Origin of the sequence: Sphingomonas sp. S2M10, assembly GCF_012650175.1 — a bacterium.
Taxonomy (GTDB): Bacteria; Pseudomonadota; Alphaproteobacteria; order Sphingomonadales; family Sphingomonadaceae; genus Sphingomonas.
This window is the reverse complement of sequence record NZ_JAAILI010000048.1, coordinates 1-57,671: the sequence shown is the minus strand read 5'-3', so window position 1 is coordinate 57,671 and position 57,671 is coordinate 1. Positions and strand designations below refer to the sequence as shown.

43 protein-coding genes and 1 pseudogene are annotated in these 57,671 nt (G+C 68.0%); 26 read left to right on the top strand and 18 right to left on the bottom strand.

Annotation, left to right across the window (positions count from 1 at the left end; genetic code table 11):
- Positions 1-64: 64 nt before the first annotated feature.
- From S2M10_RS11455 to S2M10_RS11445, 3 genes are all read right to left on the bottom strand, one after another.
- Positions 65-1,840 (bottom strand): IlvD/Edd family dehydratase, encoded by a 1,776-nt coding sequence (locus tag S2M10_RS11455; protein ID WP_168846179.1) that lies wholly within the window; start codon positions 1,838-1,840, stop codon positions 65-67.
- Positions 1,841-2,026: 186 nt separating this feature from the next.
- Positions 2,027-3,433: a sugar porter family MFS transporter gene (locus S2M10_RS11450; protein ID WP_168846178.1), complete on the bottom strand. Its 1,407-nt coding sequence runs from the start codon at positions 3,431-3,433 to the stop codon at positions 2,027-2,029.
- A gap of 130 nt (positions 3,434-3,563) precedes the next feature.
- Positions 3,564-4,610: a LacI family DNA-binding transcriptional regulator gene (locus S2M10_RS11445; protein WP_168846177.1), complete on the bottom strand. Its 1,047-nt coding sequence runs from the start codon at positions 4,608-4,610 to the stop codon at positions 3,564-3,566.
- A gap of 168 nt (positions 4,611-4,778) precedes the next feature.
- On the opposite strand from S2M10_RS11445, the gene S2M10_RS11440 reads away from it, so the two are divergent.
- Positions 4,779-7,178, top strand: a complete 2,400-nt coding sequence (locus S2M10_RS11440; RefSeq protein ID WP_168846176.1) for a glycoside hydrolase family 3 N-terminal domain-containing protein — start codon at positions 4,779-4,781, stop codon at positions 7,176-7,178.
- Positions 7,179-7,284: 106 nt separating this feature from the next.
- Here the strand turns inward: S2M10_RS11440 and S2M10_RS11435 are convergent, their stop codons facing one another.
- Complete coding sequence (locus S2M10_RS11435) at positions 7,285-9,108, bottom strand: glycoside hydrolase family 9 protein (RefSeq protein WP_247650757.1); 1,824 nt, start codon at positions 9,106-9,108, stop codon at positions 7,285-7,287.
- Between the two features lie 10 nt (positions 9,109-9,118).
- Positions 9,119-11,275: an alpha-glucuronidase family glycosyl hydrolase gene (locus S2M10_RS11430; protein ID WP_168846175.1), complete on the bottom strand. Its 2,157-nt coding sequence runs from the start codon at positions 11,273-11,275 to the stop codon at positions 9,119-9,121.
- Positions 11,276-11,392: 117 nt separating this feature from the next.
- Here S2M10_RS11430 and S2M10_RS11425 point away from each other — a divergent pair, with 117 nt between their 5' ends.
- Both S2M10_RS11425 and S2M10_RS11420 read left to right on the top strand, forming a co-directional pair.
- On the top strand, positions 11,393-12,550 hold the full coding sequence (locus tag S2M10_RS11425; RefSeq protein WP_168846174.1) for an endo-1,4-beta-xylanase: 1,158 nt from the start codon (positions 11,393-11,395) through the stop codon (positions 12,548-12,550).
- A gap of 85 nt (positions 12,551-12,635) precedes the next feature.
- On the top strand, positions 12,636-13,643 hold the full coding sequence (locus S2M10_RS11420; RefSeq protein ID WP_168846173.1) for an AAA family ATPase: 1,008 nt from the start codon (positions 12,636-12,638) through the stop codon (positions 13,641-13,643).
- A gap of 35 nt (positions 13,644-13,678) precedes the next feature.
- On the opposite strand, the gene S2M10_RS11415 is transcribed toward S2M10_RS11420, so the two are convergent.
- Positions 13,679-14,029: a helix-turn-helix domain-containing protein gene (locus tag S2M10_RS11415; protein ID WP_168846172.1), complete on the bottom strand. Its 351-nt coding sequence runs from the start codon at positions 14,027-14,029 to the stop codon at positions 13,679-13,681.
- Positions 14,030-14,218: 189 nt separating this feature from the next.
- On the opposite strand from S2M10_RS11415, the gene S2M10_RS11410 reads away from it, so the two are divergent.
- A complete protein-coding gene (locus tag S2M10_RS11410) occupies positions 14,219-14,827 on the top strand; it encodes an alpha-ketoglutarate-dependent dioxygenase AlkB (protein ID WP_247650756.1) in 609 nt (202 codons plus the stop codon).
- Positions 14,828-14,860: 33 nt separating this feature from the next.
- On the opposite strand, the gene S2M10_RS11405 is transcribed toward S2M10_RS11410, so the two are convergent.
- From S2M10_RS11405 to hemN, 3 genes are all read right to left on the bottom strand, one after another.
- The gene (locus S2M10_RS11405) at positions 14,861-17,470 is read right to left on the bottom strand and encodes a TonB-dependent receptor (protein ID WP_168846170.1); all 2,610 of its coding nucleotides are present in this window, start codon (positions 17,468-17,470) and stop codon (positions 14,861-14,863) included.
- A 350-nt stretch (positions 17,471-17,820) separates the two neighbouring features.
- A complete protein-coding gene (locus S2M10_RS11400; RefSeq protein ID WP_168846169.1) occupies positions 17,821-21,135 on the bottom strand; it encodes a glycosyltransferase in 3,315 nt (1,104 codons plus the stop codon).
- 122 nt (positions 21,136-21,257) lie between these two features.
- Positions 21,258-22,580: an oxygen-independent coproporphyrinogen III oxidase gene (gene hemN / locus S2M10_RS11395; protein WP_168846168.1), complete on the bottom strand. Its 1,323-nt coding sequence runs from the start codon at positions 22,578-22,580 to the stop codon at positions 21,258-21,260.
- A gap of 93 nt (positions 22,581-22,673) precedes the next feature.
- Here hemN and S2M10_RS11390 point away from each other — a divergent pair, with 93 nt between their 5' ends.
- Entirely contained in the window at positions 22,674-22,928 is a 255-nt protein-coding gene (locus S2M10_RS11390; RefSeq protein ID WP_168846167.1) for a hypothetical protein, read from the top strand.
- A gap of 70 nt (positions 22,929-22,998) precedes the next feature.
- On the opposite strand, the gene S2M10_RS11385 is transcribed toward S2M10_RS11390, so the two are convergent.
- Positions 22,999-25,968, bottom strand: coding sequence for a TonB-dependent receptor (locus S2M10_RS11385; protein ID WP_168846166.1), 2,970 nt, complete (start codon positions 25,966-25,968; stop codon positions 22,999-23,001).
- 305 nt (positions 25,969-26,273) lie between these two features.
- Here S2M10_RS11385 and paoA point away from each other — a divergent pair, with 305 nt between their 5' ends.
- The 7 genes from paoA to S2M10_RS11350 all read left to right on the top strand — a co-directional run bounded on the left by paoA (position 26,274) and on the right by S2M10_RS11350 (position 35,643).
- Positions 26,274-26,918 carry an aldehyde dehydrogenase iron-sulfur subunit PaoA gene (gene paoA, locus S2M10_RS11380; RefSeq protein ID WP_168846165.1) on the top strand — a complete coding sequence of 215 codons (645 nt, stop codon included), beginning with the start codon at positions 26,274-26,276 and terminating at the stop codon, positions 26,916-26,918.
- Complete coding sequence (locus S2M10_RS11375; RefSeq protein WP_168846164.1) at positions 26,915-27,865, top strand: xanthine dehydrogenase family protein subunit M; 951 nt, start codon at positions 26,915-26,917, stop codon at positions 27,863-27,865. Before paoA ends, S2M10_RS11375 begins: the two co-directional genes overlap by 4 nt.
- Positions 27,866-27,868: 3 nt before the next feature.
- The gene (gene paoC, locus S2M10_RS11370) at positions 27,869-30,088 is read left to right on the top strand and encodes an aldehyde oxidoreductase molybdenum-binding subunit PaoC (RefSeq protein ID WP_168846163.1); all 2,220 of its coding nucleotides are present in this window, start codon (positions 27,869-27,871) and stop codon (positions 30,086-30,088) included.
- A 212-nt stretch (positions 30,089-30,300) separates the two neighbouring features.
- Entirely contained in the window at positions 30,301-31,641 is a 1,341-nt protein-coding gene (locus S2M10_RS11365; protein ID WP_168846162.1) for a chloride channel protein, read from the top strand.
- A gap of 47 nt (positions 31,642-31,688) precedes the next feature.
- Positions 31,689-32,447 carry a trehalose-phosphatase gene (otsB, locus tag S2M10_RS11360; protein WP_168846161.1) on the top strand — a complete coding sequence of 253 codons (759 nt, stop codon included), beginning with the start codon at positions 31,689-31,691 and terminating at the stop codon, positions 32,445-32,447.
- On the top strand, positions 32,444-34,237 hold the full coding sequence (locus S2M10_RS11355) for a glycoside hydrolase family 15 protein (protein ID WP_168846160.1): 1,794 nt from the start codon (positions 32,444-32,446) through the stop codon (positions 34,235-34,237). The genes otsB and S2M10_RS11355 overlap by 4 nt, the downstream gene beginning before the upstream one ends.
- Positions 34,234-35,643 (top strand): trehalose-6-phosphate synthase, encoded by a 1,410-nt coding sequence (locus S2M10_RS11350; protein ID WP_168846159.1) that lies wholly within the window; start codon positions 34,234-34,236, stop codon positions 35,641-35,643. Before S2M10_RS11355 ends, S2M10_RS11350 begins: the two co-directional genes overlap by 4 nt.
- Here the strand turns inward: S2M10_RS11350 and S2M10_RS11345 are convergent.
- On the bottom strand, positions 35,594-36,688 hold the full coding sequence (locus tag S2M10_RS11345) for a mechanosensitive ion channel domain-containing protein (RefSeq protein WP_247650755.1): 1,095 nt from the start codon (positions 36,686-36,688) through the stop codon (positions 35,594-35,596). The genes S2M10_RS11350 and S2M10_RS11345 overlap by 50 nt on opposite strands.
- Positions 36,689-36,810: 122 nt before the next feature.
- On the opposite strand from S2M10_RS11345, the gene S2M10_RS11340 reads away from it, so the two are divergent.
- Complete coding sequence (locus tag S2M10_RS11340; protein ID WP_168846158.1) at positions 36,811-38,367, top strand: DUF389 domain-containing protein; 1,557 nt, start codon at positions 36,811-36,813, stop codon at positions 38,365-38,367.
- 122 nt (positions 38,368-38,489) lie between these two features.
- Positions 38,490-38,648 carry a hypothetical protein gene (locus S2M10_RS11335; RefSeq protein WP_168846157.1) on the top strand — a complete coding sequence of 53 codons (159 nt, stop codon included), beginning with the start codon at positions 38,490-38,492 and terminating at the stop codon, positions 38,646-38,648.
- A gap of 87 nt (positions 38,649-38,735) precedes the next feature.
- On the opposite strand, the gene cydX is transcribed toward S2M10_RS11335, so the two are convergent.
- From cydX to S2M10_RS11320, 3 genes are read right to left on the bottom strand one after another with little or no spacing between them, the layout of a single operon-like run.
- Entirely contained in the window at positions 38,736-38,852 is a 117-nt protein-coding gene (gene cydX / locus S2M10_RS11330) for a cytochrome bd-I oxidase subunit CydX (RefSeq protein WP_168846156.1), read from the bottom strand.
- 12 nt (positions 38,853-38,864) lie between these two features.
- Positions 38,865-40,010 carry a cytochrome d ubiquinol oxidase subunit II gene (cydB, locus tag S2M10_RS11325; protein ID WP_168846155.1) on the bottom strand — a complete coding sequence of 382 codons (1,146 nt, stop codon included), beginning with the start codon at positions 40,008-40,010 and terminating at the stop codon, positions 38,865-38,867.
- 21 nt (positions 40,011-40,031) lie between these two features.
- Complete coding sequence (locus tag S2M10_RS11320; RefSeq protein ID WP_168846154.1) at positions 40,032-41,621, bottom strand: cytochrome ubiquinol oxidase subunit I; 1,590 nt, start codon at positions 41,619-41,621, stop codon at positions 40,032-40,034.
- A gap of 119 nt (positions 41,622-41,740) precedes the next feature.
- Here S2M10_RS11320 and S2M10_RS11315 point away from each other — a divergent pair, with 119 nt between their 5' ends.
- From S2M10_RS11315 to S2M10_RS11300, 4 genes are read left to right on the top strand one after another with little or no spacing between them, the layout of a single operon-like run.
- On the top strand, positions 41,741-43,330 hold the full coding sequence (locus tag S2M10_RS11315) for an ATP-binding cassette domain-containing protein (RefSeq protein ID WP_168846153.1): 1,590 nt from the start codon (positions 41,741-41,743) through the stop codon (positions 43,328-43,330).
- Positions 43,327-44,904, top strand: coding sequence for an ATP-binding cassette domain-containing protein (locus S2M10_RS11310; protein ID WP_168846152.1), 1,578 nt, complete (start codon positions 43,327-43,329; stop codon positions 44,902-44,904). Before S2M10_RS11315 ends, S2M10_RS11310 begins: the two co-directional genes overlap by 4 nt.
- A gap of 40 nt (positions 44,905-44,944) precedes the next feature.
- Positions 44,945-45,295: a hypothetical protein gene (locus S2M10_RS11305; protein ID WP_168846151.1), complete on the top strand. Its 351-nt coding sequence runs from the start codon at positions 44,945-44,947 to the stop codon at positions 45,293-45,295.
- A 53-nt stretch (positions 45,296-45,348) separates the two neighbouring features.
- On the top strand, positions 45,349-47,343 hold the full coding sequence (locus tag S2M10_RS11300) for a TonB-dependent receptor (protein ID WP_168846150.1): 1,995 nt from the start codon (positions 45,349-45,351) through the stop codon (positions 47,341-47,343).
- 22 nt (positions 47,344-47,365) lie between these two features.
- On the opposite strand, the gene S2M10_RS11295 is transcribed toward S2M10_RS11300, so the two are convergent.
- The 4 genes from S2M10_RS11295 to S2M10_RS11280 are packed head-to-tail and all read right to left on the bottom strand — an operon-like array spanning position 47,366 to position 49,886.
- The gene (locus tag S2M10_RS11295) at positions 47,366-48,373 is read right to left on the bottom strand and encodes a nucleotidyltransferase family protein (protein WP_168846149.1); all 1,008 of its coding nucleotides are present in this window, start codon (positions 48,371-48,373) and stop codon (positions 47,366-47,368) included.
- Positions 48,370-49,221 carry an HprK-related kinase A gene (locus S2M10_RS11290; protein ID WP_168846148.1) on the bottom strand — a complete coding sequence of 284 codons (852 nt, stop codon included), beginning with the start codon at positions 49,219-49,221 and terminating at the stop codon, positions 48,370-48,372. The genes S2M10_RS11295 and S2M10_RS11290 overlap by 4 nt, the downstream gene beginning before the upstream one ends.
- Positions 49,209-49,484, bottom strand: coding sequence for an HPr-rel-A system PqqD family peptide chaperone (locus tag S2M10_RS11285; RefSeq protein WP_168846147.1), 276 nt, complete (start codon positions 49,482-49,484; stop codon positions 49,209-49,211). Before S2M10_RS11285 ends, S2M10_RS11290 begins: the two co-directional genes overlap by 13 nt.
- Positions 49,485-49,496: 12 nt before the next feature.
- A complete protein-coding gene (locus tag S2M10_RS11280; protein ID WP_168846146.1) occupies positions 49,497-49,886 on the bottom strand; it encodes a hypothetical protein in 390 nt (129 codons plus the stop codon).
- Between the two features lie 83 nt (positions 49,887-49,969).
- On the opposite strand from S2M10_RS11280, the gene S2M10_RS11275 reads away from it, so the two are divergent.
- From S2M10_RS11275 to S2M10_RS22415, 8 genes and pseudogenes are all read left to right on the top strand, one after another.
- Complete coding sequence (locus S2M10_RS11275; RefSeq protein WP_168846145.1) at positions 49,970-51,178, top strand: ATP-binding protein; 1,209 nt, start codon at positions 49,970-49,972, stop codon at positions 51,176-51,178.
- Positions 51,179-51,260: 82 nt separating this feature from the next.
- Positions 51,261-52,292, top strand: coding sequence for a substrate-binding domain-containing protein (locus tag S2M10_RS11270; protein ID WP_168846144.1), 1,032 nt, complete (start codon positions 51,261-51,263; stop codon positions 52,290-52,292).
- A 60-nt stretch (positions 52,293-52,352) separates the two neighbouring features.
- A complete protein-coding gene (gene pstC, locus S2M10_RS11265; RefSeq protein ID WP_168846143.1) occupies positions 52,353-53,729 on the top strand; it encodes a phosphate ABC transporter permease subunit PstC in 1,377 nt (458 codons plus the stop codon).
- Complete coding sequence (gene pstA, locus S2M10_RS11260) at positions 53,722-55,023, top strand: phosphate ABC transporter permease PstA (protein WP_168846142.1); 1,302 nt, start codon at positions 53,722-53,724, stop codon at positions 55,021-55,023. Before pstC ends, pstA begins: the two co-directional genes overlap by 8 nt.
- Positions 55,023-55,799 (top strand): phosphate ABC transporter ATP-binding protein PstB, encoded by a 777-nt coding sequence (pstB, locus tag S2M10_RS11255; protein ID WP_168846141.1) that lies wholly within the window; start codon positions 55,023-55,025, stop codon positions 55,797-55,799. The genes pstA and pstB overlap by 1 nt, the downstream gene beginning before the upstream one ends.
- On the top strand, positions 55,799-56,500 hold the full coding sequence (phoU, locus tag S2M10_RS11250) for a phosphate signaling complex protein PhoU (RefSeq protein WP_168846140.1): 702 nt from the start codon (positions 55,799-55,801) through the stop codon (positions 56,498-56,500). The genes pstB and phoU overlap by 1 nt, the downstream gene beginning before the upstream one ends.
- A gap of 9 nt (positions 56,501-56,509) precedes the next feature.
- Complete coding sequence (phoB, locus tag S2M10_RS11245; RefSeq protein WP_168846139.1) at positions 56,510-57,202, top strand: phosphate regulon transcriptional regulator PhoB; 693 nt, start codon at positions 56,510-56,512, stop codon at positions 57,200-57,202.
- Positions 57,203-57,309: 107 nt separating this feature from the next.
- Positions 57,310-57,671, top strand: a pseudogene (locus tag S2M10_RS22415) (hypothetical protein); the annotation flags it as partial.

Here is a 57,671-nt window from a genome sequence, read left to right as displayed (position 1 = left end):
TGGATTCCCGCCTTCGCGGGAATGACGAAACATGGATGGGGGGCGCAAAGCACCCCCCACCCCATCAATGATTGTGCCGCGGCACCTTCAGCCCGGTGCCGCGATATTTGGTCGCGAACTCCAGCACGCCGCCTTCGTGCAGCTGGCCCGATTTCTCGCGGTACAGCTCTTCCCACGGCGTGTTGCTCGGCGGGATCGGCGGCGCGGGCTCGCCCTTGCGGCGGGCGATCTCGTCGGCCTCGACCAGCGCGTCGACGCGGCCCTGGTTGAGGTCGATGCGGATCACGTCGCCGGTGCGCAGCCAGGATAGCCCCCCGCCCGCGGCGCTTTCCGGCGAGGCGTTGAGGATCGACGGGCTGTCCGACGTGCCCGACTGGCGGCCGTCGCCCAGCGTCGGCAGGCTCTGGATGCCCTTCTGCAGGATCGCGTCGGGCGGCTGCATGTTGACGACTTCGGCCGAGCCGGGCCAGCCCAGCACGCCCGCGCCGCGGATCACCAGGATGCAATTGTCGTCGATGGCGAGCGCCGGATCGTTGATCCGGTGGTGATAATCGTCCGACCCGTCGAACACCACCGCGCGGACCTCGAACACGCCCTCCTGCCCCGGGGTGGAGAGGTAGCGCGCGCGGAACTGGTCGGAGATCACGCTGGTCTTCATGATCGCCATGTCGAACAGATTGCCGGTGAGCACCAGGAACCCGGCTTTCTCCATCAGCGGCTTGTCGATGGGGAAGATCACGTCGGCATCGAGTACGCGTGCGTCCGCCACATTCTCCGCCATGGTCTTGCCGGTGCAGGTCGCGACGCTGCCGTCGAGGATCCCGGCATCGACCAGCAGCTTGAGCACCGCGGGGATACCGCCGGCGCGGTGGAAGCGCTCGGAGAGATATTGCCCTGCCGGCTGCATGTTGACGATCAGCGGCAGGTCATAGCCGGTCTGCCAGTCCTCCGGCGTGATGGTGATGCCGGCATGCGCGGCCATCGCGTTGAGGTGCGGCTGCGCGTTGGTCGAGCCGCCGATCGCGGTGAGCAGCTTGATCGCGTTGAGGAAGCTCTGCTTGGTCAGGATCTTCGACGGGCGAAGGTCCTCATAGGCCATCTCGACGATGCGTTTGCCGGTCTCGTAGGCGATCTGCCCGCGCTCGCGATAGGGCGCCGGGATCATCGCGCAGCCGGGCAGGCTCATGCCCAGCCCCTCGGCCATGCTGTTCATCGTGGAGGCGGTGCCCATGGTGTTGCAATGGCCCGAGGACGGCGCGCTTTCCATCGCGCGGCGGAGGAACTCGGCCTCGTCGATCTCGCCCGCCGCCATCTTGCGGCGCGAGCGCCAGATCACCGTGCCCGAGCCGACCAGCTCGCCTTCGTGCCAGCCGTCGAGCATCGGCCCGCCCGACAGGACGATCGCGGGCATGTCGACGGTGGAGGCGGCCATCAGCGACGAGGGCGTGGTCTTGTCGCAGCCGGTCGTCAGGATCACCGCGTCGATCGGATAGCCGTTGAGGATCTCGACCAGGCCGAGATAGGCGAGGTTGCGATCGAGCGCCGCGGTCGGGCGGCGGCAATTCTCGAAGATCGGGTGGAGCGGGAATTCCATCGGGATGCCGCCGGCCGCCAGGATGCCTTCGCGGGCGCGCTTCACCGTCTCCAGATGGATGCGGTTGCACGGCGCGATGTCGCTGCCCGACTGGGCGATGCCGATGATCGGCTTGCCCGAGGTCAGCTCCGCTGGCGTGATGCCGTAGTTCATGAAGCGCTCGAGATAGAGCGCGGCCATGTCGGCGCGGCCGGGGGCGGCGAACCATTCGCGCGATCGGAACGGACGGACGGGCGTGCGGGTCACGTGTGTCTCCACATACAAAATCTAAGCCCCTCCCTTTCAAGGGAGGGGTTGGGGGTGGGTCTCGGCGGATGGGGCTCGATGCCCCAGCCGGCGACTTCCCCCTCCGGGTGCAGGAGCGCGGCTAAGTCGCCGCGCACCCACCCCAACCCCTCCCTTGAAAGGGAGGGGCTAAGAAGAAGAAGGGTTTTACCCCTCCATCGCCTCGAGTTCCTTGCCCTTGGTTTCCTTGATGAACTTCAGGACGAGGAAGAAGCTGACCGCCGCGCAGACGGCGTAGAAGGTGTAGCTGGCCGCCAGGCCGAGCTTGGACGCCATCACCGGGAAGCTCTGCGCGATCAGATAGTTGGCGAACCACTGGGCGAAGCCGCACACCGCCAGCGCCGAGCCGCGGATCTGGTTCGGGAACATTTCGCCGAGCATCACCCACATCACCGGGCCCCAGCTGATGTTGAAGAAGATCACATAGAGATTTGCGGCGACCACGGCGAGCTTGCCGAGATCGGGCGAAAGCACCAGCTTGCCCGCCGCGTCGAGCGTGCCATGGCCGAAGGCATAGACCAGCACGAACAGCGTCACCGCCATGCCCGCCGAGCCGATCAGCAGCAGCGGCTTGCGGCCGATCTTGTCGACCAGGCCGATGGTGACGAGGCAGGCGGCGATCGAGACCGCGCCCGACACGATGTTGATCAGCAGCGAATCCGCTTCGGTGAAGCCGGCCAGCTGCCACAGCGTGGAGCCGTAATAGAAGATCACGTTGATGCCGACGAGCTGCTGGAACACCGCGATGACCAGGCCTGCCCACAGGATCGTGCGGATCTTGCCGGTGCGCGGATCGATCAGGTCGCGGAAGCTCGGGCGGTGATCGGCGCTGAAGCTGGCGCGGATTTCCTCCAGCTTGGCGCGCGCGGTGTTGGGGCCGAACAGGTCGGTCAGCACCTTGGTCGCTTCCTCGGTGCGGCCCTTGGCGACGAGATAGCGCGGGCTCTCCGGGATGAAGAACAAGGCGACCAGGAACACCGCGGCGGGGATCGCCTGCATCAGGTACATCCAGCGCCAGGCTTCGAGCCCGCCCCAGAAGGGTTCGGTCGAGGCGCCGGCGGCGGCGGCCAGATAATAGTTGACCACGAACGCGGCGGTGAGGCCGGAGATGATCATGATCTGCTGCACCGTCGTCATCCGGCCGCGAATGTTCGCGGGGGCGACTTCGGAGATATAGGCGGGCGACAGCACCGAGGCGGCGCCCACCGCGATGCCGCCGGCGATCCGCGCGACGACGAACACGCCGTGGAGATGCGCGAAGCCCTGCGCCAGCGCGCCGACGAGGAAGATGAAGGCGGCAAGCCGCATCACGTTGCGGCGGCCGATCGCGTCCGCCAGCGTGCCGGCGAAGAAGGCGCCGATGAAGCAGCCGATCAGCAGCGAGCCGACGGTGAAGCCGAGCCCGGCCTCGTCCAGCTGGAACGCAGCCTGCAGCCCCGGCTGGGTGCCGTTCACCGCGCCGCTGTCATAGCCGAAAAGTAGTCCGCCGATCGTGGCAACCGCCACGATGGCGCCGATCAGGCCGATATTGGCCTTCTCTGCTGTCTGGTTCATCCGATCCCTCTCCTGGTCACCCGAGACTATGGGCGATTTGTTAGCGGTAACGCTGGCCCGTGCAACCAGGAAAAGCAAGCCGGCAGATGTGGCATGCACAGGTTTCTGCCAACGTTGTCTCCAGCCAATCCTACGCCCGGGGTGGCGGCGCGCAGGATTCGCGCACGATCAGCTGATGTGCAAGCACTTGTTCGGCAGGTCCCCCCTCGCCGCCGGGACGCAATTCCTCCAGCAGCATGGTCAGCGCCGCCTCCGCCATCGCCGCGATCGGCTGGCGGACGGTGGTCAGTTCCGGCCACATCGTGGTGGCGAGCGACGTGTCGTCGAACCCGACGACGCTGAGATCCTGGGGAACGTGCAGCCCCCGGCGGTGCGCCACGCCCACGGCCGCCGCCGCCATGTCGTCGTTGCTCGCGAAGATGGCGGTCGGCGGCTGGGGCAGATCGAGCAGCGCCTCGCACGCGATGATGCCGGAGCGGAAGGTGAAATAGCCCTGCTCCACCGGCATCGCGGCGAGATCCAGCCCCGCCTCCTCGATGGCGGCGCAGAAGCCGCGATAGCGTTCGGCGCTGGACGTCTGGTTGGGGTTGCCGCGGATGAAGCCGATGCGGGAATGTCCCATGTCGATCAGGTGCTTCGTCATCGCGCAGGCGGCGGCAAAATCGTCGATGCGGACGTTGCGGCATCCTTCGGGCGGCAGGCCCATCGCCACCGACACCCAGGGGATGCCGGCCGCGTCGAGCTCGTCGCGCACCGCGCCGACCTCGGAGAGCGGCGGCGGCAGGATCACGCCCTGGACGTGCGTCTGCGCGAAGCCACGCGTCGCCTCGGCCTGTTCCTCGGGGCGCTCGCCCTCGCAGGCTTCGAGCACGAGATGGCAGCCCGCGCGCCGCGCCGCCGCCAGTGCGCCGATCAGGAACTGGGAAAGATAGGCGGCCGACGGATTGGAGTAGAGCAGCCCGATCTGCGTCGCTTCCCCTGCGGCCAGGGTGCGCGCCGCGGTGTTGGGCGCGTAGTTGAGCTTGGCGATCGCGGCGAGCACGGCGTCGCGCGTTGCTTCGCGCACATTGGTCCCGCCATTGACGACGCGTGACACCGTCATGGCGGACACGCCCGCTTCGCGCGCCACATCCTGTACGGTAATGCTGCCCCGGCTGCGCCGGCTAGGTTTTGTCATCCCCCCTCCTGCACCGACGCATAAGTTCGCGCTATCACGATTGCAATCGTTGCTGCACCGGCATGGCACCAGTTGACCCCGCTCCGCACGCCCACCTATAGATGATAACGCTACCATCATGGCATCAGGCGACCGCCAGAACCGTCGTCGGCCTTCAGGGAGAGGAACATGCGTCATTTCCGCCGCGTCGCCGCGCTTGCCATTGCCGCGACCGCACTCACGCCCTTCGTCGGAGCCCTGCCCGCCGCCGCACAGAGCGAGCGTGCAGGCAAGCCGCTGTACAAGGACGCCACGCAGCCGATCGAGACGCGCGTGGACGACCTCCTCGCGCGCATGACGCTGGAGGAAAAGGTCCAGCAGCTCCAGGCGCTGTGGCTCAACAAGGGACTGGTGCAGGACGCCAGGGGCGAGTTCGATCCGGTGAAGGCGAGCGCCAGCTTTCCGAACGGCTTGGGGATGATCTCGCGTCCCTACGACCGGCGTGGTGTCGCCGCAGGCCAGACGACGGCGGCGGGCGCCAATGCCGGCGACGTCAACCGGAGCCCGGAAGAGACCGCGCGCTACGTCTATGCCGCGCAGAAATGGGCGATGGAGAAGACCCGGCTCGGCATCCCGATGCTGATGCACGAGGAGGCACTGCACGGCCTGGTCGCCCCCGGCGCCACCAGCTTCCCCCAGTCGATCGGCCTCGCCAGCAGCTTCGACCCGAAACTGGTCGAGAATATCTTCTCGATGGCAGCGAAGGAAGCGCGGGCGCGCGGCGCCAATCTCGTCCTCGCCCCGGTGGTCGACGTGGCGCGCGATCCTCGATGGGGCCGTATCGAGGAAACCTACGGCGAGGACCCGTATCTCGTCACCCAGATGGGCCTCGCCGCGATCCGCGGCTTCCAGGGCACCACGCTGCCGCTCCAGTCCGACAAGGTGTTCATCACCCTCAAGCACATGACCGGCCATGGCCAGCCCGAAAACGGCACCAATGTCGGCCCCGCCTCGCTCGGCGAGCGGACGCTGCGCGAGGATTTCTTTCCGCCCTTCGAACAGGCGGTGAAGACGCTGCCGGTGATGTCGGTAATGGCCAGCTATAACGAGATCGACGGCATCCCGAGCCATGCGAACAAATGGCTGCTCACCGATGTGCTGCGCGGCGAATGGGGCTTCCAGGGCGCCGTGGTCAGCGACTATTTCGCGATCCGCGAGCTGATCACCCGCCACCACATGTTCAAGGATCCCAAGGATGCCGCCCAGCGCGCGCTCGACGCGGGCGTCGACGTGGAGACGCCGGACGGCGAGGCGTTCAAGCACCTCGCGGCGCTGGTGCAGGAAGGCCGGGTCAGCCAGGGCGAGATCGACAATGCCGTGCGCCGCGTGCTGCGGATGAAGTTCGAGGGCGGGTTGTTCGAGAACCCTTATCCCGAAGTGAAGCTGGCGGCGGCGCGCACCAACACGCCCGAGGCGATCGCGCTGTCTCGCCAGGCGGCGCGCGAATCGATCGTGCTGCTCAAGAACGCGCAGGGCCTGCTGCCGCTCGACGCCAGGGGCATCAAGCGGATGGCGGTGATCGGCACCCACGCCAAGGACACGCCCATCGGCGGCTATTCGGACCTGCCCAACCATGTCGTCAGCGTGCTCGAAGGCATGCAGGCCGAGGGCAAGGGCAAGTTCGCGGTCGACTATGCCGAGGGCATCCGCATCACCGACCATCGCGAATGGTCGAAAGACGCGGTGGCGCAGGTACCGGCCTCGGTGAACGACCAGCTCCGCGCCCAGGCGCTGGAGACGGCGAAGAACGCCGATGTCGTGGTGCTGGTGCTCGGCGGCAACGAGGCGGTGAGCCGCGAAGCCTGGGCCGACAACCATCTCGGCGACAGCGAGACGCTCGACCTGCCGGGGCCGCAGGACCAGCTGGCAAAGGAGCTGATAGCGCTGGGCAAGCCGGTGGTGGTGATCCTGCTCAACGGCCGTCCCTATGCAGTGAACTATCTCGCCGAGAAGGCACCGGCGCTGATCGAGGGCTGGTATCTGGGCGAGCAGACCGGCAACGCGCTCGCGGACGTGGTGTTCGGCCGGTACAATCCGGGCGGCAAGCTGCCGGTGTCGGTGGCGCGCAACGTCGGCCAGTTGCCGATCTACTACAACAAGAAGCCGAGCGCGCGGCGCGGCTATCTGTTCGGCGACACCAGCCCGCTCTACCCGTTCGGCTATGGCCTGAGCTACACGAGCTTCGACATCTCCGCCCCGCGCCTGCCCGCGCCGACGATCGGCATCGCCGACAAGGCGGCGGTCGAGGTGGACGTGACCAACACCGGCAAGGTCGCCGGCGACGAGGTCGTCCAGCTCTACGTCCATGACGACGAGGCGTCGGTCACCCGGCCGGTGATCGAGCTCAAGCGCTTCGAGCGGGTGACGCTCAAGCCGGGCGAGAAGAAGACGGTGCGCTTCGAACTGACGCCCGACGATCTGGCGCTGTGGAACAGCCAGATGCGCCATGTGGTGGAGCCGGGGACGTTCACGATTTCGTCCGGCCCGGATTCGGCGACGCTCAAGAGCACGACGCTTACGGTGCGGTGAGGTTGTAATGGGGCGGTGGCTATGTAGCTGCCGCCTCCATTTCTTACGCGAAGGCTCGAAGAAGGTACGTCGCGCCCTCACGTGCGACCTGGGAAGCCCCGCCCCCTCAATCGTCCATCCACGCCGCCACCCAGAAGAACGGCGCGTTCCAGTTGATCGCGACTTCGTTGAGCGCATAGGCACCGATATCGTCCACCCAGCAGGTCTGGGCGACGCATTTGCCCTTGAGCTGCATCGCCACCGGGTCGCCCATCGCTGTATCGTTCGGCCCGCCCGAGAGAACCCCCGGCGGCGGCCCGGGCAGCTTGGCGTCGAGCGAACGCGCCCAGAAACGGTGGTGCGGGTTCTGCAGCGACCGCGTGCCATAGCCGCTGACATAGGACGTCCCCATCGGGTTGCGCCCCAGCAGATAGTCGAGCGCCGAGACGATGCCCGCGCGGTACTTGGCCGCGCCGGTGAGGTCTCCCGCCACGCCGAGCAGCATCGCCTGGTTCATCAGGTCGCCGTTCGAGCCCCAGGGATAGCCCTGCGCCTTGTAGGGAATCGCATAGCCGTTCTGGCGGCGCTGCTCGAGGATTCCGTCCGCCGCCGCGATCAGCGTGGCGCGCAGCTTCTGCACCTCGGCGTCGCCAAGGCCCGTCTTCACCGTCGCCAGCGTGATCGTGCCGAGCGGGGCGGTAAAGCTCCAGCCGGGCGCGCGCACCGCCTCGGCGAAATGCGGCGAGCCGGTCACCGCCTTGCGGAACGCGTCCTCGCCGGTGGTCGCGTAGAGCTCGGCGGCGGCCCAGTAGAATTCGTCGCCCAGTTCGCTGTCGCCATAGCCGCCGCTGCCGGTAAAGCTGCTGGTGGCATAGACCCGCGGGTTGCGCTGCGCCGCCGCCCAGGCGCGCCGCGCGGCGCTGAGGCAGCGCGCGGCGAAGGCATCATCCACCCCGCGCCAGAGCCGCGCGCCCTGCGCTGCCGTGGCCGCGAGGTTGAGCGTAGCCCCCGTCGTCGGCGGATAGAGCAGCCGCTCCTCGCGATCGTTCTGCGGGGGCATGGGCAGCGCGGTCCAGCTGCGGTCGGCGACCTTCTGGTGCGCCATGCCGCCGGCATCGATCTCGGCAAAGGGCGGGAAGCTCGGCTCCCAGGCGGGGCGGCCGGGCTTGGGCGCGCCGAGCGGACCCGAGGGCACGCGGGTGCGCACGCCGTCCGGGATCTGCATCCGCAGCAGGAATTCCATTTCCCAGCGCGCTTCGTCGAGCATGTCGCTCACCCCGTTGCCGCTTTCGGGGATGCGCAGCGACCCGTCCGGGAAGCCCTTGGGGCGGCGTTCATAGGCGTTGAGCAGCGTCCATAATGAGATGCCGCCGTTGACGAGATATTTGCCGTGGTCGCCGGCATCGTACCAGCCGCCGGTCACGTCCAGCTTGTAGGTGCAGCCGGGCCAGCTCGTGCCGCGCTCGTCGGCGCCGGAGAAGCAGCCCGCCACCTCGTGCGCATGGCCTGCCGGCCTCGCCCAGGCGGCGCCGGCGAACCTGGCGTCGATCGGCGTGCCGGCGCGCTGTTGGTAGAAGAAGTTCACCGCATCGCGGGCGAGCGCCTTGTAGAGCGTCGGCGCGATGACGAACGGGTCGCTGGTTACCCCGGCGACCGACAGGCGATAGCCCTGCCCCGCGCGCCGGAAGCCCGAAAAGTCGATCCGCTGGACCACCGCGCCCGAGCTGGCATCGGGCCCGTAGACGAGCGTCTCGCCCTTGCCGACAGCGTTGCCGTCCGCGTCCAGCAACTGCCAGGGCAGCGGGCTCGTCCCCGCGCCGCGCACCACGGCGAGCTTCACGTCGCCGGGCTCGAAGCCGATCTGGTTGATGTCGATCGCGGCACGCTGCTGCGCCGCCGCCGGGCTCGCCAGCACCATGCCGGCGAGCAGCCCCATCTTCATTCCGCGCATCCCGCTCCCCTTATTTTCCGTTGCCCGGCGCGTGCGGCGTCCGGATCGCCTGATAATATCCCAGCGGCTGCGGCGGGGCCAGATGCCCGGCCGGCAGCGGCCGCTTCGACAGCGACTGCCAATAGGCGATCGAGGCATCGCGCCACCACTGCGCCTCCTGTCGCTGGATGGCGAGGAAGTCGCGCACCTCCGCCCAGCGCCGCGCATCGACCTTGCCTTCCAGCCCGGCCCAGCGGCGCTGCATGTCCTCCACCGTCGCGATGCCGGTATCATAGTGCGCGACCAGGCTGTCCCACAGGATTTCGCCCGAGCGCATCCGATAGTCCCAGGGGACGTGGTGGAACCAGAGCAGCAGGCTGTCCGGCACCGTCTTGAGGTCCCCCCAGAGTTTCGCCAGCTCGGGCGCGTACTGGCCGAGCGCGTTGGTGCCGGTGGGCGTGCGATCGAAGCCGATCCCGTTTGCATCGGCGCGATGATAATAGGTCGGGTTCCATTCGGGCCGGGCGAGGTTCGAGACCCAGGGACCGGGGCCGTAGTGATGCCCCGTCGCCATCACATGGCCGAGGCCGAGCGGCGTCATGTAGTTCACCACCGCCTCGCGCGATTCCAGCATCATCGCGACGATGGGGTCGACCACCGCCGGGTCGGTGCTCCAGGTCAGCCGCGCCCAGTCGCGGGCGATGTCCGCCGCTTTGGCCTCCGGATCCCAGGCGAGCCGGCCAAAGGCATACCAGTTGGCCTGATCGAACTGCGATCCGCTCCAGTTGATGTCCGTGCCGATATTGGCGACGCCGGCCATGCCGGTCAGCGCCCCGGGTGCCACCGGGGTTTCCAGCACCCTGGCGACGGTGCTGCCCGCGCGGGGGCGGAAGGTGTCGCTCTGCAGCACCTCCTCCCACATCGTCCCCAGATAGGCGAGGTGCGTCGCGAAGCCGAGATATTCCTTGGTGATCTGCACCTCGAGCATCATCGGCGTCTTCGGCATGGCACCGAACAGCGGGTGGAAGGGCTCGCGCGGCTGGAAGTCGATCGCGCCGTTCTTCACCTGGAGGAGGACGTTGTCGCGGAACTGGCCGTCGAGCGGCACGAACTCGTCGTTCGCCTGCTTGTGGCGATCGGCGTCGTTATGCTCGGAATAGACGAAGGCGCGCCACATCACCACGCCGCCATGGGGAGCGAGCGCGTCGGCCAGCATGTTGGCGCCATCGGCATGGCTGCGATTGTAGTCGGAGGGGCCGGGCTGGCCTTCCGAATTGGCCTTGACCAGAAAGCCGCCGAAATCGGGGATCACCGCGTAGATCTCGTCGGCCTTGGCCTTCCACCAGGCGCGCACCGCGGGGTCGAGCGGATCGGCGGTCTTGAGCCCGCCGATCTCGATGGGTGCCGAGAAGCGCGCGGTGAGGTAGATGCGAATGCCATAGGGGCGGAACACCGCCGCCAGCGCCTTCACCTTCTGCAAGTAGGGCGCGGTGAGGATATCGGCATTGGCGTTGACGTTGTTCGGCACCACCGCGTTGATGCCGATCGCGGCATTGGCACGGGCATAGTCGGTGGTGCGCGGGTCCGTGTAGCCCGGCAGCTTCTGCCAGTCCCACAGCGACTGGCCGGCATAGCCGCGCTCTACATATCGATCGAGATTGTCCCAATGGTCGAGCACGCGCAGCTGCAGCCTGGGCGCATCCTGCACGTCGAGCGCGTCGACGGGCTCGCCGAGCTGGACCAGCTTGAGCAGCCGGAACGTGCCGTAGAGCAGGCCGACATCGCTGTTGGCCGCGATCAGCGTCACCTGCGCGCCACGGATGCTGGCCGAACGAATCAGGAAGCCCTCGCGACCGAGCGAGCCGAGCGGGAGCGCCATGCCCTTCAGCAACGGCGATCCGGCGGTGGCGAGCACCACCCCGCCCTTGCCCGACACCGCCCGGGCATGGACCGGCGACGATCCGATCAGCCCGGCAAGGCCGCGATCCAGTTCCGCCACCGCCGCACGCACGGTGGGCCCGCTACCGTCCGCCACGACATAGCGAAGCCGCGGCGCGACGCGTCGAACGGTCGCCGCATCGCGCGGCTGATAGCGCAGCCACAGGTCATAACCGGTTTCCGCGTGCGCCGGGCGCGCAAGGGCAAACGTCGCCAACAGCCAGAGAATTGCGCCCAGTACCGCCCGCATTGCATCCTCTCCCCGGCGCGATGGTTCGCCGTCGTTGACAAGCGTGTAGCAGCCCGAACATGGTACCGCTACCACACAAGCGACGCCCATAGGGCGCGTTCAGGAGAGGACTATCCCATGCCAAGCAACGGCTTCCGTATCGACCGGCGCGGCCTGCTCGCAGGCGCCGCTGCCGCCGCCACGCTTCCGCTTGGAGCTCGCGCCACGTCCCAGCTTCCGGGGTTGCATGCGGTAGCCGGGCAGAAGGGCCTGCGGATCGGCTCCGCGCTGAGCTGGAGCCCGCCGGGGGCCGACGCCGGCAGCTTTGCCAACCCGCGCTACGCGGCGCTGCTTCAGCGCGAATGCGGGCTGCTGGTGCCGGAAAACCAGCTCAAGTGGCAGGCCGTGCGCCCCGCCCCGGACCGCTTCGACTTCACCCGGTTCGACGCGATGCTCGACTGGGCGGAGGCGCACCGCATGGCGATGCGCGGTCACACGCTGCTGTGGCACAAGACCCAGTATTTCCCGCGCTGGCTGAACGACCATGACTTCGGCGCGACGCCCGCGCGCGAGGCCGAACGGCTGCTCACCGCGCATATCGACACCGTCTGCAAGCGCTATGGCACGCGGATCGGCAGCTACGACGTTGTCAACGAAACGGTCGACGAGAAAAGCGGCGGGCTGCGCGAGACCAGCCTCTCCCGCGCGTTCGGCGGCACCGTGCCGATGCTCGATCATGCCTTCCGCGCCGCCCGCGCCGCAGCCCCGCACGCCCAGCTGGTCTATAACGACTATATGAGCTGGGAGCCCGGCAACGAAGCGCATCGCGACGGCGTGCTCCGGCTGCTGGAGGGCTTTCGCAAGCGCGGCGTGCCGGTGGACGCGCTGGGCGTGCAGTCGCATATCGAGCCGGCCAGCGATGCGCCCGCGGGCGTGCTGGCGGCGCGGCAGGAGAAGGCCTGGCGCGACTTCCTCGATGCGGTGACCGGCATGGGCTATGGCTTGCTGATCACCGAGTTCGATGTGGCGGACCAGCATCTGCCCGGCGACATCGCCGTGCGCGATCGGCAGGTGGCAGACTATGCCGGTGTCTATCTCGACGTGATGCTCGGCTATCCCCAGCTTCGTGACCTGCTGTTCTGGGGGCTGAGCGACCGCTACAGCTGGCTGAAAGGGTTCAAGCCGCGCAAGGACGGCGATGTGCCGCGGGTGGCGCCGTATGACGCGGAGTTCCGGCCCAAGCCCCTGCGGGAAACCGTTGCGGCCAAATTGAGCGGCGCTGCGATACGGCGTTGAACCACGGTACAGTGCCGTTCAGATTTGGCGCGTATAGGATGTGCCCGATCGGCTGAGTCGCCGAGGGATCCAGGGGAGCAGGGCAATGGCGTCAGCGGCCGTGAAGCGGCAGGGACCGGGCGGCGACCTGCCGGCTTCCGGCACGAGCGACGTCGCGGCTCTGCACGCCCTTGCCGAAACGATCGTGCAGGCACATGGCCGGGCGACAGTGACCCCCGCCGGCGCGAGCTTCCGCCAGTTTCTGATGGAACGGGCGCAGACCAGCGCCCAGCGCAGCGCGATCGCCCTGCAGGGGACCGACATCGAGCGTCGCGCCCGGGCAGGCCGCGTGCGTCTGCTGGGCGACGGGATCCCCCTCGACATCCTGTTCGATCTGGCAGGGTCGCTGGCGTCCCTGCTCGAGCAGGATCGCGCCGCTGATGCCGCTATCCTCGCCAATCGCTATCTGGACCTGTCTCCACAGGGGGCAACCGGCTGGGCACTGCTGCCGCTGATGCTCTCGCTGCAGACGCCGGACCTGACCGCCGCCAACCGCCTGCTGGAGCCCGCCGCACCCCAGCTGATCGTGATCGGCGGCCTTTCCGGCACCGGCAAGTCCAGCCTGTCACGGCTGCTCGGCGGACTGTACGGCAGGCGTCCCGGCGCCCGCGTCCTGCGCTCCGACGTGTTCCGCAAGCGGCTTGCCGGCCTGCTGCCGGAAACCCGCCTGCCCCCGTCGCATTATACCCGTCGCAACGATGCCGAAACCTATGAGGCGCTGTTCGAATCGGCCGACGACCACCTCGCCTGCGGCTCCACGGTGATCCTGGACGCGGTGTTCCTCAACCGCAGCGAGCGCGAAGTCGCCGAAGCGCTGGCGCTGCAGGCGCGCGTACCGTTCACCGGAATTTGGTTGGAGGCACCCGATCGCGATCGCATCGCCCGAGTCGCCGCCCGGATCGGCGATGCCTCCGACGCCACGGCAGAGATAGCCCGCGAACAGGCGCGACGGCCGGTGGGCGATCTGTTCGGCTGGCATCGGATGCGCGCGAATCGCGCCATGGAACTCATCGTCCCCGCCGCGCGGGCGGCGATCGAGCGCCCGCGCCGATAGATCAGCCTGCCCGCACGCCGGGTGCGGGGCGCGGTTCAGGCGGTCTCGCTGAGCTCCGGCTTCAGCAGCAGGCCGGTGCCGCCGTCATTGGCGCAGAACAGGTCGTTCAGCGCCTCCAGCATGCGGCGCGCCTCCGGGCTTGCCAGCGAATAGAAGATCATCTGGCCGGCACGCCGGGCAGAGACCATGCCTTCGCGACGAAGCAGGGCAAGTTGCTGGGAGACCGCTGTGTCGCGCGCGCCGGTGAGCCGTGCCAGTTCCCCCACCGATTTCTCGCCATCAACCAGATGGCATAGAAGCAGCAGACGACTGCGGCCGGACAGCGCCTTCAAAAACTGCGACGCGTGGTCGATTACCTCGATCATATCGTTCTTCACGGCGACCATGGCTATTCGTGTATCCTAAGCCAAGCAACCCGTCACGTTGCAAAAATATCCAGGAAATTCATAAACCTGGATCAATATGACACATCATATATATGCAATCTTGCTGGAATGTGTCTCTTTTCCCGCGATTATTCGGGAGCATACCTGAGGCTCGAAGGTTCAGGGGCTATGGCCGTTCGGCAACCAGATTTGTTCGATGTTCCCGGCCCTTCCGGCTTTTGCATCGACACCGGATTTCTGGACGCAGCCGAGGAATCCGCCGCGATCGCGTCCATCGACTCGGACTCGCTGCTCCCCTTTCGGTTCCAGGGATGGATCGGCAACCGGCGGACCGCCAGCTATGGCTGGCACTATGATTTCGAGCAGGGCGGGGTCGGCCCCGCCGCCGCCATGCCGGCCTGGCTGGTGCCGCTGCGCGAGCGCGCGGAAGCCTTTGCCGGCCTGGCGCCTGGCACGCTCGTTCAGGCGCTGCTGATTCATTACCCGCCGGGCGCGGGTATCGGCTGGCACCGCGATCGGCCGGTGTTCGAAGAGGTGGTGGGCATTTCACTCGGCGCGCCCGCCACGTTGCGGCTGCGCCGCCGCGCCGGCCCGCGGGCGTTCGACCGTGCCGAACAGCCGCTTCCTCCCCGATCGATCTACCTGCTTTCCGGGGAGGCGCGCCACGGCTGGGAACACAGCATCGCGCCCATGGACGTGCCGCGCTGGTCGATCACCTTCCGCGCGCTCTCCGACCTCGGTCGGCGCCGGACGCAGAACGGCCCGGAAGGACCTCGCCTTCCTGGCCGCGCCGAATGACGGTCCCGCCACCGAAGGGGCGGGAACGCGCCATCAGAATTTCACACCCGCTTCGAAGCCCCAGGTCCGCGGCGGGTTGAAGTTGGCATAGTCGCCCAAAATGCCGCCATAGCTGGTCGACACCAACTGGCCGTTGGCGCCGTAATTGTAGACGGGCACCGAATTGGCCGAGGACCGGCGATAGATATAGGTCTCGTCGAGCAGGTTGCGCACCCAAAAGGCGAACGTGACCCTGTTATGGTCCGACACGGCGATATCGGCCAGCGCGATGCGGCCGTTCATCACGAAGCTGGCATCGGTCTTGGTGGGCTCGAGCTGGAAGCTATACTGGCTGCTGGCATAACTGCCATCCAGGTGGAAACGAACGCTGGCGTCGCCGTTGCCGATCGGGACGGCATAGTCGATCGCTGCCGACGCGGCATTCTTCGGCGTGTAGACGATGTACAGCTGCTGCGCCGGCGCGCCGGGGGTGAGCGGGTTCACCGCCGAGGGCGCCCGCCAATAGGTGTAGGCATAGGAACCGGTCAGCGTCAGCCCCTGGGCCGGCGCCACGGTGAGATCCGCCTCTATCCCGCGGATCTTGCTCTGGCCGGCATTGGTCGTCTGCTCGATATGGCTGCCGTTGGTCGGGCTCGCCCCGTTCGTGTCGAAATAGTCGAAGTCGAACTGGGTGTTGGCGCGGTCCATGATGTAGCCCGCCAGGTTCAGGCGCGCCTTGTGGTTCCAGAAGTCCATCTTGGCGCCGACTTCGTACGATTTGACCGATTCCGGCCCGAAGGCATTGAACTGGAGCGACCGGTCGTTGGCGCCGCCGGCGCGGAAGCCCGTTGCGTATTTGGCGTACAGATGGACGTCCTGCGTCGCGTCGAACGCGACATTGATCATCGGATCGAACCGGCTGACGCTGTTGCTGAAGCCGAAGGGCGACACCGTGCCCGCGGTGACCAGGTCCGCACGATTGTTGACGACGTACAGCGTGCCGTGGCGCTTGTCCCTGGTCCAGCGGCCGCCGACGGTGACGTGCACCACGTCGTTCAGTGCATCCGGCGTGAAGGTCAGGTTGCCGAACAGCGAATAATTGTGGTCGCTCGCCTGGCTGGCGCGGGTGATGAGCTGGCAGCTATTGGCGAACTGCGGCACGGTGGCTGCCAGCGTGTTGTTGCACGACGGATCGAACTGCTGATAGCCCGAATTCGCGCCGGTGATCGGGCTGGAATTGCCCGGTATCGGGCTGCGGATCGTGTAGGCGGTACCGTCAGCATTCCACTGGTTGCTCAGCGGCGTCGCGGCATATTCCGTGGCGCGCTCGGTGAAATAATAGGCGCCGACGACATAGTCGAATTGCGGCACGCTGCCGACCGCCTGGAATTCCTGACTGAACTGGTGCTGGCGCAGGAACGACAGGCTGTAGCGGCTGAAGGTGCCGGTGGTGTTGAGCGCCGCCGGGTTGGCCGTGTTCGGCACGAATGGCGCAAACGAGCTGCGCTCCGGCCCGCCGGAGTTATCCCACTGATCGGTGCTGACGCCGCGCCAGGCGGTGATCGAGCGCAGTTCCAGCCACGGCGCGGCGACATATTTCAGGTTGGACGAGAAGCCATGGGTGATGTCGACGCTGGGCTGCTGCGGCACGCCGACATCGGCGACCTTCTGCCGCTCCGGGTGGACGCCGACCAGCGGCGCCTTGGGCGCGATGCAGACCGGGCGACCGGCGGCAGCCTGGGCGGTGGTGATCGTGCCGCCACAGTTTACGCCGTTCAGCTGCAGCACGCCGTTGTTGAACGCGCCGACGGCATAGTTGTTGGGGTTGTAGTTGACCAGTTGGCTGTACTGCGGGGTGTTCTCGTCCTTCGCATAGTCATAGGCGAAGTCGGCGGTGAAGCCCTCGACCGGCTTCCAGCGCGCGGCGACGCGACCGCCCTTGCGATCATAATAGTTCCAGCCCGTCGAACCCGTGAGCGGGTTCTGCACCGTCGGATCCTGGTGCTGATAGACGCCGTCGAACTTGAGTGCCACGTTCTGGAAGGCGGGCAGGTCGAGGTGCGCGTCGACATTGTGGCTGCCATAATTGCCCACGCCCGCGGTGACGCGGCCGCCGAACACGCCGGACGGCGCCCGCGACACGAGCGACAGCGCGCCGCCTTCGGTGTTGCGGCCGAACAGCGTGCCCTGCGGGCCCTTGAGCACCTCGATCCGCTCGATGTCGAACAGCGCGGCATTGAGCCCCTGCGTCTTACCCAGCGCCACGCCGTCGATATAGACACCGACGCCGCCGTCACGCGCGGTCTGGTTCTGGTCGTAGGGGACGATGCCGCGGATGCCGATCGTCAACGCCGACTGGCGCGCCTCGAAGGTGGCGACGCGCAGCGACGGGATGGTGCCGTCGGCCAGATTGAACAGGCTCTGGACGTGCCGGTCCTGCAGGCCCTGTGCGTTGAGCACGCTGATCGATATCGGCGTTTTCTGGAGGTTGGTTTCGCGCCGGGTAGCAGTGACGACGATGTCGGCAAGGCCCTCCTGGGCGGGCGCATCGGCCGCGGGGGCGGCGTCGGCTACCTGGGCCTGCGCCATCGCCGGCGCGGCAGTGAGCGCAGCGGCGGTAGCGCCGCTCAGCAGCGCAAGTCGAAAAGTAAAATGACGGATCATGAAGCTTTTCCCCGAGGTGGTGCAGTATGGGTCGGGGCGACCTAGGCAATATAGTTGGCGTAAATGTTACACTATCTGTAACAATGAATACGCGCTTAAATCATCTTCGCTTCATCTTGCTTACTAATTCACCAAAATAAGACGTCCCAACGCTCTCTCTACTGGATTTACCGCCCTTCGAAGGGCTGATTTCATCAGGATTGACTATGAAAAATATCGACCTGGTGCAGAAAAGCCACGATTTCTCCGCCGTCCAGGATAAACGGTAGTCCGTAGCAACGGCGCCACGCCCCGCCCCCGCTGCTGACAAGGGGCCGCCGGGGATCATTATTTGAAGATCGCGTCCGCGGTTACCCCGCCGCTACATGCTCCGCAGCGGCGACCCGGCCGGTACGTTCCAGCTTCCCCCAGCCGACGAACCAGCCGCCCACCGCCGAACTGATTGCCCGCAGCACGACCCAGTACATCAGCTGGCGATATACGAAGCGCTGCGACACCAGCAGCAGCGCCGGATAGCGAATCCGTCGGCTGTTCAACCGATAGGCGACCCAGCCGCAACCGATGTCGATCGCGGTGAACGCGGCCCAGTAGATCGCCATGGTGCCCACATCGCCGCGCGTCTGCTCCCAGCCGTGCTGGGCGATCCGCACGCCGGTGGCGAAGATCGCGGACACCAGCGCGAGATCGATCAGCGGCGAGATCGCGGCGAACAGGATCTGGAACACCCAGGCCTGGGGCAGCCCGATCCAGGCGAGCCCGCGTGCGTTCTTGTCGCGATACAGGCCGCGATGCTTCCACAGGCACTGGAGCGTGCCGAACGCCCAGCGATAGCGCTGCTTGGCGAGCGCCTTGAAGCTCTCCGGCGCCTCGGTCCAGGCGACCGCATCGGGATCATAGGTGACCCGCCAGCCGGCGCGCTGGATGGCGATGGTGAGGTCCTGGTCCTCGGCCAGCGTATCCTCGGGGTAGCCGCCCACCGCGTCGAGCGCGGCGCGACGCCACGCCCCCACCGCACCCGGCACCACGGTGATCGCGTTGAACCCGGCAAGCGCCCGGCGCTCGAGATTCTGCGCGGTGATATATTCTACCGCCTGCCAGCGGGTGACGAGATTCACCCGATTGCCGACCTGCGCGCTGCCCGCCACCGCGCCGATCTTGTCGTCGGCGAACCAGCGCGCGAGGCGGCGGATGGTCTCGGGCTCGAACTGGGTATCGGCGTCGAGCGCGATGATCACCTCGCCCCTCGCCTGTCGCAGCGCGCGGTTGAGCGCGGCCGCCTTGCCGCCATTGACCAGGGTCAGCAGCGTCACCCGCGGATCGTCGCCAAAGGCCGCCGACACGATCGCGCTGGTGCGGTCCTTCGATCCGTCGTCGGCGACAATCAGTTCGATCGCCGGATAGTCGCTGGCGAGCACGCGGCGCACCGAGGATTCGATCACCCGCTCCTCGTTATAGGCCGGGATGATCACCGAGACGGTCGGCGTGAATATCGGCGGTGCACCCCGCTCGCGCAGCCGCTGGCGCAGCGCCAGCCCGGCGAGGATCAGCGCGCGGGCGATGCCCAGCGTGATCGCGATGAAGAACATCCAGCGCAGCCCCGAGGCGATCGCCGCCAGCGACACGAAGATCGCCACATCCGCCCGCACGGCCAGAAGGTCGCTGCCGCGGATCGGCGGCATCACCTCGTCATAGGAAAGTCCGGCAAGCCTGGAGATCGGCACGAAGCGATAGCCGCGCGCGCGGAGTTCGTGGATGATGCGGGGCAGTGCCGCGATGGTCTGCTCGCGATTGCCGCCGCCGTCATGGAGCAGCACGACATTGGTCGAACGGTCGGGCGTGGCGGAGGCCACATCGTCGATCACGCCCTGCACGATGGCGTCCACGCCGGGCCGCTTCCAGTCGTCCGGGTCGACGTGCAGGCCGACCACCGTGTAACCCTGCTTCTGCGCGACCACGGCGGGATCAAGCTCATCGGGCGTCGAGGGCTCGGCGTCGCCGAAATAGGGCGCGCGGAACAGCCGCATGCCGCGTCCGGTATAGGCCTGCACAAGCCGCTGGGTGGCGTTGAGCTCCAGCGCGGTGCTGGCGGCCGAGGTGGTGGCGAGGTTCGGGTGGGTATAGGTGTGGTTGCCCAGCTCATGCCCCTCCGCCACCAGCCGGCGCAGCAGCAGCGGGTGCTGCAGCCCGTTCTCGCCGATGATGAAGAAGGTCGCGGGCACCTGCTCGGCCTTGAGGATGTCGAGGATGCGCGGCGTGTAATTGGGATCGGGACCGTCGTCGAAGGTCAGCGCGATCTCGTTCTTCGAGGCGCCGGTGCGCATGACGACATAGGGCGCCGGCAATACGGGGTACTGCACGTCGCGGATCATGTTGGCGGCATCGAAGCGGATCGCCCGCTGGCCCATGGTCGGCGTGGAGGTGACGCGCAGGATTTCGCCCGGACCCTCCACATCGACATTGGTCGCCGGCACGATGCGGCTCAGGTCCGGCCGGCCGCCATGGCGATAGGCGAGCAGCGCGGTCCACACCCCGGCATCCTCGGTGCCGAGTCGCCACAGCGCGACGCTGCCCACACCGGCGGCGCGCACCGCCTGCAACTGGTTCCAGGTGGCGGTGGCGTCGACCATCCAGATTTCGTGGTGCTTGCCGTCCTCGTCATAGGCGAAGGCGCTGTTGCCGCTGGTCTTGTCGAAGGTGACGCTGGCCTCGCTGTCGCGCGCCGCCGACCAGGCCTCTTCGATGCTCAGCGCATCCACGCCGTCGCCGTGATAATCATAGGCATAGCTGGCCAGCGCGACGATCAGCTTGTCGGTGCCGACCTTGGCCACCGCGCGGCGCAGTTCCTCGACGAACCAGGGTTGCGAGGCGATCGGGCCGGCGGTGCCGCCTTGCCAATGCTCGTCATAGTTCATCAGGATCACACGATCGGTGACCGCTGCGAACCGCTTGAGATCCCAGGCGCCGTCACCCGCCGGCACGGTCACCGCGAGCGTCTTGTCCTTGGGCATGGCCTTGTTGATCTGGTCGAGCAGCTGGGCATAGCCGGGCAGCGAGCCCGGCTGCAGGCTCTCGAAATCCATCACCAGGCCGGAAAGGTTGCGCGCCTTGACCATCGCGGCGAGGTCGCGCGCCAGCTTCGCCCGCGCCGAAGCGCTCGCCATCAGCTTGGTTGATCCGGCGGTGTCCCAGGCTTCGTCGGACACGTTCTGCACCATCGGCAGAACCCGCGGCCGGCGCGCAGCGCCGGCGATGATGTTCGCGAACTTGGGATCGTCGAGCACCTGCATCGCGTGGTTGGGCCCGGTTACCGAGACGAAGGCCGGCACCACCCAGTCGAGATCGCCGATGTTGCGGCGGAGCGAGTCGGCGCTCGTGGGATCCCAGGGCACGTAGAAGCCGACGGTGAGCGGTGCGCCGGGGCGCTTGGCGGCGCCGCCGGGCAGCCAGCGCTGCGACCGCGACTGGCCGCGCGCGCTCAGCGAGCGCAGCGCCGCCGGCTTGGCGTTCTCCCAGCGCACCGGCAGATCCTGCGCGGGCGGCACGTTGACGATGGTGGCAGCGAACACGATCGCTGCCAGCAGCACGCCGCCGATCAGGGCGAACACCGTGCGCATCGTCCAGCGCCTGCGGCTGCCGGTGGGATCGAAGAATACGGGACGCGACATCGGTGCTCTTTCGAACCGCGCGAACAGGACCCCGGCGCGTGTCGGGCGAGCGCCTTATAAGAGCCGAAATTAACCGAAGCTATATAGCCGACCTTGGGTAGATTCCCGGAGCGCCGCCCACGTCACACCGCGCTGCTGAACCGCGCCGGGGCGGAGCCGCGATACTGGTCGATCGCGCTGGCGATCACCCGCGCATAGGGCAGCGCCTCCGGCGCGAGCAGCAGCATGCTGCCCTCCCAACGCACCAGCCCCAGCGCCGCGAAGCGGGCGAGCCGCAGCGCGATCGCGGCGCGGCCGGCAATGCCCGCCAGATCGGCATGGCCGTGGCAGAGCAATTCCTCGATCACCGCCGCGCGCCACTGGTCGTCGCTCGAACGCCGCACCCCGCGGGCGGCCGCCAGCCGACCCGAGGATACCGCCATGTGCCAGCGCCCGGCATTCTTCTCATTTTGGACGAGCAGGTCCGGGAACTGGCTGATCGCGCTGGCGCCCAGCCCGATCAGCACCTCGGCCTCGTCCTCGGTGGAGCCCTGGAAGTTGCGCCGCAACCGGCCCTCGCGTGCGGCGACGGCAATGGCATCTTGGGGGCGGGCGAAATGGTCGAAGCCGATCGCGTCATACCCTGCGCCGGTCAGCGCGGCATGCGCCAGCGCGGCCTGGGCGAAGCGCTCGGCGGCATCGGGCAGCGCGGCCGCATCGATCCGGCGCTGGCGCGGGATCAGGTGCGGCACATGCGCATAGCCGAACACCGCAAGGCGATCGGCCCCCATCGCCACGCTTTCGCCGATCGAATCGGCGAGCGCCTCGTCCGTCTGCCCGGGCAGGCCGTACATCAGGTCGAAATTGATCGATTCGACACCGGCGCCGCGCAGCAGATCGAAGGTGGCGGCAATGTCCGCGCGCGGCTGTACCCGGCCGATCGCCGCCTGTAGCCCGGCGTCGAAAGTCTGCACCCCCAGGCTCGCGCGTGAGACGCTCGCCTTGGCCATCGCCTCCGCCCAGGCCGCATCGAAGCCGCGCGGATCCACTTCCACCGACAGCACCGGCGCCGAAGCGCCGAACGCCGCCTTGGCCTGTGTTACAAGGCGAAGAAAGGCCTCGGGCGCAATCGCATTGGGACTGCCGCCGCCAAAGGCGATCCTCCCCACCCTGCCGCGCCCGTCCAGCCGCCGGGCGATGGAATCGATCTCTTCGGACAGGCGAAACAGATAGGCGTCGAGGCGGGCGGTGCGGTTGGCGGCACCGGTGTTGCAGCCGCAATACCAGCAGATCTCGCGGCAGAAGGGAATGTGCAGGTAGAGCGACAGATCGGTCTGCGGCGCCACCCGGTCGAGCGCCGCCGCCATCTCCGCGGGTCCGACGCCCTCGCCGAATTCGGCGGCGGTGGGATAGCTGGTGTAACGCGGCACGGGCGTAGCGAGCAGATCGGGATGATAGGTCCACATGATCCTGCCGGATGGACCGCCGCGGCGCGAGCGTCGCTTGGGAATGTTCCGTATTCTTGCCGCAGGCCTCGCCGCGGCCTAGGCCCGGAGCCCATGCAACTCGACGATCAGCTAGTCCGCTATTTCGGCACCGCCGACCTCGGCGCCCTCACCCCGCCTGCGCTCGCCTCGGGCATCGACAAAATGAAGGTCGATCTGGGCCTCGAGACGGATCGCGCCCGCCGCTTCGCGCTATGGGCGCTGCTGTTCATGCTGGGCAGCGCGCCCGATCTCGACGTCACCTTCGAGGACGCGGCCGACCGCGAAGCGGCGCGCAACTTCATGGATCTGTCCGACCAGCAGGGCTGAGCCCCCTCCCGCATAAAAAAACGGCGGGCCTTTCGGCCCGCCGCCCCAGGTGTTGGGAGACACTTATGTTTTAGAACTTGAGGCGCGCGCCGATCGTGAAGGAGCGGCCGATGGGATCGTAGATGGTCGGGAAGGTATTCCCGCTGTTGAACGCCGTCCCGCCGACGCCGGCGCCGACCAGCGGCGGCTTCTTGTCGAACAGGTTGTTCACGGTGAGCGTCAGGTCGAACACCTTGGTGGGGCTGACCCGCGCCGACAGATCGAAATAATCGAAGGTCGGAATGCTGCGGAACCGCTCGAGGATGGTCGAGGGGTTGGGACCGCCCGGCTGCGGCACATCGCCCGGCAGACGCGTGGCCAGGAACGGCTCCAGGCTGACCTGGCTGATATGGGTCCACAGCAGCGAGATGTCGAACAGTTCGCGGCCATAGGTCAGGCGCCCGTTCCAGCGATACTTGGCACGCGGATTGGTGCAGCCGCCGGCGCTGTAATAGCCGGTGCAGTTGCGGTTGATCGCGTTCGGCGTCGCCTGGAAGTGATAGTAGCTCAGCCGGGTGCCGTTGAAGCTGGCGGTGATGGTGCCGCCGTCGTTGATGCCGAGATCGCTCAGGCGGATCGACTGGTTCACGCCCAGTTCGATGCCCGCCGTCTCGATCACGCCCAGGTTCGAGTAGCTCAGGATCACGCCGGGCGTTTCACCCGCGCCGTTGAGGCTGCCGGTCAGCGGGTTGCGACCGATCAGCGCGCAGAAGGCGTTGTTGGCGAATCCCGGGTTGAGCGACGACGAGTAGCAGCCGTTCAGGATGTCCGACTGCGCCGGCTGGGTGATCGCGTCGCGGACCCGGATGTTGAAATAGTCGAAGGTCAGCGAGAAGCCCTTGACCGCGGCGGGCGTGAACACGCCGCCGAGAGTCCAGGTCTTGGCGCGCTCGACGTCGAGCTCGCGATTGCCCGAGGTCGTGTTGTTGATCTGGCCCGAGGTCGGGGCCGGAATCGACCCGATCGTGTTGGCCGGCGCCCCGGTTGCAATGCAGAGCTGCGCGAGACCACCCGAAACCGCGCCCTGGCAGGGGTCGACGGTCAGGTTGCCCAGTCCCTGCACCGGCGACTGGTACAGTTCCTGGATGTTCGGCGAGCGCACGGCGACCTGATAGCTGCCGCGGAACTTGAAGCCCTGATAGGGCTCCCAGGTGCCGCCCGCCTTCCAGGTCGTGCTGCCGCCGGTGGTGGTGTAGTCCGAATAGCGGATGCCCGCCTCGACCGTCAGCTTGTAGAAGAAGGGCTTGTCCTCGATCAGCGGGGCGATGAGTTCGCCGAACACTTCCTTCACGCTGTAGCGGCCCACGTCCGGCGGCGTGCGCGCGCCGGTGCCGAGCACTTCGCCCTGGATCTGCGACGGGCCGTCCGGCTGGCTGGCCGCGGTAAGCTTGCGATATTCACCGCCAACCGCGAAGGCGATCTTGTTGGTAGCGAGCGGCGAGGCGAACAGATCGCCCGAGACGCTGCCGGTGACGACCGTCTGGGTCACCTTGCGGTTGATGATCGCGTCGAGATCGATGAAGGCCAGCTGCTGCTGGGTGATCGAGCCGTTGGGGCCGAACAGGTTCAGCGGGACGCAGTTGTTGTTGGTGTCCACGCAGCGCACGCCGGTCGGCGTGTTGTAGGCGCGAAGTGCCTGCTGGACCTTGCTGAACGAGCCCCAGTTGCCGCGGGTCTGGTTCTGCGTCGTTTCGCCATATTGAGCGGAGATGTCATAGTTCAGGCCGCTGACGATTTCGCCGCGGAAGCCGCCCTGTACCTGAAACATCTGCGATTCGAACACGTTCAGGCGCGGACCATATTCGGTGAAGCGGCGCTGGGCGATCACCGGCACCTCGATATAGCCGGGGGTGCCCGGGCCGCCCTGGACCGCCGCCGCCGCCGCGCAGTTCGCCGCGGAGATGCTGCGCGCAGAGCAGAGCTGGTTTCGGATGCCGGATGGCAGATAGGGATTGTTCAGCGACAGCTGATAGGTGTTGCCGAACGTGCCCGACGACGCGAGCTGAGTCGCGATCTGGTTGCGGGTGAACTGGGCGGTACCGTAGAACTCGATGTTGTCGTTGATCTCGTAGTGCGCTGCCGAATAGGCGTTGATGCGATCGAGCGGCGTCTGGAAATAGGTGCCGATGTTGGTGTTGTAGGTGTCTGCCGCGGTCGCCGGCTGCAACAGCCCCGTCGTCGGGTTCACCACGGCACCCAGCGTGCTGGGACCGATGCCGAGCGCCGAATTGGCCGGCGAGGCGAAGATCGTGACCTGCGCGGCCGTTGCGCCGAGGAACTGGCCATTGGTGGAGCTGATCGGCACCGCGCTGATCGGGCGATCGAGGTGGAGCAGCGGATCGGCCTTGGTATAGCCGACGCTGAGCACCACATTGCCGCGCCCTTCGGAGAAATTGCCGCCTACGACGAGGTCGGCCTTGAAGCGCTGGCTGTCACCGCGCTCGGAGACGCGGTAGCTGGCCGAGGCATCCAGGCCGGAGAAATCGCGACGGGTGATGAAGTTGACCACGCCCGCGACCGCATCGGCACCGTAGGTCGAGGATGCACCGCCGGTCAGAACCTCGATCCGCTGCAACAGCGCAAGCGGGATGTTGTTGGTGTCGGTCAGGCCGTCCAGACCATAGGGCACCTGCCGGCGACCGTCGAGCAGCACCAGCGTCCGCTGCGCGCCGATGCCGCGCAGGTCGACCGTGGACGAGCCGTCCGAGCCGTTGTTCACACCTGCGCCGATACTCGGGCGCACGCCAGGCAGCGTGCGCAGGATGTCGTCAGCCGTGCCGGGCTGGCGGAACTCGAGTTCCTGCTGGCCGATCACCGTCACCGGGCTGGCGAGTTCGAGATCGGCACGCACGATGCGCGACCCGGTCACGACGATCTCGCTCGTCGATTCGGCCTGGCTCTCCGATGCCGGAGCGCTTTGTTGCTGCGCGTGGGCAGGTGCGGCGATGCCGGCGACCAGCATGGTGGACGCCAGCAGACATGTTCTAAGCGTGGATGTCATCGAAAGCCCCTTGTTTGATATTTTCTCCGAAGCTCACGCAACTTTCGTGCGCGTTCGCATTTTGATATGTCTGCACGTTGGAATGTCGATGGCAACGACCTGGACATGGTCAGAAACAAAATGTCACTCAACTGTTGCAATTTTGCAATGCACCGAAAGCGGCGCCGTGGCCGCGAGGGCATTTGCCGCAGCATGGGAAAGCCGGTAGAAGCGCCGGACAGTTGCGCCTTGCCCCGTCGTCACCGGAACTAGCGTGTCGATCAGACGATATGGGCGAGGGGAAATGCAGACAGGGGATGCCCAACATGGATCGACCAGCCGATATCGGCGTATCGCGACGGGGATTGCTGGCGAGCGGCGCCGGGTTCGCCGCCGTCAGCGCCCTGCCCGCCAGCGCCAGCGACAAGGAACCGGCCGCGCCGATGGAAACGCCGCCCACCCTGCCCGTCCAGCTCAAGGTCAACGGCAAGCCCGCCGCGCTTACCGTCGATACGCGCACCACGCTGCTCGACGCGCTGCGCGAGCATCTTCACCTGACCGGCACCAAGAAGGGCTGCGACCATGGCCAGTGCGGTGCCTGCACGGTGATGGTGAACGGCCGCCGGATCAACAGCTGCCTCAGCCTGGCAGTGATGCACGAAGGCGACAGCGTCACCACGATCGAAGGCCTGGGCACGCCCGAGGATCTGCACCCGATGCAGGCTGCCTTCGTGAAGCATGACGGCTATCAGTGCGGCTATTGCACGCCCGGGCAGATCTGCTCGGCGGTGGCGGTACTCGACGAGATCAAGGCCGGCATCCCCAGCCATGTCGCCGCCGACGTCGCCGCCTCCCCCGCCTTCTCCGAAATGGAGATCCGCGAGCGGATGAGCGGCAACATCTGCCGCTGCGGCGCCTATTCCAACATCGTCGAGGCGATCCGCGAAGCTGCGGCGCGGAGGCAGGCATGAAGGCTTTTCAATATACCCGCGCGAGCAGCCCGGCCGATGCCGCCGCCCTCGCCGCCAAGACCCCCGGCGCCAAGTTCATCGCCGGCGGCACCAACCTGCTCGACCTGATGAAGCTCGAGATCGAGACGCCGGCGCATCTGATCGACGTGAACAAGCTCGCGCTCGACAAGATCGAGGAAACCGCCGACGGCGGGCTGCGCATCGGCGCGCTGGTCAGCAACACCGATCTCGCCGCCGACCGGCGTGTCCGCCGCGACTATGCGGTGCTGACGCGGGCGATCGTCGCGGGCGCGAGCGGCCAGCTGCGCAACAAGGCGACCACGGCGGGCAATCTGCTCCAGCGCACCCGCTGCCCCTATTTCTACGACCCCAACCAGCCCTGCAACAAGCGCAAGCCCGGCAGCGGCTGCGCGGCGATCGGCGGTTTCAGCCGCCAGCTCGCGGTGATCGGCACCAGCAAGGCGTGCATCGCCACCTATCCCGGCGATATGGCGATCGCGATGCGCCTGCTCGACGCGACGGTGGAGACGGTGAAGCCGGACGGTGCCACGCGCAAGATCGCCATCGCCGACTTCCACCGTTTGCCGGGCGATGCCCCGCATCTCGACAACACGCTCCAGAACGGCGAGTTGATCACCGCGGTCACGTTGCCCAAGCCGCTGGGCGGCAAGCATTTCTACCACAAGGTGCGAGACCGCGCGTCCTATGCCTTCGCGCTCGTCTCGGTAGCGGCGGTGGTGCAGAAGGACGGCAGCGGCCGCGTCGCCTTTGGCGGCATGGCGCACAAGCCGTGGCGGGTCGAGGCCGCCGAGGCCGCGCTCCCCAAGGGGGCTGCCGCGACCGCCAAGATCGCCTTCGCCGGCGCGACGCCGACGCACGACAATGCCTTCAAGGTGCCATTGGCCGAGCGCACGCTCGCCGCGGTGCTGCGCGAAGCAAGGGGCTGAGCCATGAAGTTCGATACCCCCGCCACGACCAACCCGATCGATCGCCTCAAGGTGGTCGGCAAGCCCACCGACCGGATCGACGGTCCGCTCAAGACCACCGGGCAAGCTCCCTATGCCTATGAGCGGCACGACGTCGCGCCGGGCGCGGCCTATGGCTATGTCATCGGCTCGGCGATCGCCAAGGGCCGGATCACGGCCATGGACCTCAGCGCCGCCAAGGCAGCACCCGGCGTGCTGGCGATCGTCACCGCCGAGAATGCCGGCAAGCTGACCAAGGGCAATTTCAACACCGCCAACCTGCTCGGCGGTCCGGAGATCGAGCATTACCACCAGGCGATCGCGCTGGTGGTGGCCGAGACCTTCGAACAGGCGCGCGCCGCCGCGGGGCTCGTCCGCGTGACCTATGCGCGCGACAAGGGCCGGTTCGATCTGGCCGAAGCGCTCAAGACCGCGCCGCTCAAGGGGGACAGCAGCGGCGAGGGCAGTGCCGCGCCGCCGGTGGACCGGGTGGGCAATTTCGACGCGGCCTTCGCGGCGGCACCCGTCCAGCTCGACGCCACCTACACCACCCCCGATCACAGCCATGCGATGATGGAGCCGCATGCCTCGATCGCGGCGTGGGACGGCGACATGCTGACGCTGTGGACCTCGAACCAGATGATCAACTGGGGCAAGGGCGACGTCGCCAGGACGCTCGGCATCCCCAAGGAAAAGGTGCGGCTGGTCTCGCCGTTCATCGGCGGCGGTTTCGGCGGCAAGCTGTTCGTCCGCGCCGACGCGGTGCTCGCGGCGCTCGGCGCGCGCGCGGCGAAGCGGCCGGTGAAGGTCACGCTGCAGCGTCCGCTGATCGCCAACAACACCACGCACCGCCCGGCGACGATCCAGCGCATCCGCATCGGCACCGGCAAGGACGGCAAGATCACCGCGATCGCGCATGAAAGCGGATCGGGCGATCTGCCCGGCGGCGGCCCCGAAACCGCGGTGGCGCAGACCAAGCTGCTCTATGCGGGCGAGAACCGGCTGACCTCGATGCGGCTGGCGGTGCTGGACCTGCCCGAGGGCAATGCGATGCGCGCACCGGGCGAGGCGCCGGGCCTGATGGCGCTCGAAATCGCGATGGACGAAATGGCCGAGAAGCTCGGCATGGATCCGATCGCCTTCCGCGTCCTCAACGACACCCAGGTCGATCCCGAAAAGCCCGACCGTCCCTTCTCGCAGCGCCAGCTGGTGGAATGCCTGAAGATCGGCGCCGACAAGTTCGGCTGGGCGCGGCGCAGCGCCATGCCCGGCAAGACGCGCGACGGCCGCTGGCTGGTGGGCATGGGCGTGGCAGCGGCGTTCCGCAACAACCTCAACATGCGCTCCGCGGCGCGTGTGCGGCTGGACTCGAAGGGCCGGGTGACGGTCGAGACCGACATGACCGATATCGGCACCGGCACCTATACCATCATCGCCCAGACCGCGGCGGAAATGATGGGCGTGCCGCTCGACCAGGTGGTGGTGCGGCTGGGCGATTCCAGCTTCCCGGTCTCGGCCGGGTCGGGCGGGCAATGGGGCGCGAACAGCGCCACCGCGGGCGTCTATGCCGCCTGCGCGGCGCTCCGCGACAAGGTGACGACGGCGCTGGGCTTCAACTCGGCCGATGCGGTGTTCGAGGACGGCAAGGTCCGTGCCGGCAATCGCAGCGTGGCGCTGGGCGACGCGGCCAAGGCCGGCGAGATCGTCGCCGAGGACCATATGGAATATGGCGATCTCGCCAAGAAGCAGCAGCAATCGACCTTCGGCGCGCATTTCGTCGAGGTCGGCGTGGATGCGGCAACCGCCGAGGTGCGCATCCGCCGCATGCTGGCGGTGTGCGCGGCGGGCCGGATCCTCAATCCGAAGTCCGCGCGCAGCCAAGTGATCGGCGCGATGACGATGGGCGCCGGCGCGGCGCTGATGGAGGAGCTGGCGGTCGACAAGCGCTTCGGCTTCTTCGTCAACCACGACCTTGCCGGCTATGAAGTGCCCGTCCATGCCGACATCCCGCACCAGGAAGTGGTGTTCCTCGACGAGACCGACCCGACCAGTTCGCCGATGAAGGCGAAGGGCGTGGGCGAGCTCGGCATCTGCGGCGTCGGCGCGGCGGTGGCGAACGCCATCTACAATGCCTGCGGCGTGCGGGTGCGGGAATATCCGGTGACGCTCGACAAGTTGCTGCCGGAGATGCCGGCGTTCGTGTGATGTCTCTCTCCCCTCCCGCTTGCGGGAGGGGTCGGGGGAGGGACTGACGTGGTAGAAACGCCGTGAGGGTTCATCCCCTCCCCTGGCCCCTCCCGCAGGCGGGAGGGGAACGCATGCGGCGAGCGCCCCCCCTTTGTTGGCAGGATCTAGGCTGGCGCTCCGCCCCCGCCCCCGCTACAGCGCCCGCGGCGGGGGCCGGGCTGAGGGAGTGCATGGACCACCGCAACACCACCCGCCGCGTCCGCGCGATCGTGCGCCGGCATGGCCCCACCGCACCCTTCTGGCGGCGGCGGGTTGCCTTTCTCGGCGGTGCGATCGTGATCGGCCTGGTCGCCTTCGCCTTTGCCGAGGCCGCCGACTGGGCCGCGCGGCGCTTCACGATGCTGGAGCGGACCTGGTGGTGGCTCCCCCTGCTGCTCACCCCCGCCGGCTTCGCCTTCTTCGCCTGGGCGACCCGCCGCTTCGCCCCCGACGCGACCGGCTCGGGCATTCCGCAGGTGATGGCGGCGACGCGCGACGCCGAGCATGCGATGACCAGCCTTACCTCGGCCAAGACGGTGGTGCTGAAGCTTATCCTCACCATCGGCGCGGTGCTGGTCGGCGCCTCGACCGGGCGCGAGGGCCCCACCGTGCAGGTCGCCGCGTCGATCCTGGGCTATGCCCACCGGCTCGCCCGCGTGCCGATCCGCGCCTCGGTGTTCATCGCCGGCGGTGCGGCGGGCGTGGCGGCGGCGTTCAACACGCCGCTCGCCGGGGTCGCCTTCGCGATCGAGGAACTCGCCGCCGCCTATGAGCAGCGCATGGCGGTGCTGGTGATGGCGGCGGTGCTGATCGCCGGCATGACCAGCCTCGGCATCGCCGGCGACTATGTCTATTTCGGCGCGATGCGCAGCACGCTGCCGCTGTCGCAAGCGGTGCTTGCCGCGCCCGTGGCGGGGGTGGTGGGCGGCCTTGCCGGGGGGCTGTTCGCGCGGCTGATGCTCGCGGCGGGCGGATCGGACTGGCGGCCGCTGGTCGCGGTGCGGCGGCACAAGCTCGTCTTCGCCGCCGCCTGCGGGCTCGTCGTGGCGGTGCTCGGCGTGACCACCGGCATGACCTGGGGCACCGGCTATGACGCCGCCCGCGCCGCGATCACCGGCAGCGAGATCGCCTGGTGGTATGCTCCCGCCAAGTTCGCGACGACGCTCGCCACGGCCATTGCCGGCATTCCCGGCGGCATTTTCGCCCCGTCGCTATCGGTGGGCGCGGGCGTCGGCGACCTGGTCCGCCCGATCTTCCCCACGGCGCCCGGCGGGACGATCGTGCTGCTCGGCATGGTCGCCTATTTCACCGGCGTGGTGCGCGCGCCGCTGACCGCGGTGATCATCATCGCCGAGACCACCGCCAGCCGCGGGCTGATGCTCCCCCTGCTCGCCGCCGCGCTGATCGCCGACTTCACTGCGCAGCTGGTCTCGAAGGAACGGCTGTATCACGGCCTGTCGCTGCGCTTCGGCACCACGCAGGTGCAGCATGAATCGGACGACCGGGGGAACGGATCGGGCCCGCGCGCGTAACGATCCTGTGGTGGGCGCCCTTTCCTGGCGCCCCGATGAGGAGTTGCATGCCCGACCGGGACCCCGTTCTGCTGATGCCGCCCCCGGCGGATCTGCTCGATACCGCCAGCCTGTTCCTCGATTTCGACGGGACGCTGGTCGAACTCGCCGATCGCCCCGACGGCGTGGTGGTCGGCCCCACGCTGGTCGACCTGATCCGCGCGCTGGAGGAAAAGCTCGACGGCCGGCTGGCGCTGGTCAGCGGCCGCCCCGCCGGCGATCTGGCGGCGCTGTTCGGCGATCGCAGCCCCTCGATCGTCGGCAGCCACGGCATGGAATTTCGCTGGTCCGACGGCCGCCGCGAGCAGGCCGAGCGCCCCGCCGGGCTGGTCGCGGCGCTGGCGGCGATGCGCGCCTTTACGCAGGCCGAGGAGGGCGCCATTCTGGAGGACAAGCCGCTGGGCGCCGCGATCCACTACCGGCTCAACCCCGGGCTCGAGGCCGAGGCCATGGCGCTGGCCGAACGGCTGGCGGCCGAGCACGGCCTGTATCTGCAGCACGGCAAGATGATGGTCGAGGTGCGCACCGCGGGCGGCGACAAGGGCAGCGCGATCCGCACGCTGATGGCCGATCCCCGGTTCGCCGCCGGGCGCCCGGTGTTCCTCGGCGACGACGTGACCGACGAGCCCGGCTTTTCCGCCGTCGCGCTGCTCGGCGGCGCGGGCGTGCTGGTCGGCGCCCCCCGCCCCACCGACGCCCGCTATCGGATCGACGACGTGTCCGGCGTCCTTGCCTGGCTCGCCACTGCCGCCGGAGTGCATGCATGACCAATCTCGACCTCTGGCCGATCGGCAACTGCCAGGTCAGCGCGCTGATCGACCGCGCGGGCCGCTTCGTCTGGGGCTGCGTGCCCCGTGTCGACGGCGACCCGCTCTTCTCGGCGCTGGTCGGCGGCGAGGAGCCCGAGGGCGGCTATTGGGACATCGCGCTGGAAGGCGTGGTCTCGGTCGAGCAGCATTATCTGCGCAACGCCCCGATCCTGGTCAGCCGCCATACCGATGCGGCCGGCAACGCGATCGAGGTCACCGATTTCTGCCCGCGCTTCCAGCGCCTCGGTCGCGTCTATCGCCCGGTCGCCTTCGCGCGCATCGTCAAGCCGGTGGCGGGTAGCCCGCGCATCCGGGTGAAGCTGCGCCCCACCTGCGGCTGGGGCAAGGGCTGCAAGACGCGCATCGGCGGCTCGAACCACCTTCGCTATATGGTCGAGCCGATGACGCTGCGCCTCACCACCACCGCCCCGGTCGGCATGGTGGAGGAGGAGCGGGTGTTCCGCGTCGAAAAGCCGCTGCATTTCTTCCTGGGCCCCGACGAGAGCTTCAGCGGCGACGTCGCCGAGACGGTGGACGACATGCTGCTCAACAGCATCGCCGAATGGCAGCATTGGGTGCGCGGCCTTGCCATTCCGCTGGAGTGGCAGGAGGTGGTGATCCGCTCGGCCATCACCCTCAAGCTCTGCCAGCATGAGGAAACCGGCGCGATCGTGGCGGCCCTGACCACTTCGATCCCCGAACATGCCGGATCGCAGCGCAACTGGGACTATCGCTACTGCTGGATCCGCGACGCCTATTACACCGTGCAGGCGCTCAACCGGCTGGGCGCGCTCGATGTGCTGGAGACGTATCTCGGCTATCTGCGCAACATCGTCGACGATGCCCGTGCCGAGCCGCGCGGCGGCCATATCCAGCCGCTCTACGGCGTGCTCGGCGAGGCGACGCTGGAGGAGCGCGAGGCACCCGATCTCGCCGGCTATCGCGGCATGGGCCCGGTGCGCGTGGGCAACCAGGCCTATGAGCAGGTCCAGCACGACGCCTATGGCCAGATCGTCCTGTCCAACGTGCAGGCGTTCTTCGACCAGCGGCTGTACCGGATCGCCAGCGTCGAGGATTTCGAATCGCTGGAACGCGTCGGCGAGCGCGCCTGGCAGCACCACGACTCGCCGGATGCGGGTCTGTGGGAGCTGCGCACCCGGCAAAGCGTCCATACCTATTCGGTGGCGATGTGCTGGGCGGCGTGTGACCGGCTCGCCAACGCCGCGCATGTCCTCAACCTGCCCGAGCGTCGCGACTTCTGGCAGCACCGCGCCGACACGATCCGCACGACGATCTTCGACAAGGCGTGGCGCGAAGACACGCAGCGCTTCTCCGCCACCTTCTCGGGCGACGATCTCGACGCCAGCCTGCTCCAGCTGCTGGAGATGCGCTTTCTGGCGCCCGACGATCCCCGCTTCGTCTCCACGCTGAAGGCGGTGGAGGAAGGCCTGCGCCGCGGCTCGACCATGCTGCGCTACGATACCGAGGATGATTTCGGCCTGCCGGAAACCGCGTTCAACTTCTGTACGTTCTGGTTGATCGAAGCGCTGCACATCACCGGCCGCACCGACGAAGCGCGCGCCTTGTTCGAGGAGATGCTGGGCAGACGGACCGCCGCCGGCCTGCTCTCCGAGGATATCGACCCCGTGACCGGGGAATTGTGGGGCAATTATCCCCAGACCTACTCGCTGGTCGGCATGATCAATTGCGCCGTCCTGCTGAGCAAGCCCTGGAGTTCGATCCGTTGAGCCGCCTAATCGTCATCTCGAACCGCGTTTCCGCGCCCACCGGCTCCAACTCCGGCGCGCAGGGCGGCCTTGCCGTCGCGCTGTCCGCGGCGCTGCGCGAAAATGGCGGAATCTGGTTCGGCTGGTCCGGCGAGCAGACCGACCAGTTCACCGGCCAGATCAGCATGCAGCGCAACCAGGGGGTGACCACCGCGACGGTCGACCTGGAAGAGCAGGATATCGACGAATATTATAACGGTTATGCGAACCGGACGCTGTGGCCGCTGTTTCACTACCGGATCGACCTGGCCGAATATGAGCGCGGCTTCGCCGGCGGCTATCAGCGCGTCAACGAACGTTTCGCCGAGACGGTTCGGCCGCTGATCGAGCCGGACGATGTCGTGTGGGTGCAGGACTATCACATGTTCCCGCTCGGCCAGGAGCTGCGCCGGCGAGGCTGCAAGAACCGCATCGGTTTCTTCCTCCACATCCCCTGGCCGCCGCGCCGGCTGCTCTCCAGCCTGCCCAAGGCGCACGAGCTGATCGAGACGCTGTTCGCCTATGACGTGATCGGCTTCCACACCCAGGAATGGATGGAGAGCTTCATCGATTTCGCCCGCGCCGAGATGGAAGCGGTGGTCCAGCCCGACGGCGTTCTGCGCATCGGCCTCAAGAGCGTGAAGCTAGTCGCCTGCCCGATCGGCATCGACGCCAAGGAGTTCGCGGCGCTGGCCGAGAGCGACGCCGCGCGCGAGACCTATCAGCAGATGCGCACCAGCTCGGTGGGCCGCTCGCTGATCGTCGGCGTCGACCGGCTCGATTATTCCAAGGGGCTGGAGGAGCGGTTCCTCGGGTACGAGCGCTTCCTCACGACCTATCCGGAGCAGCGCAAGGAAGTGTATCTGCTCCAGATCGCGCCGCCGTCGCGGGCGACGGTGGAGACCTATCAGCGCATCCGCAACACGCTGGAGGGGCTGTCGGGCAAGATCAACGGCGCGCATGCCGATCTGGACTGGGTGCCGCTGCGCTACGTCAACCAGGGCTATCCGCGCGACGTGCTGGCGGGCGTGTACCGCGCCGCCAAGATCGGCCTGGTCACCCCCTTGCGCGACGGGATGAACCTCGTGGCCAAGGAATATGTAGCTGCACAGGACCCGGAGGATCCGGGCGTCCTCATCCTCTCCAAATTCGCCGGCGCGGCGATCCAGATGGAGGAGGCGCTGCTGGTCAACCCCTATAGCGCCGAGGAAGTCTCCGACGCGATCTGCCAGGCGCTCAACATGCCGCTGGAAGAGCGGATCGCGCGCTGGCAGGCGCTGAAGGCGGGCGTCGACGAACAGGACGTGATGTGGTGGCTCAAGAAGTTCACCGACGAGCTCAGGAGCGTCCCGATGGAGACGGAGACCCGGCTTCCGGTCGAGGCGTGAAGTCGAGCAGCCCGCGGGTGCGGACCAGCGCCTCGGGCATCTCGCTGCGGATATAGGCGAGCAGCCCCTCGCGGATATCGCAGCGCAGGTCGAAGGCGGTGGAGGCATCCTTGGCCGTCATCAGCCCGCGCACCTCGATCGCCTCGGGCTTGGTGTCGGTCACCTGCAAGTTGCAGAAGCGGCCGTCCCAGCGCGGATTGGCCTTGACCAGTTCCTCCAGCTTGGCGCGCAGCCGGGGGATGTCGGCGGCCGGATCGAGATACCAGAACACGCTGCCGAGCAGCTGGCTGGTCTCGCGCGTCCAGTTCTGGAAGGGCTTCTCCAGGAATTGCGACACCGGCACCACCAGCCGGCGATCGTCCCAGATGCGCACCACGACATAGGTGAGGCGAATATCCTCGATCCGCCCCCACTCGCCCTCCACGATGACCACGTCGTCCAGCCGGATCGGTTCGGAAAACGCCATCTGGATGCCGGCGATCAGGTTCTTGAGCGCGGGCTGGGCGGCAGCGCCTACCGCCAGGGCGGCAAGGCCGGCCGAGGCAATCAGCGTCACGCCGATGCTGCGCACGCTGGGGATGCTCATCAGCATCAGGCAGAAGGTGATCGCCAGCACCACGAACACGATCACGCGGTGGAGGATCGACGCACGCGTCCGCCGTCGCCGGGCACGCAGATTGTTCTCCACGGTCACGTCGGCACGCAGCAGCACCCAATCGAACAGCACGCCGAGCAGCGCGACCAGCATCCAGCCGATCAGGCCGGGCACCAGCAATCCCGCGGCCTGCGCCCAGGCCCGCGTGCCGCCCGCGCCCAGGTTCAACCCGGGTTGCACGAAGGACAAGGCGATCGCGACCATCAGCCAGCGTGCCGGGCGGAATAGCCGGCGAATGACGATGTCGTCCAGCTGGGTGCTCGTCCGCCCCGCCGCACGCCGCGCCACGGCGAAGGCGAAGCGGTGGAGCAGCAGGGCCACCGCGACGGCGACGACAATGGCGGCGATGCTGGTCATCCAGCCTGGAAGCTCGGCGAAAAATCGCTGCAAGAGATGCTCCTGAAAAACGCGATGTGCGTTCCCAACCCGATTTCGCGCTGGACAGTTCCGGGTCTTCTCCGGTTCATTCCATTTCCAGAACGGTCAATCTGATTGGGGGAGCAGGATCCGAGATGCCCGACACCGTTACCGCACCGGGCGCCGCGCTGTTGCGACGTTCGCCGCTCTATGGGTGGTGGCAGCGCCACCTGGTCGGCAGCGTCGATCATGAAGCCGTGCTGTCGCGGATCTTCGACGAGGGCTGCCTCAGCCCGCGCTTCGCCTTCATGACGACGATGTCCGCCGGCATCGCGGTGCTCGGCCTGCTGCTGTCCTCCCCGGCCGTCGTGATCGGGGCGATGCTGATCTCGCCGCTGATGGGGCCGATCCTCGGCATCGGCTTCGCATTGGCGGTTTTCGATTTCCGGGCGCTGCGCCGGGCCCTTACCGCCTTCGCCGCAGGATCGGCCTTCGCGGTGCTGTTCACCGCACTGGTGGTGCTGTGCTCGCCGCTGAAGGACGCGACGCCCGAGATCCTCGCGCGTACCCGCCCCAATCTGTTCGACCTGCTTGTCGCGCTGTTTGCGGCGCTGGCGGGCAGCTTCGCGATCATCCGCAGCCGGGGCGACACCATCGTCGGTGTCGCGATCGCCACCGCGCTGATGCCGCCGCTTGCCGTGGTGGGCTTCGGCATCGCCACCGCGAACCTGCCGGTGCTGAGCGGCGCGCTGGCCCTGTTCGTCACCAACTTCCTCACCATCGCGCTTTCGGGCACGATCATGGCCCGGCTCTACGGCTTCGGCAGCGCGCTTTCGGCGCAGCAGAGCTGGACGCAGACCGGCCTGCTGCTGCTCAGCTTCGTGGTGATGGCGGTGCCCCTCGGCCTCGCTCTGAACCAGATTGCGCGCGAGGCGGTGACGGTCAACCAGATCCGCGCCGAGCTCGGCACCCGATTCGGTCCGGAGGCGCGGGTGACGCAGCTGGACGTCGCCTTCGATCGCGATCCCTGGGCGGTGCGGGCGGTGGTGATCGCTCCGCGCGACAAGGCGGCCGATCCGCGCGAACTGCGCGCCGCGATCGAGAAACGCACCGGGCGGTCGCTGGCACTCCAGGTCGATCAGATCCTGATCGATCCGCGCGAGGGCCCGGCGAAGCGCGAGGCGCTCGCCCGCGCCAACGCCGCCGCGGCGGACGATGTGCGCGATCAGAGCCGCGACGTCGCGCGCGTTGTGGCGGCACTCGCCGGCGTGCCCGAGGACCAGGTAACGATCGATCGCGATCACCAGCGGGTCGTGGCGGCGGCGGCCCCCATCCCCGATGCGGGACTGGCTAGCTACGAGGCGCTGGAAAAACGGGCAGGTGCCAGCGCGCCGGGCTGGCTGGTGGAGATCACCCCGCCACCGCTGCCCCTGCCCCCGCTGCGTGTGGATGCCAGGGAGGGGACGCTGTCGCCCGAAGCACAGGCAGCGGCGCGCCTTTCGGCCTGGGCATCGAAACGCTGGAATCGCCGGACGCTGGCGGTGCCGGGCCTGCCAGACTCGCCGCCGGAAGAGGGCAGCGGCGAACCGGCACCCCCGGCCGCGCAAAGGGCGCTGGCGATCGCCGCGATCCTGCAGGCCGAAGGCGTCGAAGCCCGCGCGGCGCCGCCGGCCGGGAACGTCTTCACCCTGCAACCGCCCGCGTCGCGTTGAACCGCGACGGCCGCGTAGCCGTACCGTATCGGTACAGACCGTGACTTCTACGGAATGGCGAGCGCCTTGCCGTGGGTCCACAATCCCTGCGAACGAGTCGCACATTAGACTGAGAAGGGTTGATGAACTCCCCCCAGACGGCCCCCCTTGCGAGCCATTTCCGCCTGCGTGCCGAGCAGGAGCGGGATCGCGCCACGCATGCGCCCAACGAGCGCCACAAGCAGCTGCACCTGGAGCTGGCCGCGATCTTCGAGCGCCGCGCCGCGGGCGACCCGATGTAATCCGCGACGGAAAAAGGCGGCGAACCAGGCCTGGTTCGCCGCCTTCCCTCTCCTCCTGCACGGCGGGGCGATCGCCCCGCCGCGGGATCAGTCCAACACCGTCAGGTCCGACGCAGGGTCGGAATGGAACTCGTGCCAGATGCCGTTGAGCACGGCGACCGCGACGGCCAGGCAGGTTCCCAAGATCCAGGCGAAATACCACATGGACGTTGCTCCTCAGTAAAGATCGGGGTTGAGACGCAGCTCTTCGCCGCTGACGCGGCCGAACATCACCTTGTACACCCAGGCGGTGTAGGCGAGCACGATCGGCAGGAAGATCAGCGTGCAGACCAGCATGATGAAGAGCGTGAGGTGGCTCGATGAGGCGTTCCAGGCGGTGAGGCTGGAGGCGGGATCGATCGCGCTCGGCAGGATGAACGGGAACATCGACAGGCCGACGGTGGCGATGATGCCGACATTTGCCAGCGACGAGCCGGTGAACACGAGCGTGCCGCTGCGGCTGCGGATGCCGATCAGCGCCAGCACGGGGCCGAGGAAGCCGAGCAGCGGGGCCGCCAGCATCCAGGGGTAGGTGGCGTAATTGGCGAGCCACGCGCCCGGCGCCCTCACCGTCTGGATCAGATGCGGGTTGGACGGGCCGTTCGGATCGACCACGCCGACCAGGCGATAGCCCATGTCGCCATAGGCGACGAAGGCGCCGCCGACCGCGAACAGCAGGATCGCAAGGATCGCCGCGGCGGTGCCGAAGCGCTGGGCGCGTTCCACCACGACGCCCTCTGCCTTGAGGCTCAGCCAGCCGGCGCCGTGGAGCACCAGCATCGCCACCGAGAGCAGCCCGGCCACCAGGCTGAACGGGGTGAACAGGCCGAGCAGCGTGCCTTCGTAGAAGGAGCGCATGTCGCTATCGAGCCGGAAGGGCGCGCCGAGCAGCACGTTGCCCACCGCCACGCCGAACACCAGCGCCGGCACGAAGCCGCCGACGAACAGCGCCCAGTCCCAGCGCGAACGCCAGGCGGCATCGGGCCGCTTGGAGCGGTATTTGAAGCCGACAGGCCGCAGGATCAGCGCCGACAGCACCAGGAACATCGCGAGGTAGAAGCCCGAGAAGCTGACCGCATAGACGAACGGCCAGGCGGCGAAGATCGCGCCGCCGCCCAGGATGAACCACACCTGGTTGCCTTCCCAGGTCGGGCCAACGGTGTTGATCACCATGCGGCGCTCTTCATCGGTGCGGCCCACGAACGGCAGCAGTGCCGCCGTTCCCAGGTCGAAGCCGTCGGTCAGCGCGAAGCCGATCAGCAGCACTCCCAGCAGCGCCCACCAGATCAGGCGCAACATTTCATAATCGAGCGGGATGGACATGTTCTTTCTCCTTGCTCGCGCTCATTCCGCGGGAACGGCGTGGAGCGGCCGCGGATCGGGTGCGGTCGGCACCGGGTCGTGTCGGGGTTGCCAGGGCTCGTAGGTCTCGGGCCCGTGCTGGATCGCCGCCAACATCAGGCGGAACTCGATCACGGCCATCACGCCGTACAGCGCGGTGAAGCCGATGATCGTGGTCCACAAGGCGGGCACGGTAAGGCTCGAGGTGGCGAGGAAGGTCGGCAGCACGCCGTCCACCGCCCAGGGCTGGCGCCCCACTTCGGCGACGACCCAGCCGAACTCGATCGCGAGCCAGGGCAGCGGGATGATCCACATCGCCGCGCGCAGGAACCACTTGCGGTGAAAGCGGCGCGTATTGGCGTAGTAGAGCGCGGCGGCGAAGAAGGCGATGAAGAAGAAGCCCAGCGCGGCCATGCCGCGGAACAGCCAGAACACCGCCGGTACGTTGGGAACGGTCGACCAGGCGGCGCGATCCTTCTGCGCGGCGGTTGCCTGGCGCGGATCGGCGACCCAGCGCTTGAGCAGCAGGGCATAGCCGAGATCGCCCTTGGCCGCCTCGAACCTGGCGCGCGCGGCGAGATTGGTGCGATCCGTCTTCAGCGTCTGCAGCGCATCATAGGCGATGAGGCCGCTTTCGATGCGCAGCCGCGCCTTGCCGACCAGCGGGTAGATGCCTTCCACCTGGCCGGTCAGGCTGCGCGTGCCGATCAGGCCCAGCACATAGGGCACCTTGACCTGGAAATAGGTCTCGCGGCCCTGGTTCGACGGCAGGCCGAACACGGTGATCCCCGCCGGCGCCGCCTCGGTGTGCCATTCGGCCTCGATCGCGGCGAGCTTCATCTTCTGGTTGTCGGTCAGCGCATAGCCGCTCTCGTCACCGAGCACGACGACCGACAGCGACGCCGCCAGGCCGAACGCCGCCGCCACCGCGAAGCTGCGCTTGGCGAGCTCCAGATGCCGGCCACGCAGCAAATAGTAAGCGGAGATGCCGAGGACAAACACGCTCGCGCAGACATAGCCGGCGCTGACGGTGTGGACGAACTTGGCCTGCGCGACGGGATTGAAGATCACCGCCATGAAGTCGACGACTTCCATGCGCATCGTCTCGGGATTGAACACCGCGCCCGCCGGGTGCTGCATCCAGCCGTTCGCGACCAGGATCCACAGCGCCGACAGGTTGGTGCCGAGCGCGGTAAGGAAGGTCACCATCAGATGCTGGCGCTTCGACAGACGATCCCAGCCGAAGAACATCAGGCCGACGAAGGTCGCTTCGAGGAAGAAGGCCATCAGCCCCTCGATCGCCAGCGGCGCCCCGAAAATGTCGCCCACATAGTGCGAGTAATAGGACCAGTTGGTCCCGAATTCGAATTCCATCGTCAGCCCGGTTGCGACCCCGAGGACGAAGTTGATGCCAAATAGCTTGGCCCAGAAACGGGTGATGTCCCTCCAGATCGGGCGATCGGTAACGACATAGACGCTTTCCATGATCACGAGGATGAAGGAAAGGCCCAGCGTCAACGGCACGAACAGGAAGTGGTACATCGCTGTCAGCGCGAATTGCAGGCGCGACAGCTCTACGACTGCCATATCCATAGATTGTGTCCTCAGCAAAGAGCCGGTATTCGCGGCCTAGGCTTCGGTGGCGCCACCGCCTATGCGGAACATCCCCTATTCCGTTGCAGTGCGGAAATCGCTTGTACATTTTGTCTCATATGGCGCTTCAAAAACAGGCCGGGTGCGCCTGGATCATCGACTTGGGCGGCGCGGCGCTGTTCGCCTGGGGCATCGCCGACGGCGTCGCCGCGGCGGCGGCAGGGCATGCCGTTCCCGCAGCCGCCTTCGGCGCGATGCTGGGCGGCGGGCTGGTGCGCGCGGCGACGGCCTGGGGCGTGCCCCTGCTGGCCGTGCGCGGCGCGCAAGCCGCAACGACGCCGCTCCGCCGCAGCTTGGTCGAGCGCCTGCTCGGCAGCGGCGCCGCCCCGTCGAGCGGACAGTCGGCGGTGCTTGCGATCGACCATGTCGCCACGATCGAGGGCTATGAGACCCGCTTCGTGCCTGCACGGGTTGCCGCCGCCGCCGCGCCGCTGGTGGCGGCGGCGATCATCGCCTGTACGAGCCTGGTTGCTGCGGCCATCCTGATCGGCACGCTGATCCCTTTCGTCTTGGGCATGATCCTCGCGGGTACGGCCGCCCGGCGGGCTTCGGAACGGCAGCTCGAAGCGCTGGGCGACTTGTCGGACCTGTTCGTCGATCGGGTCCGCACCCTGCCGATCCTGCGCCATTTCGCCGCCGAGGAGCGGATCGCGCGGCAGGTCGGCACCGCGACGCGCGAGGTTGCCGCGCGCACGGTGGCGGTGCTGCGCGTCGCTTTCCTGTCAAGCGCGGTGCTGGAGTTCTTCTCGGCGCTCGCGGTGGCGCTGGTGGCGGTCTATTGCGGGTTCGGCCTGCTCGGCCTGCTGCCCTTCCCCGCCCCCGAGACGCTGACGCTGCGCGACGCCTTCTTCGCGCTCGCGATGGCGCCCGAATTCTACCTGCCGATGCGGCGGCTGGCGGCGGCATATCACGACAAGCAGCTCGGCGAAGCGGCGCGCACGGCGATCGCGGCGGTGCCGGAGGTGCTGGCGCCGGCCGCCGCGCCGGCGATGTTCGTGGGCGTGGAGGCGAAGGCACTGGTGATCGCCTGGCCGGGTCGTACGATCGGTCCGGTCAGCCTGTCGATCGGCACCAGCGGCCTGCTCGCGCTCACGGGCCCCACGGGCAGCGGCAAGACCAGCCTGCTCGCGGCAATCGCCGGCCAGATCGCGCCGAGTGACGGCAGCCTGCGCTTCCTGTCGCCCGAAGAAGCACCGCCCTCCCTCCCCGCTGCGTTCCCCTCCCGATTGCGGGAGGGGAGCGAAAGCTGCACCGCCTGGGCCGCGCAGCACCCGCTGATCCTCCCCGGCACGCTGCGCGACAACCTCGCCCTCGCCGCGCCCGACGCCTCCGACGCCGACCTGCTTGCCGCAATCGACCGCGTCGGCCTGGCCCCGATGCTCGCCCGCCGCGGTACCGGCTTGGACCTGCCCCTCGACCATCGCGGCTCTGGCCTGTCCGGCGGCGAGCGGCGCCGCCTCGGCCTCGCCCGCGCATTGCTGGCGAACCGCCCGCTGCTGCTCGCCGATGAGCCGACCGCCGATCTCGATGCCGACAGCGCCGCCGCGATCACCGCGCTGCTCCGTGCCATCGCAACCGAGCGCGCGGTGATCGTCGCCACCCATGATCCGCGCCTGATCGCCATCGCCGATAGCGAGGTGACGCTGTGAACCCCTTGCCCCTCGCCGCCCCGGAGCGCCGCACGCTCCGCCAGGCGCTGGTCTGCGCCACGATCGCCGGGCTGGCATCGATCCTGCTGCTGGCGCTCTCCGGCTGGTTCCTCACCGGCGCCGCGATGGCGGCTGCGGGCGGCGCGGCGGCGGTGGCGGCGTTCAACTATCTGATCCCCAGCGCCGCGATCCGCGGGCTCGCGATCCTGCGTACGGGCGGCCGGTATGGCGAACGCCTGCTCTCGCATCAGGCCGCACTGACCGCGATGGCCGATTTGCGCGGGCGACTGTTCGGCAAACTCGCCGCGCAGGACAGCCGCACCGCGCCCGATCTCGCCGGCGGCGACGCCAGCGCCCGGCTGATCGGCGACATCGAGGCGCTGGAAGACCTGGTCGTCCGCCGCCCGAGCCGCCCCGCCAGTCTCGCCGCCGCCTGCTTCGCCGTGGCGCTGGTCGCGCTGGCCGGCTGGAAAGCCGCACTGGCGCTGGCGCTGCTGCTCGCCGCGCTGCCGCCACTGCTCACGCTCGCCGCGCGCCGCCTCACCGCCGGTCCGGCCGCCGAGGCCGCCGAAGCCCTCGGCGCCCTCCGCACCGCCTTTGTCGACTATGCCGCCGCCCGGCCCGAGATCATCGCCTATGGCCTTGCCCAGCGCGTGGCGGACACGATCGCCGACCTCTCCCGTCCGCTCGACCGCGCCCGTGCGGCGCTCGCCCGCGGCGACGGCGCGGTCGCGGGGTTGCTCGCCGGCTATGGCGCGCTGACCGCGGCGATCGTCTTCGCCCTGTCCGACGCGAGCGCTCCGATTCGCGCGCTGGCGCTGCTCGCCTCCGCTGCGTCGGTCGAGGCGATGGCCGCCTTTGCGCGCACCGCGCTGCGCCAGGTGAGCGTCGAGCAGGGTCTCGCCCGCCTTGCCACGCTCGCCGAACTGCCCGGGGATCTGGTCGCCGAAATCGCGACGGAGCGCGATCCCAGGCCGATCGCCCTCGGCAGCCGCCTCCTCGCAGCGGGCGCCCGCGTGGCGATCACCGGCGCCTCGGGCACCGGCAAGACCCGGCTGATCGAGGCGCTGGCGGGGCTGCGCGCGCCGGTACACTCCCTCGCGCTGGACGGGACGCCGATCGCGCAATGCAGCGCCGATGCGCTCCGCCGCCAGTTCGCGCTCGCGCCGCAGGACGCGGTGCTGATCGCCGGCTCGATCGCCGACAACCTCCGGGTCGCCCGGCCCGGCATCACCGAGGCGGCGATGTGGGAAGCGCTGCATACCGCCTGCCTCGATGCGACCGTGCGCGCGATGCCCGCCGGGCTGGAGACGTCGCTGGCGGAAGCCGGCGGCACGCTCTCGGGCGGCGAGCGCAAGCGCCTGTCGCTCGCCCGCGCGCTGCTCGCCGGGCGACCCTGGCTGCTGCTCGACGAACCCAGCGAGGGGCTGGACGCCGCGACCGAGGCAGCTTTGGTGACCCGCCTCGACGCCTGGCTGACGGCGACCGGCACCGGCCTGGTGCTCGTCTCGCACCGCCCCGCCCCGCTGGCGCTCGCCGCCGACCGGATCGACATCGCCGCCATCGCCCAATGATATATTGAAACATCCGCGTTGCTGCAGTACCGCATTGCGGATGCGCGTCTTCCGCATCCCTGGTCTGTTGGTCCGGCTGCTGCCGGCGCTGCTGCTGGCGTTCGCGCTGTGCTGGCAGGCGGGGATCGTCCGTGCACATGTGCATCCGGCACAGGGCTGGGTCGCGACGACGCACGCGCACCACGCGCCCAAGCAGAGCGACGACGATGAGGATTGCCCGCTCTGCGACGAGGTGGCGTCGGCAGCCGCCTATCTTGCGTCCACACCGCCCACCGTTGCACCGCCGCTGCCGGCAAGCGAATGGCATGCGGCCATCACCGCCGATCCGGCACCGCGACTCGTCCGTTCGCACGCCTGGCGCAGCCGCGCACCGCCCAAACTCCCCGCCTGACCAACAACTTGCGCCGCCTTTCGCGGCGCCCCCCAGGTTCACGGAGTTTTCCCATGCGTACTGCCCTTCTCGCGGGCGCGGCGATCGTCGCGTTCGTCCCCCATGCCTTTGCCGACCCCGATCCGCAGCAGGCCAACGACAAGAACGTCATCATCGTCACGGCGGCACCCTATGCGGTGTCCAGCGATGAGGTGCCGACCATCGTCACCCATGTCGATCGCGACCAGATCCTGCGCAGCGGCGGATCCAGCATCAGCGATGTGCTGGCGCAGGAGCCGGGCATCGCGGCGACGACCTTCGCCAACGGTGCCAGCCGGCCGATCATCCGCGGCATGGACGCGACGCGCGTGCGCATCCTGGAGAACGGCGCCAGCAGTTCGGACGTCTCCGACATCGGGCCGGACCACGGCATCCCGGTCGATCCGTTCTCGGCGCAAAGCATCGAGGTCGTTCGCGGCGCGGGCACGCTGCGCTATGGCAGCCAGGCGATCGGCGGCGTGGTAAACGTGCTCAACAATCGCGTGCCGACGAAGCTGCCGAGCGCACCGCTCTCGGGCGAGGCGGAGGGGAGCTACGGCACCGTGTCGAATGTCGGCGAAGGCGGTGCACTGGTCGATGCCAAGCTCGGCTCGGTCGCGCTCCACGCCGATGGCTTCTACCGCGACGCCGGCGATTACGACACGCCGCTCGGCACCCAGCAGAACAGCTTCTTCCGCGGCCATGGCGCCTCGGTGGGCGGCTCCTATTTCTTCGGCGGGAACGATGCGAGCCATGTCGGCCTGTCGGTCAGCCAGTATAATTCCAAATACGGCATTCCCAGCGACACCACGTTCATCGACATGCGTCAGACCAAGGTGATGTCGCGCGACGTGTTCGCGGTGGACACCGGCCCGCTCAAGTCGATCAACCTCGATGCCAGTTATGCGGACTATACCCATGACGAGAAGGAACCGGACGGCACGATCGACACGACCTTCCGCAACAAGGAATTCGACGGCCATCTCGAATTCCTGCTGAACCCGCTGGGGCCGATCCGCGATTCGGCGATCGGCTTCGAGCTGCAGAACCGGAAATTCTCCGCGATCGGTGAAGACAGCAGCTATCTGTTCCCCACCACGACGCAGAGCGAAGCGGCCTATCTGTTCACCGAACTGCCGGTGACCGATATTCTCCATCTCCAGGCGAGCGGCCGGGTGGAGCATGTCCGCACCGAGGGCACGCCGGCATCCGACGTGTTCACCGCGCGCGAGTTCACGCCGGTCAGCGGCGCGATCGGTGGGCTGCTCGATGTCGGCAGCCATGTGAAGCTGGGTCTCACCGGCTCCACCACGGGCCGGGCGCCCGCGATCACCGAGCTGTTCGCGCGCGGCGGCCATGACGGCCCCAACACGTTCGAGACGGGCGATCCGAACCTCCGGATCGAACGCGCCAACTCGGTCGAGGCGACGGTGCGGGTGAACCTCGACCGCTTCCACTTCGACGGCAGCGCCTATTCGACCTGGTTCGACAACTACATCTATGGCGACCTCACCGGCCGCACCTGCGACGACGACGGCGTCTGTGCAGTGGACGGCGACGGCGACCTGAAGGAACTCAACTATCGCCAGCAGGGCGCGCATTTCCGCGGGCTCGAAGGCAAGGCCAGCTATGATCTCTTTCATGCGCACGATCGCATGCTGCAGCTGACCGCGCTGGCGGATTATACCCGCGCGACGCTGGACAGCGGCGGCAACGTGCCCCGCATCCCGCCCTATCGCCTCGGCGGCGGGATCAACTGGCTGAGCCCGACATTGGATGCGGCGGTGCAGTTCGTCCATGCCGGCAAGCAGACCAGGTTCGGCGCGTTCGACACCAAGACGCCGGGCTACAACAACCTCAACGCGCAGATCGCGGTGCGCCCGTTCAAGTCGCAGCCGGGGATCGAGTTCGCGATCGTCGGCCAGAACCTGACCGACGAGGTGCAGCGCAACGCCGCTGCACTCAACAAGGATCTGGTGGTCCAGCCGGGCCGCAACGTGCGCTTCATGGTGAAGATCGCGACCTTCTGATCGCGGGGGGGCATCGGTCGGCTCAGGCCGGGCGATGCCCCTTGCGCCATTTGGTCCACAAGTGCCGGGCCAGCATCGTCGGCGGCATCCGCAGCCAGTGCGAGCGCATGTAGAAGCCGAGCTGGATTGTCTTGCGCGTCGAGCGGCCCCACCCGTCTCGCGCGGTCAGCCGGCGATGGAACAGGGGATCAAGCATGTCCCAGCCCCGCCATTCCGGCGGTGCCTCGGTGCCGTAGAGCCGTATCGACTGCCGGACGGCGCGCGCCATCGCAGCACCCAGCCCGTGGTGGGCGGCGCGTTCGGCCAGCCCCTCGAACCCGAACTCGCCGAGCAGGCAGTGGATATCCCACAGGTTGCGCATGCCGCCCGCCAGATCGCCGTCGGCGAACAGGTGCGCGGCGGCATGGCAGAGCATGTCCTGCGAGGACAGGATGCGCAGGCCGTTCTCCAGCGCCGCGCTGTCCGCCAGCAGCGCCGCTGCATCGGGCCGAACCTGCGCGGTAAGCGGCAGGATCGTGTGGTGCACGTCGATCATCTTGTCGCGGTCACGGTGGATCAGCGGCGGCAGCTCGTGCATCCAGCGGCGATAATAGGCGTCGTCATAGGGATCGGGCTTCACCCATTCCCAGCCAGCGGCGAGCAGCGCCGCTTCCACCGCAGGGAGCGCGTCCCGCGGCACGAGGATGTCGAGGTCGCCGATCACGCGGCCCACCGCGGGCGACAGGCCCGCCGCCGCGAACGCCGTGCCCTTCAGCAGGACGACCGGCACGTCGAGCCCCGCGAGCGCCCGGCGCGCCATCTCCGCCTCCCACAGCGCCGCAGTGCGTCCCTGTTCGGCGGCGGCGATCGCGTCTGCCACCAGCCGCGCCGCCGCACCGGGCATCGGCAGCCCGGCGATGCGATGCGCGAGCGTTCCCGCCAGTTGCTCCGCCCGCGCCACGGCCCATAGCGCGTTCCAGTTGGAGGGCGCGAGGTCCACGACCGCACCCGGATTGCGCAGCACACCGGCAAGCAGCAGCGCCGGGTTCATGCCAGCGCCTCCACCAGGGCGAGCGCGGTTTGGGCGTCGGGATAGTCGATCGCCCGCGCGGGCACGGTTTGCACCAGCCGGGTCAGTGCCTCGAAGCCGCGCTCGGCGAGCGACACATAGTTGGTGGAGGACTGGGTAAGCCGCACGAACGCCTCGCTCGGCAGAACGGGCCGCTCCGCCGCCTCGAAGCCGAAGCGGGGGAAGAGGATCAGGCTGGGCTCCGCGGGCATGCCCATCGCCGCGATGGCGCGCGCATCGGGCACCAGGTGCCGGATCGTGCCCTTGGGCGTCCCTTCCAGCACCGGGCCGAAGCGGGCACCGGGCACCGCCTGCGCCACCACGTCGATCGCCTCGTTCTTCAGGCTGATCAGTCGCGGAAAGGCGTGGGCGAGGCCGGTCGCGCAGTCGATCAGCGCGAACTCGTCGCCCATCAGTCGCCAGCCACGTCCCATGAGGAGCGCCGCCAGCGTCGACTTGCCCGCCCCGGAAATGCCGGTCATCAGCACCGCGCGGCCCTCCCGCTCCACTATCGAGGCGTGGAGCAGCAGGTAGCGGCGCAGCCCCAGCGCCATTTGCAGGTTCATGCCCATCTCGGCGGCGAGCAGTCCCTGCGCCAGCGGCAGCGGCGCGGCATCGGGGATCACGAAGTCACCGCCGATTTGCACCGAGGGGCGCAGCACCCGCCGCCACGGACGCGCGGCGAACAGATGGACGTTGAAGTCGGCGATGCCGTCCCGGGACCCGGGATAATCGCGATAGAGATCGTCGAGCGCCGCGATCGGGCGGCGCCAATGGCTGCCGATGCGAAAGCCGATCGGCCCGATCCGCAGGTGCTTCAGATGGTGCATGTCCGCTCCACCAGCCCGGCGCCGACCAGCTCGTCCAGCCGCACCGCCAGTGCGGCCGGATCGGGATCCTCGAGATCGAACCGCTCGGCGAGTATCGCCAGCAGCCCGGCCACGTCGCGCGGTCCCTCGTGCAGGATGTCGAGGATCTCCGGTACCGGCGCGTCGACGATGTGGGTGATGCCGGAGGCGCGATGGTAGATGAGCGTCAGCGCATCCAGCGGTACGATGCGCAGGGTCTCAGGGTCCGCGGCGCGATAATACACCGCCCGGCCCCGTCAGCCGCGCGGCATCTGCAGCGAGGCGAAGCAGGTGAAACCGCTGGTCCCGCGCTGCAGGCGGCGAATATAGTTGGTATAGGCACGGCTCGCCTGCGGATCGGTGCCGGGCAGCGTGCCGCCGTTCAGCGCGCGCTTCACGTCCTGCGCCTTGAAGCTGCGCCCTGGGGCGGGAAAGGCACCGCGCGTACGGGCCGGGACCACACGGCCATCGGGCGCGATATAGCTGCCGGCGCGACCGGGATCGGTCACCGGAATCTCGCACTGCATGATCGAGGCATTGGTCTGCGCCAGCGCCGGGCGGATCGAGACGATCGCCGCAGCGCTTGCCGCGCCCAGCATCAGCGCACGCCGACGCGTCGGCCGGTCTTCGGGTTCACAATCGTCCATCGCCTTCTTCTTCTGCGCCGGCGCCCATTTCGCAATCGTAAATACGGGCTCGTCTTGGGACGATCGCGCGCTAGAAGGCGCACATGCTTTCGGCCCAAGGCTTCCGAATCGTCCTCGCGATGGGCGTCGCCGCTCTCTCGGCGCTGGTGGGCTTCCTGCTCAACGGCGACCTGCAGGTGGCGCTGCTGCTGCTGGTGGGCGCGGTGGCATCGGTGCTGGTGGTGGCCATCGGCGGGGACCCGGCGCCGCCGCCGCGCGACGACGCCGCGGCGGCCGATCGGGATCCGGCATTCGGCGAAGTCATCGAGGCGATCGCCGAGCCGGTGCTGGTGATCGCCGCCACCCGCGTGATCGCGGCCAACGCCGCTGCCCGCGCGCTTTTGGGCGAACATATTCTCGGCGAGGACGTGCGGCTGGCGATCCGCCATCCCGCCGCCGCCGAGCGTCTGCTCGATCCGAGCGAGGACCATAGCGCCGCACCTATTCATCTAGTCGGCCTGGGCACGCGCGAGCAGCGCTGGGAAATGCGCGTTCGCACGCTGGAGACCGGCGAGCGCGTCGTCCATCTGGTCGACCGGACCGGCAGCTATACCGCCGATCGGATGCGCGTGGATTTCGTCGCCAATGCCAGCCACGAGCTGCGCACGCCCCTCGCCTCGCTGCTCGGCTATGTCGAGACGCTGGCCGACGGCGCGGGCGAGGAGCCGGAGATCCGCCAGCGGTTCCTCAAGATCATGCACGACGAGGCACGGCGCATGGACCGGCTGATCAGCGACCTGATTTCGCTCAGCCGGATCGAGGCGGAAAAATATCGCACGCCCGCCGAATCGGTGCAGCTGGCCGACCTGATCCCCCAGGTCTGCGCCGAACTGTCCGCCAATCCTCGCGCGGGCGATCTGGTGACCGAGATCGAGACGGTGGCGCCGGTTCGCGGGGATCGGACCCAGCTGAGCCAGCTGCTCCACAACCTGATCGGCAATGCGATGAAATATGGCCGCCCAGGTACGCCGGTGACCGTCTCGCTGCGCAGCGAGGGGGATACGATGGTGCGGTTCTCCGTGGCCGATCAGGGCGAAGGCATTCCGCCGGAACATATCCCGCGCCTCACCGAGCGCTTCTATCGCGTCGATTCGGGACGCAGCCGCTCGCTCGGCGGCACCGGCCTGGGCCTCGCGATCGTCAAGCACGTAGTGGAGCGCCACCGCGGCCGGCTCGATATCGCCTCCACCGTGGGCGTCGGCACAACCGTCGCCGTTCGACTGCCGATCGAGCCCAATGTCATAAAGCCGTAACGCGTTTGCCGGATGGGGCATATCGCGGACGAAGGGCACGCCCGCGATCCAACGCACCCATTCTCGAGGACAGGAGGTGACGATGCTCGGTCGTCTTGCTCTGATCGCATTCAGTGCGCTTGCGCTTTCCTCGTGTGACGGCAGCGCCACGCGCGAGATTCGAGTCGTCGGCTCGTCGACGGTCTATCCCTTCACCACCGCCGTCGCCGAAGCCTTTGTCAACGCCAAGAGCGGCCGCAAGGCCCCCGTCGTCGAGTCGATCGGCAGCGGCGCGGGCATCCGCCGCTTCTGCGAAGGCGTCGGCGCGCAGTTTCCGGACATCGCCAATGCCTCGCGCCGCATGACGCGCAACGAATATGATCGCTGCCAGACCGACAAGGTGGGCGACATCATCGAAGTCGTGATCGGCCTGGACGGCGTCGCGCTCGCCGAGTCGAACCAGGGGCCCAAGCTCCAGCTCACCAAGAAGGACATCTACCTCGCGCTGGCCGCCAATCCGGACGGCAAGCCGAACACCGCCAAGACCTGGAAGGACGTGAACCCGGCCCTGCCCGCGATCCCGATCCTGGTCATGGGCCCGCCTTCCACCAGCGGCACGCGCGACGCCTTTGTCGAGCTGATGCTGGAGCCCGGCTGTATCGAGGCCTATCCCGAAGCCGAGAAGCTGAAGGCCGCCGCCGATCCGGCGCAATTCGACACCGCCTGCCGCCGCATCCGTGACGACGGCCCCTATGTCGACAAGGGCGAGAACGACAATCTGATCGTCCAGGGCCTGGCGCAGAACCCGAATGCGCTCGGCATCTTCGGCTATTCCTATCTCGAGGAAAACCAGAACCGGCTGCACGGCGTGCCGATCGAAGGCGTTGCGCCGACCTATGACACGATCGCCAACGGCCATTATCCGGGTGCCCGCCCGCTGTACCTCTACATCAAGAAGCGCCACCTCAAGGCGGTGCCTGGGCTGAAGGACTTTCTGACGCTCTACTCGACGATGTGGGTTCCCAAGGGGCCGCTGGTGAAGCGCGGCCTGATCGCCGCACCGGAGAAGTTGCGCGAGCGCATGGCGGAGCGCATCGCACTCGAACTTCCGCTCGACCCGACCGAGCTGCACTGACATGAACGATGTGAATCCGGTGTTGGCCGGGCCTGGGTACAACGCTGAAGTGGTTGTTCGGTGAACGTTTTCGCGCTTTCCTTCCTGATCCTGGGCCTGGGCCTGATCGGCTGGCTCACCGCCCGGGCCCGCGCCGTCCGGTTCGACCGTGGCGGCCGCAAACGTCTGCATTCGCTGCCGGCCCAGCATGGCTGGTTCGTCGCGATGTGGACGATGCTGCCGCCGCTGCTGTTCCTTGCGGTCTGGTCGGCGGTCAGCCCGTCGCTGGTCCGCCAGACGGTGTTGCAGAGCCCTGCCGCCGCCGGCCTGTCCGACTTTGCCTTCGAGCGCGATTCGGTGCTCGCCCAGGCGCGCGCCATTGCCGAGGATCCGTTCGCCGGCGACGGCGATCCCCTGGCGCAGCAGCTCGCGCCGGTGGTCAGCGCCGCGCGCACGCGCTACGCCTGGATCGGCAGCGCTGCGGCGGTGTTGCTCGCCTTTGCCGGCGCCGCCTTCGCGATCACCCGAATCCGCCCCGATTTCCGCGCCCGCTCCAAGGTGGAGCGCACGCTGATGCTGGTGCTGCTGGTCGCCTCGCTGATCGCGATCTTCACCACGCTCGGCATCTTCGTCTCGCTGTTCTGGGAATCGACCCGCTTCTTCGCGCAGGTGCCGATCACCCAGTTCCTGTTCGGCACCCATTGGAGCCCGCAGGTCATCGACGCCAAGAACCCCGGCGCGTCGCTGGGCGCGGTGCCGTTGTTCTGGGGCACCTTCTTCATCGGCGCGGTGATCGCGATGCTGGTCGCCATCCCGTTCGGGCTGATGAGCGCGGTGTACCTCACCCAATATGCCTCACCGACCACCCGCCGCTGGATGAAGCCGACGCTGGAGATGCTCGCGGGCGTGCCGACCGTGGTCTATGGCTATTTCGCCGCGCTGACCGTCGCGCCCGCCGTGCGCAAGCTGGCGGTTGCGCTGGGCGACCCGTTCGCCTCGTCGGAAAGCGCGCTCGCGGCCGGCCTGGTGATGGGCGTGATGATCATCCCCTTCGTCTCGTCGATGGCCGACGATTCGCTCGCTGCGGTGCCCACCGCAATGCGCGACGGCAGCCTTGCGATGGGCGCGACGACCAGCGAGACGATCTCCCGTGTGCTGGTGCCCGCCGCGCTGCCGGGCGTCGTCGCGGGCGTGCTGCTCGCGGTCAGCCGCGCGATCGGCGAGACGATGATCGTGGTGATGGCCGCCTCGGGCGCCGCGACGATCACGCTCAACCCGCTGGAGAGCGCGACCACCGTCACCAAGCAGATCGTCGACCTGCTCACCGGTGAGGCCGAGTTCGACAGTCCGAAGACGCTCGCCGCCTTCGCGCTGGGCCTCACGCTGTTCGTCATCACCCTGCTGCTCAACATCGTCGCGCTCCGCGTCGTGAAGAAGTATCGCGAAGCCTATGAGTAAGCCCGCCATCCCGCTGGACGCCCGCCAGCCCACCGACTGGCGGAGCGCGGCGATGCAGAAGCGCATCCGCCGCCGCTACGGGGCCGAGCGGCGCTTCCGCTTGCTGGGCGCCGCCGCGGTACTCCTCTCTGCGGCGTTTCTCGCGTTTCTCCTGCTCACCATGGTGGCGCAGGGCTGGCGCGGCTTCACCACCACCCAACTGGCGCTGCCGATCGACCTCAAGGCTGCGGGCATGAAAATCACCCGCGACCAGCTGAGCAGCCCCGCCGCCGACCTTGCCCTGGCGAGCGGTGGCCTGGAGGATGCGGTGCAAAACGCCGCTGCCGCCGCCTTCGGACCCGATGGCGCCACCTATCTGGCGCCGAGCGCCTGGGTGTCGGTGCGCGACGCGATCAAGCGCGATCCGGGCATGCTGGAGCGCCGAACGGTTGTCCGCGTCCCGGCCGCGACAGGATTCGACCAAGCGCTGACCGGCGCTGGCGATCCCATGATGGAGGCCGGCGTCGCCCGGCTGACCCGCCAGGACGCCATCCATCGCGGCTTCAACTGGACCTTCCTCCACGAATCGGATTCGACCGATCCGGTCGCGGTCGGCATCTGGGGGGCGCTCAAGGGCTCGTTGCTCACCATGGCGATCACCTTCCTGATCGCCTTCCCGGTGGGCGTGCTCTCGGCGATCTATCTCGAGGAATATGCACCCAAGAACCGCTGGACCGACCTGATCGAAGTGTCGATCAACAACCTCGCGGCGGTGCCCTCGATCATCTTCGGCCTGCTCGGGCTCGCCGTGTTCCTCGGCACCTGGGAAATCGGCGGACGTCTCTACGGCCCGATGCTGCCCCGCTCGGCACCGCTGGTCGGCGGTGTGACGCTGGCGCTGATGATCATGCCCGTCATTGTGATCGCCAGCCGCAACGCGATCAAGGGCGTGCCGCCGTCGATCCGCGACGCCGCGCTGGGAATCGGCGCGAGCCCGATCCAGGTGGTGTTCCACCATGTCCTGCCGCTGGCGATGCCGGGCATCCTCACCGGCACGATCATCGGCATGGCGCGCGCGCTGGGCGAGACCGCGCCGCTGCTGCTGATCGGCATGCGTGCCTTCATCGTCACGCCGCCCGGCGGCTTCACCGATCCTTCCACCGTGCTGCCGGTGCAGATCTTCCTGTGGTCGGATGAAGTCAGCCGCGGGTTCGTCGAAAAGACGAGCGCCGCGATCCTGGTGCTGCTCGCGGTGCTGCTCGCGATGAACGGGCTCGCCATCTATCTTCGCAACAAGTTCGAGACCCGCTGGTAATGACCGTCGCCTCCCCCGCCCCCCACAAGATGTCGGCCCGCGGCGTCAGCGTCTTCTATGGCGACAAGCAGGCCGTGAAGGACGTGTCGATCGACGTCGACATGGACAAGGTCACCGCCTTCATCGGCCCGTCAGGCTGCGGCAAGTCGACCTTCCTGCGCACCTTCAACCGGATGAACGATACCATCGCCAGCGCGCGCGTGGCCGGCGAAATCACGCTGGACGGCGAGGACATCTATTCGCCGGACATGGACGTCGTGCAGCTCCGCGCCCGCGTGGGCATGGTGTTCCAGAAGCCGAACCCGTTCCCCAAGTCGATCTTCGAGAATGTCGCCTATGGGCCGCGAATCCACGGCCTTGCGACGTCCAAGAGCGACCTGGAGGCAATCGTCGAGCGTTCGCTGAAGCGCGCCGGGCTGTGGGAGGAAGTGAAGGACCGCCTGTCCGACAGCGGCACCGCGCTGTCCGGCGGCCAGCAGCAGCGGCTGTGCATCGCCCGCGCGATCGCGGTCGACCCCGAAGTGATCCTGATGGACGAGCCGGCCAGCGCGCTCGATCCGATCGCCACCGCCAAGATCGAGGAGCTGATCCACGAGCTGCGCGGTCGCTATGCGATCGTGATCGTCACGCACAACATGCAGCAGGCCGCGCGCGTCTCGCAGCGCACCGCCTTCTTCCATCTCGGCCAGCTGGTCGAGTACGGCGAGACGGACAACCTCTTCACCGCGCCCCGCGAAGAGCGCACGAAGGACTATATCACCGGAAGGTACGGCTGATGGCTTCGGGCCACGAGCATACGGTCAAGGCGTTCGATCAGGACATCAGCCAGCTGCGCGCGCTGATCTCGCAAATGGGCGGGCTTGCCGAGCAGGCGATCTACGATGCGATGAAAGCCTTGCAGCGCGGCGACGAAGCGCTGGCCAAGACCGTGCGCAAGAAGGATAAGCAGATCGACGCGATGGAGGCCGAGCTGGAGAAGCTCGTCGTCCGCGTCATTGCCCTACGCGCGCCGATGGCGGACGATCTGCGCGAGGTGATCGCGGCGATGAAGATCGCCGCGGTGATCGAGCGGATCGGCGACTATGCCAAGAACATCGCGAAGCGCGTGCCGATGATCCACGCCGAGGGCGAGGAGCGGATCGAGGCGATCTCGATCCTGCCGGCGATGGGCCAGCTGGCCGCCGACATGGTGCGCGCCGCGCTCGACGCCTTCTCGGCCCGCGACGCCAGGGCGGCGGCCGAGGTGCATGCCAGCGATACCGCGCTCGACGATTTCTACGATTCGATCTTCCGCACGCTGGTGACCTTCATGGTCGAGAATCCGCGCACGATCAGCCAGGTCGCGCACCTGCTGTTCGTCGCCAAAAATCTGGAGAGGATCGGCGACCATGCAACCAACGTCGCCGAAATGGTCTATTTTGCCGCGACCGGGCAGTATCTCGCCGAGGCGGAAGCCGGCGAAAGCAGCGGGAGCTGAGGGGAACATATGGCACGGGTCAAGATGCTGCTGGTGGAAGACGATGCCGCGATCGCGGAACTCGTCACCTGGCATTTCAAGCGCGAAGACTATGAAGTGAAGCACACCCCGGACGGCGAGGAAGCGCTGCTGCTCGCCAAGGAGGCGACACCCGACATCGTGCTGCTCGACTGGATGGTCGAGGGACTTTCCGGCATCGAGGTGTGCCGCCGCCTGCGCCGGATGCCCGAGACGGCAAATGTGCCGATCATCATGCTGACGGCACGCGGCGAAGAGGAAGACCGGGTGCGCGGACTGGAAACCGGTGCGGACGATTATGTCACCAAACCCTTCTCGCCGCGCGAGCTGGTCGCCCGCGTGGGCGCGGTGCTGCGGCGCGTGCGTCCGGCGCTCGCCGGCGAAGCGCTGACCTATGCGGACATCGAAATGGATACGGTGGGCCACAAGGTTCGTCGCAGCGGCGAGGTGATCGCGCTGGGGCCTACGGAATTCCGCCTGCTCAAGCATTTCCTCGAGCATCCGGGCTGGGTGTTCTCGCGCGAGCGACTGCTCGACGCGGTGTGGGGGCATGACAGCGACATCGAGTCGCGTACCGTCGACGTGCATATCCGCCGCCTGCGCAAGGCGATCAACAAGGGCAACCGGCCGGACATCATTCGCACGGTTCGCTCTGCCGGCTACGCGCTCGACGCGGGGACCTGAGCTGAAATAGAGGCGCGGCGGCGGGTCCGCCGTCGCGCCCCCGTGCCTGCTTCGCAGAAACCTGGTTGCAACAATCCGCCGCGGCGGACGTTCGCACCTCGTCTTTCATGAAGAAGGAGACACAGGATGAAGTGGATGCTTCTCGCCTCGGCGCTCGCCCTCAGCGGCACCGCCGTCGCCCAGGACATGCCGGCGCAGCAGACGATGCCGGGCCAGACCCAGGCGCAGCCCGCCCCGCCGGCGGCTCCGACCATGCCGCAAACGGATCCGGCAGCGCCGCCGCCCGCGCCGATGACCGGCACGATGGGTGCCGGCGAAGCCTCGCCGCCGCCTCCGCCGCCGCCGCCGCCGACCTTGCCCTGGCGAGCGGTGGCCTGGAGGATGCGGTGCAAAACGCCGCTGCCGCCGCCTTCGGACCCGATGGCGCCACCTATCTGGCGCCGAGCGCCTGGGTGTCGGTGCGCGACGC

Excerpts from the sequence above, each read along its gene's own strand:
- S2M10_RS11450 (WP_168846178.1), bottom strand. The coding sequence starts at position 3,433 with ATGAACCAGACAGCAGAGAAGGCCAATATCGGCCTGATCGGCGCCATC.
- S2M10_RS11445 (WP_168846177.1), bottom strand. The coding sequence starts at position 4,610 with ATGACAAAACCTAGCCGGCGCAGCCGGGGCAGCATTACCGTACAGGAT.
- S2M10_RS11440 (WP_168846176.1), top strand. The coding sequence starts at position 4,779 with ATGCGTCATTTCCGCCGCGTCGCCGCGCTTGCCATTGCCGCGACCGCA.
- S2M10_RS11435 (WP_247650757.1), bottom strand. The coding sequence starts at position 9,108 with ATGCGCGGAATGAAGATGGGGCTGCTCGCCGGCATGGTGCTGGCGAGC.
- S2M10_RS11430 (WP_168846175.1), bottom strand. The coding sequence starts at position 11,275 with ATGCGGGCGGTACTGGGCGCAATTCTCTGGCTGTTGGCGACGTTTGCC.
- S2M10_RS11425 (WP_168846174.1), top strand. The coding sequence starts at position 11,393 with ATGCCAAGCAACGGCTTCCGTATCGACCGGCGCGGCCTGCTCGCAGGC.
- S2M10_RS11420 (WP_168846173.1), top strand. The coding sequence starts at position 12,636 with ATGGCGTCAGCGGCCGTGAAGCGGCAGGGACCGGGCGGCGACCTGCCG.
- S2M10_RS11415 (WP_168846172.1), bottom strand. The coding sequence starts at position 14,029 with ATGGTCGCCGTGAAGAACGATATGATCGAGGTAATCGACCACGCGTCG.
- S2M10_RS11405 (WP_168846170.1), bottom strand. The coding sequence starts at position 17,470 with ATGATCCGTCATTTTACTTTTCGACTTGCGCTGCTGAGCGGCGCTACC.
- S2M10_RS11400 (WP_168846169.1), bottom strand. The coding sequence starts at position 21,135 with ATGTCGCGTCCCGTATTCTTCGATCCCACCGGCAGCCGCAGGCGCTGG.
- hemN (WP_168846168.1), bottom strand. The coding sequence starts at position 22,580 with ATGTGGACCTATCATCCCGATCTGCTCGCTACGCCCGTGCCGCGTTAC.
- S2M10_RS11390 (WP_168846167.1), top strand. The coding sequence starts at position 22,674 with ATGCAACTCGACGATCAGCTAGTCCGCTATTTCGGCACCGCCGACCTC.
- S2M10_RS11385 (WP_168846166.1), bottom strand. The coding sequence starts at position 25,968 with ATGACATCCACGCTTAGAACATGTCTGCTGGCGTCCACCATGCTGGTC.
- paoA (WP_168846165.1), top strand. The coding sequence starts at position 26,274 with ATGGATCGACCAGCCGATATCGGCGTATCGCGACGGGGATTGCTGGCG.
- S2M10_RS11375 (WP_168846164.1), top strand. The coding sequence starts at position 26,915 with ATGAAGGCTTTTCAATATACCCGCGCGAGCAGCCCGGCCGATGCCGCC.
- paoC (WP_168846163.1), top strand. The coding sequence starts at position 27,869 with ATGAAGTTCGATACCCCCGCCACGACCAACCCGATCGATCGCCTCAAG.
- S2M10_RS11365 (WP_168846162.1), top strand. The coding sequence starts at position 30,301 with ATGGACCACCGCAACACCACCCGCCGCGTCCGCGCGATCGTGCGCCGG.
- otsB (WP_168846161.1), top strand. The coding sequence starts at position 31,689 with ATGCCCGACCGGGACCCCGTTCTGCTGATGCCGCCCCCGGCGGATCTG.
- S2M10_RS11355 (WP_168846160.1), top strand. The coding sequence starts at position 32,444 with ATGACCAATCTCGACCTCTGGCCGATCGGCAACTGCCAGGTCAGCGCG.
- S2M10_RS11340 (WP_168846158.1), top strand. The coding sequence starts at position 36,811 with ATGCCCGACACCGTTACCGCACCGGGCGCCGCGCTGTTGCGACGTTCG.
- S2M10_RS11335 (WP_168846157.1), top strand. The coding sequence starts at position 38,490 with ATGAACTCCCCCCAGACGGCCCCCCTTGCGAGCCATTTCCGCCTGCGT.
- cydX (WP_168846156.1), bottom strand. The coding sequence starts at position 38,852 with ATGTGGTATTTCGCCTGGATCTTGGGAACCTGCCTGGCCGTCGCGGTC.
- cydB (WP_168846155.1), bottom strand. The coding sequence starts at position 40,010 with ATGTCCATCCCGCTCGATTATGAAATGTTGCGCCTGATCTGGTGGGCG.
- S2M10_RS11320 (WP_168846154.1), bottom strand. The coding sequence starts at position 41,621 with ATGGATATGGCAGTCGTAGAGCTGTCGCGCCTGCAATTCGCGCTGACA.
- S2M10_RS11315 (WP_168846153.1), top strand. The coding sequence starts at position 41,741 with ATGGCGCTTCAAAAACAGGCCGGGTGCGCCTGGATCATCGACTTGGGC.
- S2M10_RS11305 (WP_168846151.1), top strand. The coding sequence starts at position 44,945 with ATGCGCGTCTTCCGCATCCCTGGTCTGTTGGTCCGGCTGCTGCCGGCG.
- S2M10_RS11300 (WP_168846150.1), top strand. The coding sequence starts at position 45,349 with ATGCGTACTGCCCTTCTCGCGGGCGCGGCGATCGTCGCGTTCGTCCCC.
- S2M10_RS11295 (WP_168846149.1), bottom strand. The coding sequence starts at position 48,373 with ATGAACCCGGCGCTGCTGCTTGCCGGTGTGCTGCGCAATCCGGGTGCG.
- S2M10_RS11290 (WP_168846148.1), bottom strand. The coding sequence starts at position 49,221 with ATGCACCATCTGAAGCACCTGCGGATCGGGCCGATCGGCTTTCGCATC.
- S2M10_RS11280 (WP_168846146.1), bottom strand. The coding sequence starts at position 49,886 with ATGGACGATTGTGAACCCGAAGACCGGCCGACGCGTCGGCGTGCGCTG.
- S2M10_RS11275 (WP_168846145.1), top strand. The coding sequence starts at position 49,970 with ATGCTTTCGGCCCAAGGCTTCCGAATCGTCCTCGCGATGGGCGTCGCC.
- S2M10_RS11270 (WP_168846144.1), top strand. The coding sequence starts at position 51,261 with ATGCTCGGTCGTCTTGCTCTGATCGCATTCAGTGCGCTTGCGCTTTCC.
- pstA (WP_168846142.1), top strand. The coding sequence starts at position 53,722 with ATGAGTAAGCCCGCCATCCCGCTGGACGCCCGCCAGCCCACCGACTGG.
- pstB (WP_168846141.1), top strand. The coding sequence starts at position 55,023 with ATGACCGTCGCCTCCCCCGCCCCCCACAAGATGTCGGCCCGCGGCGTC.
- phoU (WP_168846140.1), top strand. The coding sequence starts at position 55,799 with ATGGCTTCGGGCCACGAGCATACGGTCAAGGCGTTCGATCAGGACATC.
- phoB (WP_168846139.1), top strand. The coding sequence starts at position 56,510 with ATGGCACGGGTCAAGATGCTGCTGGTGGAAGACGATGCCGCGATCGCG.